Source organism: Streptomyces sp. TRM68367 (assembly GCF_014495685.1).
Classification (GTDB): domain Bacteria; phylum Actinomycetota; class Actinomycetes; order Streptomycetales; family Streptomycetaceae; genus Streptomyces.
The window spans coordinates 1-55,375 of sequence record NZ_JACTVI010000013.1; the positions used below are offsets into that span (position 1 = coordinate 1).

At 71.2% G+C, this 55,375-nt stretch carries 57 protein-coding genes and 7 tRNA genes (1 of these 64 cut by a window edge); 39 read left to right on the forward strand and 25 right to left on the reverse strand.

Features of this window, described 5'->3' with window-relative positions; translation table 11 throughout:
* Nucleotides 1-363 precede the first annotated feature (363 nt).
* The 3 genes from H8R17_RS46610 to H8R17_RS11735 all read right to left on the reverse strand — a co-directional run bounded on the left by H8R17_RS46610 (nt 364) and on the right by H8R17_RS11735 (nt 1,286).
* Nucleotides 364-546, reverse strand: a complete 183-nt coding sequence (locus H8R17_RS46610; RefSeq protein WP_262505198.1) for a hypothetical protein — start codon at nt 544-546, stop codon at nt 364-366.
* A gap of 123 nt (nt 547-669) precedes the next feature.
* Nucleotides 670-933, reverse strand: coding sequence for a hypothetical protein (locus H8R17_RS46615; RefSeq protein WP_262505199.1), 264 nt, complete (start codon nt 931-933; stop codon nt 670-672).
* Nucleotides 933-1,286, reverse strand: coding sequence for a hypothetical protein (locus tag H8R17_RS11735; protein ID WP_262505200.1), 354 nt, complete (start codon nt 1,284-1,286; stop codon nt 933-935). The genes H8R17_RS46615 and H8R17_RS11735 overlap by 1 nt, the downstream gene beginning before the upstream one ends.
* A gap of 147 nt (nt 1,287-1,433) precedes the next feature.
* On the opposite strand from H8R17_RS11735, the gene argC reads away from it, so the two are divergent.
* The 5 genes from argC to H8R17_RS11760 all read left to right on the forward strand — a co-directional run bounded on the left by argC (nt 1,434) and on the right by H8R17_RS11760 (nt 6,356).
* A complete protein-coding gene (gene argC / locus H8R17_RS11740; RefSeq protein ID WP_187823100.1) occupies nt 1,434-2,462 on the forward strand; it encodes an N-acetyl-gamma-glutamyl-phosphate reductase in 1,029 nt (342 codons plus the stop codon).
* A gap of 88 nt (nt 2,463-2,550) precedes the next feature.
* A complete protein-coding gene (gene argJ, locus H8R17_RS11745) occupies nt 2,551-3,702 on the forward strand; it encodes a bifunctional glutamate N-acetyltransferase/amino-acid acetyltransferase ArgJ (RefSeq protein ID WP_187823101.1) in 1,152 nt (383 codons plus the stop codon).
* Nucleotides 3,699-4,598, forward strand: coding sequence for an acetylglutamate kinase (gene argB, locus H8R17_RS11750; protein ID WP_187823102.1), 900 nt, complete (start codon nt 3,699-3,701; stop codon nt 4,596-4,598). The genes argJ and argB overlap by 4 nt, the downstream gene beginning before the upstream one ends.
* Nucleotides 4,598-5,803 carry an acetylornithine transaminase gene (locus H8R17_RS11755; RefSeq protein ID WP_187823103.1) on the forward strand — a complete coding sequence of 402 codons (1,206 nt, stop codon included), beginning with the start codon at nt 4,598-4,600 and terminating at the stop codon, nt 5,801-5,803. The genes argB and H8R17_RS11755 overlap by 1 nt, the downstream gene beginning before the upstream one ends.
* 7 nt (nt 5,804-5,810) lie before the next feature.
* The gene (locus tag H8R17_RS11760) at nt 5,811-6,356 is read left to right on the forward strand and encodes an arginine repressor (protein WP_187823104.1); all 546 of its coding nucleotides are present in this window, start codon (nt 5,811-5,813) and stop codon (nt 6,354-6,356) included.
* A gap of 82 nt (nt 6,357-6,438) precedes the next feature.
* Here the strand turns inward: H8R17_RS11760 and H8R17_RS11765 are convergent, their stop codons facing one another.
* From H8R17_RS11765 to H8R17_RS11785, 5 genes are all read right to left on the reverse strand, one after another.
* A complete protein-coding gene (locus H8R17_RS11765) occupies nt 6,439-7,239 on the reverse strand; it encodes an FAD:protein FMN transferase (protein WP_316959377.1) in 801 nt (266 codons plus the stop codon).
* Entirely contained in the window at nt 7,232-7,993 is a 762-nt protein-coding gene (locus tag H8R17_RS11770) for an FMN-binding protein (RefSeq protein ID WP_187823105.1), read from the reverse strand. The genes H8R17_RS11765 and H8R17_RS11770 overlap by 8 nt, the downstream gene beginning before the upstream one ends.
* Nucleotides 7,994-8,024: 31 nt before the next feature.
* Nucleotides 8,025-9,407 carry a ferric reductase-like transmembrane domain-containing protein gene (locus H8R17_RS11775; protein WP_187823106.1) on the reverse strand — a complete coding sequence of 461 codons (1,383 nt, stop codon included), beginning with the start codon at nt 9,405-9,407 and terminating at the stop codon, nt 8,025-8,027.
* 211 nt (nt 9,408-9,618) lie between these two features.
* Nucleotides 9,619-10,209, reverse strand: a complete 591-nt coding sequence (locus H8R17_RS11780) for a pyridoxamine 5'-phosphate oxidase family protein (RefSeq protein ID WP_187823107.1) — start codon at nt 10,207-10,209, stop codon at nt 9,619-9,621.
* Between the two features lie 148 nt (nt 10,210-10,357).
* Entirely contained in the window at nt 10,358-11,293 is a 936-nt protein-coding gene (locus tag H8R17_RS11785) for a hypothetical protein (protein ID WP_187823108.1), read from the reverse strand.
* Nucleotides 11,294-11,508: 215 nt separating this feature from the next.
* On the opposite strand from H8R17_RS11785, the gene H8R17_RS11790 reads away from it, so the two are divergent.
* From H8R17_RS11790 to H8R17_RS11805, 4 genes are all read left to right on the forward strand, one after another.
* Entirely contained in the window at nt 11,509-12,705 is a 1,197-nt protein-coding gene (locus H8R17_RS11790; protein ID WP_187823109.1) for an argininosuccinate synthase, read from the forward strand.
* Between the two features lie 132 nt (nt 12,706-12,837).
* Entirely contained in the window at nt 12,838-14,268 is a 1,431-nt protein-coding gene (argH, locus tag H8R17_RS11795; protein WP_187823110.1) for an argininosuccinate lyase, read from the forward strand.
* A gap of 221 nt (nt 14,269-14,489) precedes the next feature.
* Nucleotides 14,490-15,461: an aldo/keto reductase gene (locus H8R17_RS11800; protein WP_187823111.1), complete on the forward strand. Its 972-nt coding sequence runs from the start codon at nt 14,490-14,492 to the stop codon at nt 15,459-15,461.
* Between the two features lie 188 nt (nt 15,462-15,649).
* Nucleotides 15,650-15,988 (forward strand): sensor histidine kinase, encoded by a 339-nt coding sequence (locus tag H8R17_RS11805; RefSeq protein ID WP_262505201.1) that lies wholly within the window; start codon nt 15,650-15,652, stop codon nt 15,986-15,988.
* On the opposite strand, the gene H8R17_RS11810 is transcribed toward H8R17_RS11805, so the two are convergent.
* Entirely contained in the window at nt 15,924-16,598 is a 675-nt protein-coding gene (locus H8R17_RS11810; RefSeq protein WP_187823112.1) for a 1-acyl-sn-glycerol-3-phosphate acyltransferase, read from the reverse strand. The two genes, H8R17_RS11805 and H8R17_RS11810, sit on opposite strands and share 65 nt — an antisense overlap.
* A gap of 357 nt (nt 16,599-16,955) precedes the next feature.
* On the opposite strand from H8R17_RS11810, the gene H8R17_RS11815 reads away from it, so the two are divergent.
* The 3 genes from H8R17_RS11815 (at nt 16,956) to H8R17_RS11825 (ending at nt 19,313) form a co-directional block, all read left to right on the forward strand.
* Nucleotides 16,956-18,125: a glycerophosphodiester phosphodiesterase gene (locus tag H8R17_RS11815; RefSeq protein WP_187823113.1), complete on the forward strand. Its 1,170-nt coding sequence runs from the start codon at nt 16,956-16,958 to the stop codon at nt 18,123-18,125.
* A gap of 138 nt (nt 18,126-18,263) precedes the next feature.
* A complete protein-coding gene (locus H8R17_RS11820; protein ID WP_187823114.1) occupies nt 18,264-18,758 on the forward strand; it encodes an RNA polymerase sigma factor in 495 nt (164 codons plus the stop codon).
* A gap of 57 nt (nt 18,759-18,815) precedes the next feature.
* A complete protein-coding gene (locus tag H8R17_RS11825; RefSeq protein ID WP_187823208.1) occupies nt 18,816-19,313 on the forward strand; it encodes a GNAT family N-acetyltransferase in 498 nt (165 codons plus the stop codon).
* A gap of 93 nt (nt 19,314-19,406) precedes the next feature.
* Here H8R17_RS11825 and H8R17_RS11830 read toward each other — a convergent pair whose 3' ends face one another.
* Nucleotides 19,407-19,841, reverse strand: a complete 435-nt coding sequence (locus H8R17_RS11830) for a hypothetical protein (RefSeq protein ID WP_187823115.1) — start codon at nt 19,839-19,841, stop codon at nt 19,407-19,409.
* Nucleotides 19,822-20,181 (reverse strand): hypothetical protein, encoded by a 360-nt coding sequence (locus H8R17_RS11835; protein ID WP_187823116.1) that lies wholly within the window; start codon nt 20,179-20,181, stop codon nt 19,822-19,824. The genes H8R17_RS11830 and H8R17_RS11835 overlap by 20 nt, the downstream gene beginning before the upstream one ends.
* Nucleotides 20,182-20,251: 70 nt before the next feature.
* Here H8R17_RS11835 and H8R17_RS11840 point away from each other — a divergent pair, with 70 nt between their 5' ends.
* Nucleotides 20,252-20,902, forward strand: a complete 651-nt coding sequence (locus tag H8R17_RS11840) for an HAD-IA family hydrolase (RefSeq protein ID WP_187823117.1) — start codon at nt 20,252-20,254, stop codon at nt 20,900-20,902.
* A 337-nt stretch (nt 20,903-21,239) separates the two neighbouring features.
* Nucleotides 21,240-22,286: an ATP-binding cassette domain-containing protein gene (locus H8R17_RS11845; RefSeq protein ID WP_187823118.1), complete on the forward strand. Its 1,047-nt coding sequence runs from the start codon at nt 21,240-21,242 to the stop codon at nt 22,284-22,286.
* Here the strand turns inward: H8R17_RS11845 and H8R17_RS46620 are convergent.
* A complete protein-coding gene (locus tag H8R17_RS46620; RefSeq protein ID WP_262505202.1) occupies nt 22,279-22,404 on the reverse strand; it encodes a hypothetical protein in 126 nt (41 codons plus the stop codon). The genes H8R17_RS11845 and H8R17_RS46620 overlap by 8 nt on opposite strands.
* 171 nt (nt 22,405-22,575) lie before the next feature.
* On the opposite strand from H8R17_RS46620, the gene H8R17_RS11850 reads away from it, so the two are divergent.
* Nucleotides 22,576-23,211 carry a GNAT family N-acetyltransferase gene (locus tag H8R17_RS11850; RefSeq protein WP_187823119.1) on the forward strand — a complete coding sequence of 212 codons (636 nt, stop codon included), beginning with the start codon at nt 22,576-22,578 and terminating at the stop codon, nt 23,209-23,211.
* Nucleotides 23,212-23,326: 115 nt separating this feature from the next.
* A complete protein-coding gene (cbiE, locus tag H8R17_RS11855) occupies nt 23,327-24,538 on the forward strand; it encodes a precorrin-6y C5,15-methyltransferase (decarboxylating) subunit CbiE (RefSeq protein WP_187823120.1) in 1,212 nt (403 codons plus the stop codon).
* A gap of 344 nt (nt 24,539-24,882) precedes the next feature.
* Here the strand turns inward: cbiE and H8R17_RS11860 are convergent, their stop codons facing one another.
* Together H8R17_RS11860 and H8R17_RS49185 are read right to left on the reverse strand one after the other, a co-directional pair.
* Nucleotides 24,883-26,289, reverse strand: coding sequence for a hypothetical protein (locus H8R17_RS11860; RefSeq protein WP_187823121.1), 1,407 nt, complete (start codon nt 26,287-26,289; stop codon nt 24,883-24,885).
* Between the two features lie 117 nt (nt 26,290-26,406).
* A complete protein-coding gene (locus tag H8R17_RS49185; protein WP_187823122.1) occupies nt 26,407-27,318 on the reverse strand; it encodes a hypothetical protein in 912 nt (303 codons plus the stop codon).
* A gap of 219 nt (nt 27,319-27,537) precedes the next feature.
* Between H8R17_RS49185 and cobT the strand changes: the two genes are divergently transcribed.
* From cobT to H8R17_RS11885, 4 genes are all read left to right on the forward strand, one after another.
* A complete protein-coding gene (gene cobT / locus H8R17_RS11870; RefSeq protein ID WP_399476602.1) occupies nt 27,538-30,216 on the forward strand; it encodes a nicotinate-nucleotide--dimethylbenzimidazole phosphoribosyltransferase in 2,679 nt (892 codons plus the stop codon).
* Nucleotides 30,217-30,463: 247 nt separating this feature from the next.
* Entirely contained in the window at nt 30,464-31,696 is a 1,233-nt protein-coding gene (cobA, locus tag H8R17_RS11875) for a uroporphyrinogen-III C-methyltransferase (RefSeq protein ID WP_187823123.1), read from the forward strand.
* A gap of 74 nt (nt 31,697-31,770) precedes the next feature.
* Nucleotides 31,771-32,589, forward strand: a complete 819-nt coding sequence (locus tag H8R17_RS11880; RefSeq protein WP_187823124.1) for an RNA methyltransferase — start codon at nt 31,771-31,773, stop codon at nt 32,587-32,589.
* 9 nt (nt 32,590-32,598) lie between these two features.
* On the forward strand, nt 32,599-32,991 hold the full coding sequence (locus H8R17_RS11885; RefSeq protein WP_187823125.1) for an NUDIX domain-containing protein: 393 nt from the start codon (nt 32,599-32,601) through the stop codon (nt 32,989-32,991).
* A 34-nt stretch (nt 32,992-33,025) separates the two neighbouring features.
* On the opposite strand, the gene H8R17_RS11890 is transcribed toward H8R17_RS11885, so the two are convergent.
* Together H8R17_RS11890 and H8R17_RS11895 are read right to left on the reverse strand one after the other, a co-directional pair.
* Nucleotides 33,026-33,190: a hypothetical protein gene (locus H8R17_RS11890; RefSeq protein WP_187823126.1), complete on the reverse strand. Its 165-nt coding sequence runs from the start codon at nt 33,188-33,190 to the stop codon at nt 33,026-33,028.
* Between the two features lie 154 nt (nt 33,191-33,344).
* Nucleotides 33,345-34,823, reverse strand: a complete 1,479-nt coding sequence (locus H8R17_RS11895; RefSeq protein ID WP_187823209.1) for a serine/threonine-protein kinase — start codon at nt 34,821-34,823, stop codon at nt 33,345-33,347.
* Between the two features lie 682 nt (nt 34,824-35,505).
* Here H8R17_RS11895 and H8R17_RS11900 point away from each other — a divergent pair.
* The 3 genes from H8R17_RS11900 to H8R17_RS11910 all read left to right on the forward strand — a co-directional run bounded on the left by H8R17_RS11900 (nt 35,506) and on the right by H8R17_RS11910 (nt 37,465).
* Nucleotides 35,506-35,703, forward strand: a complete 198-nt coding sequence (locus H8R17_RS11900; RefSeq protein WP_187823127.1) for a hypothetical protein — start codon at nt 35,506-35,508, stop codon at nt 35,701-35,703.
* Nucleotides 35,704-36,114: 411 nt separating this feature from the next.
* The gene (locus tag H8R17_RS11905) at nt 36,115-37,086 is read left to right on the forward strand and encodes a phosphotransferase (protein WP_187823128.1); all 972 of its coding nucleotides are present in this window, start codon (nt 36,115-36,117) and stop codon (nt 37,084-37,086) included.
* Between the two features lie 79 nt (nt 37,087-37,165).
* Nucleotides 37,166-37,465: a zf-TFIIB domain-containing protein gene (locus tag H8R17_RS11910; protein WP_187823129.1), complete on the forward strand. Its 300-nt coding sequence runs from the start codon at nt 37,166-37,168 to the stop codon at nt 37,463-37,465.
* Between the two features lie 60 nt (nt 37,466-37,525).
* On the opposite strand, the gene H8R17_RS11915 is transcribed toward H8R17_RS11910, so the two are convergent.
* From H8R17_RS11915 to H8R17_RS11935, 5 genes are all read right to left on the reverse strand, one after another.
* Nucleotides 37,526-37,597 (reverse strand) — tRNA-Val (locus H8R17_RS11915).
* 44 nt (nt 37,598-37,641) lie between these two features.
* Nucleotides 37,642-37,713 (reverse strand) — tRNA-Val (locus H8R17_RS11920).
* 18 nt (nt 37,714-37,731) lie between these two features.
* A tRNA-Val gene (locus tag H8R17_RS11925) sits at nt 37,732-37,803 on the reverse strand.
* Between the two features lies 1 nt (nt 37,804).
* A tRNA-Cys gene (locus H8R17_RS11930) sits at nt 37,805-37,878 on the reverse strand.
* 39 nt (nt 37,879-37,917) lie between these two features.
* Nucleotides 37,918-37,990: transfer RNA gene (locus H8R17_RS11935), tRNA-Gly, on the reverse strand.
* A 187-nt stretch (nt 37,991-38,177) separates the two neighbouring features.
* Here H8R17_RS11935 and H8R17_RS11940 point away from each other — a divergent pair.
* The 3 genes from H8R17_RS11940 (at nt 38,178) to H8R17_RS11950 (ending at nt 41,044) form a co-directional block, all read left to right on the forward strand.
* The gene (locus H8R17_RS11940) at nt 38,178-39,326 is read left to right on the forward strand and encodes a chorismate-binding protein (RefSeq protein WP_223124935.1); all 1,149 of its coding nucleotides are present in this window, start codon (nt 38,178-38,180) and stop codon (nt 39,324-39,326) included.
* Nucleotides 39,323-40,144: an aminotransferase class IV gene (locus tag H8R17_RS11945; RefSeq protein ID WP_187823131.1), complete on the forward strand. Its 822-nt coding sequence runs from the start codon at nt 39,323-39,325 to the stop codon at nt 40,142-40,144. Before H8R17_RS11940 ends, H8R17_RS11945 begins: the two co-directional genes overlap by 4 nt.
* Before the next feature lie 75 nt (nt 40,145-40,219).
* Entirely contained in the window at nt 40,220-41,044 is an 825-nt protein-coding gene (locus tag H8R17_RS11950; protein ID WP_187823132.1) for a GNAT family N-acetyltransferase, read from the forward strand.
* A gap of 71 nt (nt 41,045-41,115) precedes the next feature.
* Here the strand turns inward: H8R17_RS11950 and H8R17_RS11955 are convergent, their stop codons facing one another.
* Entirely contained in the window at nt 41,116-41,655 is a 540-nt protein-coding gene (locus H8R17_RS11955; protein WP_187823133.1) for a DsbA family protein, read from the reverse strand.
* A 264-nt stretch (nt 41,656-41,919) separates the two neighbouring features.
* On the opposite strand from H8R17_RS11955, the gene H8R17_RS11960 reads away from it, so the two are divergent.
* Nucleotides 41,920-42,369 carry a hypothetical protein gene (locus tag H8R17_RS11960; protein ID WP_187823210.1) on the forward strand — a complete coding sequence of 150 codons (450 nt, stop codon included), beginning with the start codon at nt 41,920-41,922 and terminating at the stop codon, nt 42,367-42,369.
* A 149-nt stretch (nt 42,370-42,518) separates the two neighbouring features.
* Complete coding sequence (locus tag H8R17_RS11965; RefSeq protein ID WP_187823134.1) at nt 42,519-42,671, forward strand: hypothetical protein; 153 nt, start codon at nt 42,519-42,521, stop codon at nt 42,669-42,671.
* Between the two features lie 69 nt (nt 42,672-42,740).
* On the opposite strand, the gene H8R17_RS11970 is transcribed toward H8R17_RS11965, so the two are convergent.
* Entirely contained in the window at nt 42,741-43,319 is a 579-nt protein-coding gene (locus H8R17_RS11970) for a CGNR zinc finger domain-containing protein (RefSeq protein ID WP_187823135.1), read from the reverse strand.
* Between the two features lie 517 nt (nt 43,320-43,836).
* Entirely contained in the window at nt 43,837-44,250 is a 414-nt protein-coding gene (locus H8R17_RS11975) for an SsgA family sporulation/cell division regulator (protein WP_004002642.1), read from the reverse strand.
* Between the two features lie 191 nt (nt 44,251-44,441).
* On the opposite strand from H8R17_RS11975, the gene H8R17_RS11980 reads away from it, so the two are divergent.
* The 9 genes from H8R17_RS11980 to H8R17_RS12020 all read left to right on the forward strand — a co-directional run bounded on the left by H8R17_RS11980 (nt 44,442) and on the right by H8R17_RS12020 (nt 52,732).
* Complete coding sequence (locus H8R17_RS11980; protein ID WP_187823136.1) at nt 44,442-44,894, forward strand: TIGR02611 family protein; 453 nt, start codon at nt 44,442-44,444, stop codon at nt 44,892-44,894.
* A gap of 79 nt (nt 44,895-44,973) precedes the next feature.
* Nucleotides 44,974-45,048: transfer RNA gene (locus tag H8R17_RS11985), tRNA-Val, on the forward strand.
* A gap of 472 nt (nt 45,049-45,520) precedes the next feature.
* Nucleotides 45,521-46,810 carry an extracellular solute-binding protein gene (locus tag H8R17_RS11990; protein ID WP_316959378.1) on the forward strand — a complete coding sequence of 430 codons (1,290 nt, stop codon included), beginning with the start codon at nt 45,521-45,523 and terminating at the stop codon, nt 46,808-46,810.
* Nucleotides 46,810-47,811 (forward strand): carbohydrate ABC transporter permease, encoded by a 1,002-nt coding sequence (locus H8R17_RS11995; protein ID WP_187823138.1) that lies wholly within the window; start codon nt 46,810-46,812, stop codon nt 47,809-47,811. The genes H8R17_RS11990 and H8R17_RS11995 overlap by 1 nt, the downstream gene beginning before the upstream one ends.
* Nucleotides 47,808-48,701, forward strand: a complete 894-nt coding sequence (locus H8R17_RS12000; RefSeq protein WP_187823139.1) for a carbohydrate ABC transporter permease — start codon at nt 47,808-47,810, stop codon at nt 48,699-48,701. Before H8R17_RS11995 ends, H8R17_RS12000 begins: the two co-directional genes overlap by 4 nt.
* A gap of 10 nt (nt 48,702-48,711) precedes the next feature.
* A complete protein-coding gene (locus tag H8R17_RS12005) occupies nt 48,712-49,302 on the forward strand; it encodes a hypothetical protein (protein ID WP_187823140.1) in 591 nt (196 codons plus the stop codon).
* 88 nt (nt 49,303-49,390) lie between these two features.
* The gene (locus H8R17_RS12010; RefSeq protein WP_187823141.1) at nt 49,391-52,135 is read left to right on the forward strand and encodes a Tat pathway signal sequence domain protein; all 2,745 of its coding nucleotides are present in this window, start codon (nt 49,391-49,393) and stop codon (nt 52,133-52,135) included.
* A gap of 39 nt (nt 52,136-52,174) precedes the next feature.
* The gene (locus H8R17_RS12015; protein WP_187823142.1) at nt 52,175-52,621 is read left to right on the forward strand and encodes an SRPBCC family protein; all 447 of its coding nucleotides are present in this window, start codon (nt 52,175-52,177) and stop codon (nt 52,619-52,621) included.
* Nucleotides 52,622-52,660: 39 nt separating this feature from the next.
* Nucleotides 52,661-52,732, forward strand: a tRNA-Val gene (locus H8R17_RS12020).
* Between the two features lie 55 nt (nt 52,733-52,787).
* On the opposite strand, the gene H8R17_RS12025 is transcribed toward H8R17_RS12020, so the two are convergent.
* Nucleotides 52,788-53,516 carry a 3'-5' exonuclease gene (locus H8R17_RS12025; RefSeq protein ID WP_187823143.1) on the reverse strand — a complete coding sequence of 243 codons (729 nt, stop codon included), beginning with the start codon at nt 53,514-53,516 and terminating at the stop codon, nt 52,788-52,790.
* A gap of 169 nt (nt 53,517-53,685) precedes the next feature.
* On the opposite strand from H8R17_RS12025, the gene H8R17_RS12030 reads away from it, so the two are divergent.
* Nucleotides 53,686-54,249 (forward strand): DUF4365 domain-containing protein, encoded by a 564-nt coding sequence (locus H8R17_RS12030; RefSeq protein WP_187823144.1) that lies wholly within the window; start codon nt 53,686-53,688, stop codon nt 54,247-54,249.
* On the forward strand, nt 54,246-55,375 hold the 5' portion of the coding sequence (locus tag H8R17_RS12035) for a hypothetical protein (protein WP_187823145.1). It continues 133 nt past the right edge of the window; the window shows 1,130 of its 1,263 coding nt (coding positions 1-1,130); the start codon lies at nt 54,246-54,248; its stop codon lies off the right edge, out of view. The genes H8R17_RS12030 and H8R17_RS12035 overlap by 4 nt, the downstream gene beginning before the upstream one ends.

The following is a 55,375-nucleotide window of genomic DNA, read 5'->3' on the forward strand; positions in this document are numbered from 1 at the left end:
AGCTGAATCATCGCAGGTCGGAAGCACCCTTCCTCCATGAAGTGACTGGCTGTCACTGAAGCTCCTGGTGCCGTGAATTCGTGAGGCTAGTGCCGTCTCCCGCCAGGCAGGAGGGCCCTGGCCGTCTGTCCCGTGAGCCGGGCGAATGTTTCGGTCTGAGGCTTGGGAAGGTCCAGCAGCAGAAGCAGATAGCTGACCAGGGATTCTCCGGACAGGGGTTCGAGACTCCGGGGCAGTGGATGCATGATGGCTCATCCGTCAGGCGCCTGCGCGGGCAGCCGGACCAGCGTCATCGAAGACGGTGTTCCGGGGGGCGTTTCGCCGGCGTGGTCTTCTTGTCGGCGGTCGGCTGGTCGGCCGGGATCACAGGCTCGTCCGGTGCCTGTTCGGCCGGAGCACGATCTCGTCCAGCAGGCTCTCGTCGATCAGTTCCTTCCCGGACTCCATGGCCTCTTGAGCGCCGTCTTCGAGTAGGCGTCCCAGCAGGCCGATGACACCGCCGGTGCGACGAATCAGGTACTCCGGCATGGTGCCGCCGGTGAGCATGCCCGCCTTCGCGTTGAGAAGTCGCAGGTGCTGCTCGACTCCTTCCAGGTGATCGACGAAGGCCTGGATCTGCTTCGGGGTGATGTAGCGGAAACGGTCGATCTCGATGAGCTCGAAGCGGTGCTAGGTCTGGGTGATCTCCAAGCCGTGGATGCGGGTCGACTCCAGCGGAGGCATCTCCCCCTGCCGGGTCTTCTTGTTCCACGTGGCCTCGCGAAGCGGCCCGGTTCCGGAGATGTTGACGCCGGTCAGGATCAGGGTGACGTCCAGGCTCATGAAGGCCCGCATCAGGTCGAGGACGTCCTGGTCGTCGGCCCGGTGCATCCGCAGTCGGCTGATGTCGTCCAGGATTAGCGCTTCGACGCCGTGGTCGTGGAGGGCCGCCATCACGCCGTCCAGATCAGCGAGCTGTCGCGCAAGGGACTGCCCAGGTCAACGCCGAGCTCGTGTTGCCAGAGCAGCCGGACGATGTTCGCCTGGCCAGCAGAAGGCACGCTGGTCGCATCGGCCGGCTCGGAGAACGTCATCACCCGCCCCTGCTGCCCGCCGATAGTGGTGAGCAGCTGGTCGCGCATGCCGAGCAGGTCCCTCGCCGGCCGCCGGCGCGAGGACAGGTGATCAAGGACGCTCCAGACATGTGGGCGCCAGCCTGCGACCACTGAGTACCGCCAGCCGCAGGCGGCCGCCACTTCCCTGGCCGCCGCGAACTTCAGCGCGTCCTCTTCCTTGATCAGCTTCATCGGGCGGACGTCGAGCGGCCACATCCCGCCGCCGAAGTGCCAGGCCTGCCCACCCGCATGCTCGAAGTCCAGCCGGAACGGCTGCGACAGCAGGATTGCATAAACGTGCAGCGATGCGTATAGTCATGCCATCGAGGAGGAGGGTTCATGGCTGTACGTGCGGCAGTGGCCGGAGCGAGCGGATACGCGGGCGGAGAGCTGCTGCGTCTGCTCCTGGCGCACCCCGGGATCGAGATCGGCACCCTGACCGGCAACTCCAACGCGGGACAGCGGCTCGGCGCGCTCCAGCCGCATCTGCTGCCGCTGGCCGACCGGGTGCTCGACCAGACCACCCCCGACGTCCTCGCCGGGCACGACGTCGTCTTCCTCGCCCTGCCGCACGGGCAGTCCGCCGCCGTCGCCGAGCAGCTCGGGCCGGACGTCCTGGTCGTCGACATGGGCGCCGACTTCCGGCTCAAGGACGCCGCCGACTGGGAGAAGTTCTACGGCTCCCCGCACGCCGGCACCTGGCCGTACGGCCTCCCCGAACTGCCGGGCGCCCGCGCTGCGCTGGAGGGGTCCAAGCGCATCGCGGTGCCCGGTTGCTACCCCACCGCCGTCTCGCTCGCCCTCTTCCCGGCCTACGCCGCCGGTCTCGCCGAGCCCGAGGCGGTGATCGTCGCCGCGTCCGGCACGTCCGGCGCGGGCAAGGCGCCCAAGCCGAACCTGCTGGGCAGCGAGGTCATGGGCTCGATGTCGCCGTACGGCGTCGGCGGCGGCCACCGGCACACGCCCGAGATGATCCAGAACCTCGGCGCGGTCGCGGGGGAGCCCGTGCGCGTCTCCTTCACGCCGACCCTCGCGCCGATGCCCCGCGGCATCCTCGCCACGTGCAGCGCCGCCGCGCAGGAGGGCGTCACCGCCGAGTCCGTCCGCGCCGCCTACGACAAGGCCTTCAGCGACGAACCGTTTGTGCACCTGCTCCCCGAGGGGCAGTGGCCGGCCACGGCGTCCGTCTACGGTTCCAACGCCGTTCAGGTGCAGGTCGCGTACGACGAGTCGGCGGGCCGCATCATCGCGATCAGCGCCATCGACAACCTGACCAAGGGCACCGCGGGCGGTGCCGTCCAGTCCATGAACATCGCCCTGGGATTCGACGAGTCCACCGGGCTTTCCACGATCGGTATCGCACCGTGAGCGACGCACGTGCAGCCGCCGGGCTGCAGACGACGACGAAAGCCGCACCTCTGCGCTGCACGGGCGGAGAAGCGAACAAGGAGATGCAGTGAGTGTCACGGCAGCCAAAGGGTTCACGGCGGCGGGCATCGCCGCCGGGATCAAGGAGAACGGCAACCCGGACCTGGCCCTCGTGGTCAACAACGGGCCCCGCCGCGCCGCCGCGGGCGTCTTCACCGCCAACCGCGTCAAGGCCGCGCCGGTCCTGTGGTCCGAGCAGGTGCTGAAGAGCGGTCAGGTCTCCGCCGTCGTCCTCAACTCCGGCGGCGCCAACGCCTGTACGGGTCCGAAGGGCTTCCAGGACACCCACGCCACCGCCGAGAAGACCGCCGAGATGCTCGGACGTGGCGCCATCGAGGTCGCCGTCTGCTCCACCGGCCTCATCGGTGTGCTGCTGCCCATGGACAAGCTGCTCCCCGGTGTCGAGACCGCCGCCGCCCAGCTCTCCGAGCACGGCGGCGAGAAGGCGGCCATCGCCATCAAGACCACCGACACCGTCCACAAGACGTCCGTCGTGACCAAGGGCGGCTGGACCGTCGGCGGCATGGCCAAGGGCGCGGGCATGCTCGCCCCCGGACTCGCCACCATGCTCGTCGTCCTCACCACCGACGCCGACCTCGACGACGAGACCCTCGACCGGGCGCTGCGCGCGGCCACCCGGGTCACCTTCGACCGGGTCGACTCCGACGGCTGCATGTCCACCAACGACACCGTGCTGCTGCTCGCCTCCGGAGCCTGCGAAGTCACCCCGGAGTACGCGGAGTTCGCCGAGGCCGTACGGACCGTCTGCGACGACCTCGGCCAGCAGCTGATCCGCGACGCCGAGGGCGCCGGCAAGGACATCAAGGTCGAGGTGATCAACGCCGCGACCGAGGACGACGCCGTCGAGGTGGGCCGCTCCATCGCCCGCAACAACCTCCTCAAGTGCGCGGTCCACGGCGAGGACCCCAACTGGGGCCGTGTTCTGTCCGCCATCGGCACCACGCAGGCCGCCTTCGAGCCCGACCGGCTGAACGTCGCCATCAACGGCGTCTGGGTCTGCAAGAACGGCGGAGTGGGTGAGGACCGCGAGAAGGTCGATATGCGCTACCGCGAGGTCCACATCGTCGCCGACCTCGCCGCGGGCGACGAGACCGCGACGATCTGGACCAACGACCTGACCGCCGACTACGTCCACGAGAACAGCGCCTATTCCTCATGAGCACTACGCGTAAGCACACCGCGCTCCCCAAGGCGCAGATCCTCATCGAGGCGCTGCCCTGGCTGGTCCGGCACAACGGCAAGACCGTCGTCATCAAGTTCGGCGGCAACGCCATGGTCGACGAGGACCTGAAGCGCGCGTTCGCCCAGGACGTGGTGTTCCTGCACCACGCCGGCCTCAAGCCGGTCGTCGTGCACGGCGGCGGCCCGCAGATCAGCCGGGCGCTCGACAAACACGGCATCGTCAGCGAGTTCAAGGCCGGCCTGCGCGTCACCACCGAGGACGCCATGGACGTCGTACGCATGGTGCTCGCCGGACAGGTGCAGCGCGAGCTGGTCGGGCTGCTCAACCAGCACGGGCCGCTCGCCGTGGGCCTCACCGGCGAGGACGCGCACACCATCACCGCCACCAAGCACCAGCCGCAGATCGACGGAGAACTGGTCGACATCGGGCGGGTGGGCGAGATCACCGACATCGACACGGGCGCGATCGAGGCGCTGCTGGCCGACGGACGGATCCCGGTCGTCTCGTCGATCGCCCGTTCCGAGGACGATCATCATGTCTACAACGTCAATGCTGATACGGCGGCTGCGGCACTCGCTGCTGCGCTGGGCGCCGAAACCCTCATGGTCCTCACGGATGTCGAGGGCCTCTACGAGGACTGGCCGAACAGCGACGAGGTGATCAGCCGCCTCACCGCTTCCCAACTGGAGGAGCTGCTGCCGGACCTGGCATCCGGCATGGTGCCGAAGATGGAGGGCTGCCTGCACGCCGTACGGGGCGGCGTCACCACCGCCCGCGTCATCGACGGCCGGGTCCAGCACTCGATCCTGCTGGAGATCTTCACCGACGAGGGCATCGGCACGATGGTCGTGCCGGACGAACAGGGGGAGTAGTGAGCAACGAGGAACTGACCGCGCGGTGGCAGGGCGCGCTCATGAACAACTACGGCACCCCGCGGCTGCCCCTCGTGCGCGGCGAGGGCGCCAAGCTGTGGGATGCCGACGGCAAGGAGTACCTCGACTTCGTGGGCGGCATCGCGGTCAACGCCCTCGGCCACGCCCACCCGGCGGTCGTGGAGGCGGTCAGCGGGCAGATCGCCTCGCTGGGGCACGTCTCCAACCTGTTCATCGCCGAGCCGCCCGTCGCGCTCGCCGAACGGCTCCTCGAGCGCTTCGGGCGCGACGGCAAGGTGTACTTCTGCAACTCCGGCGCCGAGGCCAACGAGGGCGCCTTCAAGATCGGCCGGCTGACCGGGCGCACCCACATGGTCGCCACCGACGGCGGCTTCCACGGCCGTACGATGGGCGCCCTCGCGCTCACCGGGCAGCCCGGCAAGCAGGAGCCGTTCCGGCCGCTGCCCGGCGACGTCACGCATGTGCCGTACGGCGACGCGCAGGCGCTGGCCGCCGCGGTCACCGAGGAGACGGCGCTGGTGATCATCGAGCCGATCCAGGGCGAGAACGGCGTCGTGGTGCCCCCGGCCGGCTATCTGAAGGCCGCCCGCGCCATCACGGCCAACGCGGGTGCGCTGCTGGTCCTGGACGAGGTGCAGACCGGCGTCGGGCGCACCGGGCACTGGTTCGAGTACCAGGCGCACGAGGGTGTCCTGCCGGATGTCGTCACGCTCGCCAAGGGGCTCGGTGGCGGGCTGCCGCTGGGCGCGACGGTGGCGTTCGGGCGGGCGGCCGAGCTGCTCCAGCCCGGACACCACGGCACGACCTTCGGCGGCAACCCCGTCGCCTGCGCCGCCGGCCTCGCCGTGCTCGACACGATCGCGAACGAGGGGCTGCTGGAGAACGTCAAGCGGCAGGGCGAGAAGCTGCGCGGCGGAATCGAGGCGCTCGACCACCGGCTGATCGGTTCTGTCCGGGGCACGGGGCTCCTGCTGGGTATCGTGCTGACCGAGCCGCTGGCGCCCAAGGTGCAGCAGGCGGCTCAGGACGCCGGATTCCTGGTGAACGTGCCCGCCCCCGATGTCGTACGGCTCATGCCACCGCTGAATCTCGGCGACGGCGCGGTGGACGCGTTCGTCGGCGCGCTGCCCGGCATCCTTGACCAGGCCGCCGAGGCCGACGGGGACGGACGAGCCGGAGAATGAGACGACGATGAGCCAGCCGCAGGATCACGGGCACAACGGGGTCGGCGGGCCTGCCGTGCCGCAGACCCGCACCGCGCGCCACCGCCGGATCGTGGACATCCTCAACCGAGAACCTGTGCGGTCGCAGAGCCAGTTGGCGAAGCTGCTCGCGGATGACGGGCTGAGTGTCACGCAGGCCACGCTTTCCCGGGACCTGGACGAGCTGAACGCGGTGAAGATCCGCAACGCCGACGGTGATTTGATCTACGCGGTGCCGAGTGAGGGTGGGTTCCGTACGCCTCGCGCTCCTCTGGGTGGGTCCGCGAAGGAGGAGCGGATGCGGCGGCTGTCTCAGGAGTTGCTGATCTCTGCGGAGGCTTCGGCGAATCTGGTGGTGTTGCGGACGCCGCCGGGTGCTGCGCAGTTCTTGGCCTCGGCGATTGATCAGGCCGAGCTGCACGACATTCTGGGGACGATCGCCGGTGACGACACGTTGCTGTTGATCAGTCGGCAGCCGGATGGGGGACAGGCGCTGGCCGAGCATTTGCTGCGGTTGGCTCAGAACGGCCACTGAGTGGGGCGATGAGTGTGGTGTGCCGGGTGCGGGTTGTGTGGGGTTGATCGCGCAGTTCCCCGCGCCCCTTAGGTCGGACCAGTCACCCGAGTCGAGAAGCCAGGTCTCCCGTGCATCTCACCTCGTCGCCTGCTGTGATGAGCAGGGCTTCTACGTCCGGCAGGGACTCCAGCCATGCCAGGCCCTCTCGGGCGCCCATGGCGAAGGCTGCCGTGGCCCAGCAGTCGGCCCAGGTGAGGCGGGGGGCCACTACCGTTACGGCGACCAGGTCGGTGACCGCCGAGCGGCCGGTGCGGGGGTCGACTATGTGCGCGCCCCGTTCAGCCGTGCCGGACGTGGCCACGGCCAGTTCGTCGGTGCCGGCCGCCGAGACCACCGCGGCGAGGCCGCCTGGGCGCAGCGGGTCGCAGACGCCCACGCGCCAGGGGCGCCCGGGGCCGGGGGTGCCCAGGAGCTGGACGTCGCCGCCGCCGTTGACGCTCACGCCGGTCGCGCCGGACGCCGCGAGGAGGCGGGCCGCGCGTTCCACGGCCCAGCCCTTGACGATGCCGGTCGGGTCGAGGCGGCCCTCGTACGTCGTGCTGAACCAGCCGTCGCTCACCCGCTCCGCTTCGGCTGCCAGCTCCAGTACCTCCGCGACCTCGGCGTCGCACTCCTCGACGGTCAGCTCACCGCGCGCCAGCCGGGAGATCTGGCTGTCGTCGCGGTAGGTGCTGAACACCTCGTCGACCCGGTGCAGCCCGGCGATCGCCTGGTCGAGCGCCGCCCGGACGGCACCGGGTTCCCCGCCGCGGACGTCGACGGAGAAGACGGTCCCCATCGCCTCCTCCGCATGACGTACCGCGGCGGGAGCCTGTGCGGAGTCGGCCACCGTGTCAGCCACCGGCCTGGTCCAGGGCCGACTGCAGGGACTCCTTGTACCCGTTGCTCGTGTACGTCGCCCCGGACACCGCGTCGATGTCCGCGCTGCCGGTCGCCACCGCCGCCTGGTTGAGGCGGGGGACGGCCAGTTCGGTCTTCTGGGTGCTGGTGCCGCCCTGGGGGGCCCGCACCGTCTCCGCCTTGGTGACCTTGCCGCCGCTGACGGTGATGCGGACCTGGACGGGGCCGTACTGGGTCTGCGCGACGCTGCCGGTGACGGTGCGCGCCTGGGCACTGCCGCCGCCCGCGCCCTGTCCGGAGCCGCCCGCGGCCTTCATCTTGTCCAGGGCCGACTGCATGGACTGCTTGTAGCCGCTGCTGGTGTAGGTGGCCCCGGACACCGCGTCGATGTCGGCGCTGCCGGTGGCCATGGCGGCCTGGTTGAGGCGGGGGATGGCGAGCTCGGTCTTCTGGGTGCTGGTGCCGCCCTGGGGGGCCTGCACCGCCTCCGCCTTGGTGATCTTGCCGCCGTTCATGGTCAGGCGGACCTGGACCGGACCGTACTGGGTCTGGGCCGCGTCGCCGGTGACCGTGCCGCTGCCGGCGGCCTGGGCGCCGCCCTGCGGCTGCTCCGCCGCAACGGGCGGGGCGGCACCGCCTGCCGCCGAGGCGCCGCCCGGGTCGGAGGCGGGCTTCAGCGACAGCAGCAGCACGATCCCGGACACGGTGGCGGCGCTGGCGAGCACGACGCGCCGGACGGGGTGACTCTTCCTCATGACTTTCCTCAAGCTCCTGATGTCCCGTCGCTCACATCTCGAACGACTCGTGATGGATCCGGCGGGCGGGCACACCCGCCCCGCGCAGTGCCTCGTACACCGACTGCGCGAAGCCGGGCGGACCGCACATGAACACGTCGTGCCGATCGACATCCGGGATCTTCCGGCGCAGGCTCTCCGCCGAGATGTCGGGGCGTTCGCCCTCGGGGCTGTTCACCGCGTACATCAGCCGGGCGCCCCGCTCGTCGGCGATCTTGGCGAGTTCGTCCCACAGAGCCAGGTCCTGGGTGCTGTTGGCCCGGTAGAGCAGGGTGATGTCACCGGATGCGCCGGGCAGCGTCTCGAACAGGGCCCGCATCGGGGTGATCCCGACGCCGCCCGCGACCAGCAGCACCTTGCCGCGGCTGCGCCTGGACGCGGTCAGGGCACCGTACGGCCCCTCGGCCCACACGCGCGTGCCGGGCGTCAGCTCGCGCAGCCGGGAGCTGTGGTCGCCGATCGCCTTGACCGTGATCCGCAGCATGCCGGGGCGGGGCGCCGCCGACAGCGAGTACGGGTGGGAGCTGAACCGCATGCCCGGCGCCAGGAACCGCCACCGGAAGAACTGCCCGGCCTCGGCGCCCATGCGGTGCAGCTTGCGCCCGCCGATGAGCACCGACACGATCCCAGGCGTCTCCTCGATCACCGCCTCGACCCGCATGCGGTGCCGCAGGTTCAGCCGGATCGGGGTCAGGATCCGGTACCAGACCACCAGCGCGGTCACCGCTCCGTACAGCACGTACCAGAACGTCTTGGCGGTGGGCTGCACGGCGAACTCGTTGCCGGTGGTGATCTGGTGCCAGAACGTCAGGAACACCGACGCGTACGTGAGCAGGTGCACGTGGTACCAGGTGTCGTACCCGATGCGGCGGCGGACGCCGCCGATCGACATGAGCCCGATGAGGAACAGCAGGCCGGTGCCGATGGCGGCCTTGCCCATGTCCGGCAGCGTGTTGATGGACTCGATCGTCTGCTGGACGACGCCGCCGAGGGTCTTGCCGGCCTGCAGGGCGTAGCCCCACATGATGAGGAAGACGTGGGCGATGACCAGGCAGAGCGTGTACCGGCCGGACATGGCGTGCCAGCGGGCGACCCGGTCGGAGCCCACCCGGCGTTCCAGGGCGGGCACGCGGGCCATCTGCAGCACCACGAGCGCCATCAGATAGCCGGCGAGCAGCCCGGTGATCCGGCCCGCGGCCAGGATCCTGCTCGTGTTGTCCGCGAGGGACGGCGTGTTGTCCCACCACAACCACAGCACGCCCACCGCGCCCGCCCCGACGGCGAGCAGCAACGGAACAGCAGGGGAGCGGCGCGGACGTATCCGGCGCATCGTCTGACGACGGGCGGCACGGCCGCCCGCGAGCGTGGTCGTCACGGTTCCTCCGTGGGGACAGGACCCTTGGCCCGACGGGACCCTTGGGCCCTCAGATACGTGCGGAGACGTGAGAGTGTTCAGCGCCGGATGAGTCGACCCCCTCAGGGTCCCGGGGCCGTATCAATGTGCGGTTCCACCGCGTGGGCGCGACCAGCCACAGACGACAGTCAGCCGCGCACCAACCCACACCCCTACGGTGAACAGGCGGACGTCACCGACCCGGAGTTGGAGGCAACGGCAACGGCAACCCCGGCAGCCCGTCCAGGCTCGTGGCAACGTGATCCTTCTTCGCGAAGTACGCACTCAGCGACTCGTCGTCCTCGCGCGCGAACCGCTTCCCGTGCAGGTCGCGATCCTCCTCGTACGCCATGAACGGCACCCCGTACCCACAGGTGTCCCGAATGAGCTCGGCCGTCAAGACGATGATCGCCCGCAGCCCGTGCGGCGCCGGATCGATGCCCGGGAACCGGGACAGCAGCTCCCCGAACCGCGGATCGTCCCGGAACACCGGCTCCCCGCGCCCATGTACCCGCACGATGTTCGGCGGGCCCTGAAACGCACACCACATCAGCGTGATCCGCCCGTTCTCCCGCAGATGCGCGACCGTCTCGGCATTGGACCCGGCGAAGTCGAGATACGCCACCGTCAGTTCGTCGAGCACGGCGAAGGAACCCTTGAGTCCCTTGGGTGAGAGATTGACCGTGCCGTCCGCGGAGAGGGGAGCGGTGGCGGTGAAGAAGACCGGCTGGGACTCGATGAAGCCGCGGAGTCTGCCGTCGATGCGCTCGTAAGTCTTTCCCATGTCTAACGATTATGAGCGCAAGTCTTTCGGCTGTCTAAGGAATACTGCCCTCCGGTCGTGGACCCACACAGGTCCACGACCGAGGGGCGCCGGCTTCCGTGGCTACCCCGGCCGACGCTCTCACGGGGCGGCCACAGCGCCTGTCACGTCACTTGGTGAGCGTGCAGGCGGCCAGGGAGTCCAGGCCGGAGGGCCGCTCGGCGGTGCGGCCGATCGACGTGGCGATGCGGTTGAGGGCCGCGACGCGCTTGTCCTCCAGCGGGCCGAGGATGGCGTTCTGCACGAAGTTGGGCCCGCCCTGACCGACGGTGTCGACGAGGCGCTGGTTGGCCTCCTGGACCTGGGTGTCGAGCTGGGCGAGGTTGCGGTCGACCTCGGCCTGCGCGGACGCCGGCACCTCGGGCAGCTGGGAGGCGACGTCGGGGCAGCTGATCGTGCCGGCGCCACCGGCCTGGCCCGCGCCCTCCCCGGCGCCCTCCTCCGCTCCGGCCCCGGCGCCCGCACCGGCCTCACCGCCGCCCGCCTCGGCGCCGGCGTCACCACCGGCACCGGCCTCGCCGCCCGCACCTGCACCGGCCTCGCCGCCCGCACCGGCCTCACCGCCGGCCTCCTCGCCGGCGCCCCCGCCGTCGGCCTCGAGCGTGCACGGCGCGGCCGCTTCGAGCCCCTCCGGCTTCTCGGCGGCCCGCCCGATGGCCGTCTCGATGCGGTTGAGGGCGGCGACGCGCTTGTCCTCCAGCGGGCCGAGGATGGCGTTCTGGACGAAGTTGGGCCCGCCCTGGCCGACGGTGTCGACGAGGCGCTGGTTGGCCTCGTCGATCTGCGTCTGGAGCTGGGCGAGGTTGCGGTCGACCTCGGCCTGCGCGGACGCCGGGATCTCCGGCAGCTGGGCGGTGACGTCCGGGCACGAGATGGTGCCGGGGCCCGCCAGTGTCCGGGCGTTCGCGCCGCCGCTCTTCGAAGACTGGGCCGGCTCCCCGGCGAGGGCGAAGCCGGCGATCACCGTGCCGGACAGCGCCACCGCCGCAGCGCCGCCGATGAGCGTGACGCGGCGCTTGTGGTACTTCGGAAGAGCCCTGGACATGCGGATGCCTCACAAGGGGTCGGGGATGTCTTCGGTTGACAAACGCGGCGCCTGCGTTCGGCGAGAGGTACGAGAGAGCGATTTCTCGCGTTCAACCGATCATGAAATTGCCGTGGGCATGGCCGAAACCCCGTGCCTCACCCACCCCGATTGACGAATCATACGGACTACTGCATACTCATGCAGGTCAGTGAATGCAGTGTGAGGAGAAACCCGTGACCGAGCGCGTCGTACTCGCCTACTCGGGCGGTCTGGACACCTCCGTCGCCATCGGCTGGATCGCCGAGGAGACGGGCGCCGAGGTCATCGCCGTCGCGGTGGACGTCGGCCAGGGCGGCGAGGACCTGGACGTCATCCGCAAGCGCGCCCTCGCCTGCGGTGCCGTCGAGGCCGAGGTCGCGGACGCCAGGGACGAGTTCGCCGAGGAGTACTGCCTTCCGGCGATCAAGGCCAACGCCCTCTACATGGACCGATATCCGCTGGTCTCGGCGCTCTCCCGGCCCACGATCGTCAAGCACCTCGTCGCCGCAGCCGAGAAGCACGGCGCCACCACGGTCGCCCACGGCTGCACCGGCAAGGGCAACGACCAGGTCCGCTTCGAGGCCGGCATCGTCGCCCTCGCCCCCGGCCTGAAGTGCATCGCCCCGGTCCGCGACTACGCCATGACCCGCGACAAGGCCATCGCCTTCTGCGAGGACAAGGGCCTGCCGATCGCGACCACCAAGAAGTCCCCGTACTCCATCGACCAGAACGTCTTCGGCCGCGCCATCGAGACCGGCTTCCTCGAGGACATCTGGAACGCCCCGATCGAGGACATCTACGAGTACACCCAGAACCCGGCCGTCCAGCGTGACCCCGACGAGGTGATCATCACCTTCAAGGCGGGCGTCCCGGTCGCGATCGACGGCAGGCCCGTCACCGTCCTGCAGGCCATCCAGCAGCTCAACGAGCGCGCGGGCGCCCAGGGCGTCGGCCGGATCGACATGGTCGAGGACCGGCTCGTCGGCATCAAGTCCCGTGAGGTGTACGAGGCTCCGGGCGCCATCGCCCTGATCACCGCCCACCAGGAGCTGGAGAACGTCACCGTCGAGCGCGAACTCGCCCGCTACAAGCGTCAGGTCGAGCAGCGCTGGAGCGAACTCGTCTACGACGGCCTGTGGTTCTCCCCGCTCAAGCGCGCCCTGGACGGCTTCGTCGACGAGGCCGGCCAGCACGTCTCCGGCGACGTCCGGATGACCCTGCACGGCGGCCGCGCGGTCGTCACCGGCCGCCGGTCCGAGCAGTCGCTGTACGACTTCAACCTCGCGACCTACGACACGGGCGACACGTTCGACCAGTCCGCCGCCAGGGGCTTCATCGACATCTACAGCATGTCGTCGAAGATCGCCGCGCAGCGTCAGTCGCGGGCGTAGCCCGACGGGACCTCGCCCAACCGATAGCGTGAGCACCGCCTCCCCGTCCGTACGCGGTGGGGAGGCGGTGGCCGGGGGTCTGGGGGCATCCCCCAGATAACACAGTCAGACTCTCCCGAGGAGCACAGGCAAGTGAGCAGCAACAGCGGTGACGTACGGCTCTGGGGCGGCCGTTTCGCCGACGGTCCCGCCGAGGCCCTGGCCAAGCTGTCCGCGTCCGTCCACTTCGACTGGCGGCTCGCGCCGTACGACATCGCCGGTTCGCGTGCCCACGCGCGCGTGCTGCACAAGGCCGGACTGCTCACCGACGACGAGCTGACCCGGATGATCGCCGGGCTCGACCGGCTCGAAGCGGATGTCGCCGACGGCTCCTTCGTGGGCACCATCGCCGACGAGGACGTGCACACCGCCCTGGAGCGCGGCCTGCTGGAGCGGCTCGGCCCCGACCTCGGCGGCAAGCTGCGCGCGGGACGCTCGCGCAACGACCAGGTCGCGACCCTCTTCCGCATGTACCTGCGCGACCACGCCCGCACCATCGGCGGCCTGATCGCCGACCTCCAGGACGCGCTGATCGGCCTCGCCGAGGCCCACCCGGACGTGGCGATGCCCGGCCGCACACATCTCCAGCACGCCCAGCCGGTGCTCTTCGCCCACCACGTGCTCGCCCACGTCCAGGCCCTGTCCCGGGACGCGGAGCGGCTGCGCCAGTGGGACGAGCGGACGGCCGTGTCGCCGTACGGCTCGGGCGCGCTGGCCGGTTCGTCGCTGGGTCTGGACCCCGAGGCGGTGGCCGGGGACCTGGGCTTCGAGCACGGCAGCTCGGGCAACTCCATCGACGGCACGGCCTCCCGCGACTTCGTCGCCGAGTTCGCCTTCGTCACCGCGATGATCGGCGTGAACGTCTCCCGGATCGCCGAGGAGATCATCATCTGGAACACGAAGGAGTTCTCCTTCGTGACCCTGCACGACGCGTTCTCGACGGGCTCGTCGATCATGCCGCAGAAGAAGAACCCGGACATCGCCGAGCTGGCGCGCGGCAAGTCGGGCCGGCTGATCGGCAACCTGACCGGCCTGATGGCGACGCTCAAGGCGCTGCCCCTCGCCTACAACCGTGACCTCCAGGAGGACAAGGAGCCGGTCTTTGACTCCATCGACCAGCTGGAGGTCCTGCTGCCGGCCTTCACCGGGATGATGGCCACGCTCAGCGTCCACCGCGAGCGCATGGCGGAGCTGGCCCCGGCCGGGTTCTCGCTCGCCACCGACATCGCCGAGTGGCTGGTCAAGCAGGGAGTGCCGTTCCGGGTCGCGCACGAGGTGGCCGGTGAGTGCGTGAAGGTCGCCGAGGCCAAGGGCAAGGAACTGGACGAGCTGACCGACGAGCAGTTCGCGAAGATCTCCGCGCACCTGACCCCCGAGGTGCGGACGGTCTTGAACGTGCCGGGCGCCCTCGCCTCCCGCAACGGCCGCGGCGGTACGGCGCCCAGCGCGGTCGCCGTACAGCTCGCGGAGGTCAAGGCGGACGTGGCGACCCAGCACGAGTGGGCTACTGCCAAGCAGCGGTAAGCGGCTTGAGAACGCCGGTTCAGTCTGTTTCAGCCCGTCCCGAGTTCGAGGACGAGGCCGTTCAGGCCGAAGGGGTCTGGGGGCGCAGCCCGGCGGGGGTCCGGGGCGGCGCCCCGGGATGGGACGGGTAAGGGCGGGGGCGAGGACCTGCGCGTGCGGCGGGCGTGTCACGGGTTACGTTGGTCGGGAGCCGTACCGGAGCCGACCGATCGGAGCCCGCGATGCCCTTCGCCCGTCTCGCCTCGGCGACGACGCCCACGTGCCACATCGGCCTGGGCCTCGCCGCCCTCGGACGCCCCGGCTACATCAACCTCGGACGGGACGAGGATCTCCCGGCCGACCGCAGCGTCGACGCCCTGCGCACCCGCACCCACGAAGTCCTCGACGCCGCCTACGCCCAGGGCGTCCGCTACTTCGACGCCGCCCGCTCCTACGGCCGCTCGGAGGAGTTCCTCGCCGACTGGCTGAAGCCCCGCCCCGAGATCGACGACATCGTCGTCGGCAGCAAATGGGGCTACACCTACACCGCCGACTGGTCCACCGACGCCGAACAGCACGAGGTAAAGGACCACAGCCTCGCCGCATACGAGCGGCAGCGCGCCGAGACCGACGCCCTGCTCGGCGACCGGCTCGATCTCTACCAGATCCACTCGGTGACCCCGGACAGCCCGGCCCTCACGGACAAGGACCTCCACGGCAGGCTGGCGGAAGCGGCCGCGGCGGGAGTGACCCTCGGCTTCTCCACCAGCGGCCCCGCCCAGGCCGACGCCATCCGGGCCGCGCTCGCCGTGACCGTCGACGGCGAGCCCCTCTTCCGTACCGTGCAGTCGACGTACAACGCGCTGGAGATCTCCGCCGGCCCCGCGCTCGCCGAGGCGCACGACGCCGGGCTCACGGTGATCGTCAAGGAGGGCATGGCCAACGGCCGGCTCGCGGAGCCGCACGCGCCGGACGCCCTCAAGGCCGTCGCCGAGGAGACCGGCCTCGGCTGCGACGCCGTCGCCCTCGCCCTGATCCTGCGGCAGCCCTGGGCCGGCGTCGTCCTCTCCGGCGCCGCGACCGTCACCCAGCTCGCCTCCAACCTCCACGCGGCGGTCGTCGACCTCTCCGACGACCACCTCGACCGGCTCGCCACGCTGACCGAGGAACCGCACGCGTACTGGGAGCGGCGCGGGCAGCTGCCCTGGCACTGAACACGCGGAACACCTACCGAGTGCCTCACCCTGCACCGCCGCCTCGTCACCGGCCTGACCGTCATCGGCGACCACGACGCCCTGCGCCGCGCCGTCGGCAATCTGCTCTCCAACGCCGTACGGCTCGCCCCGGTCGGCACCCGCATCACCGTCCGAACGGCAGGGACGGCTCCTGGCCGTGGACGGCCATGCGGGGCGAGGGACCCGGCATCCTGGACGACGACCAGGCCCGGGTCTTCGGCCGGTTCTGGCGGGCCAGGGCGCAGGGCGGCGGCCGCGACCGGCACGCCGGGCTCGGTCTCGCCATCGTCCGGCAGATCGTGGAGTCGCACGGCGGACAGGTCCGGCTGTTCTCCCGGGTGGGGGAGGGCTCGACGTTGGTTCCCTGCGCCCGGCGACGAACACACCAACGGCGGGCCGCCCGAAGAGCAACCCGCCGTATGAATGGCCGTTCGAGAGGGCCTACGCGGCCTTCTTCGCCTTCGTGGCGTACATGTCCACGTACTCCTGCCCGGACAGCCGCATGACCTCGGTCATCACCGAGTCCGTCACGGCCCGCAGCACATAGCGGTCGCGGTCCATGCCCTCGTACCGGGAGAACTCCATCGCCTCGCCGAAGCGGACCGTGACCCGCCCGGGCCGCGGGATGCCCCGGCCGCCCGGCTGGAGCTTGTCCGTGCCGATCATCGCGAACGGAACGACGGGCGCGCCGGTCATCAGGGTGAGCCGGGCGATGCCGGTGCGGCCGCGGTACAGGCGGCCGTCGGGGGAGCGGGTGCCCTCCGGGTAGATGCCGAACATCTTGCCCTCCTCCAGCACCCGGCGCCCGGTCATCAGCGCCGCCACCCCGCCGTTCGCGCCGTCCCGGTCCACCGGGATCATGCCGACGCCGGTGAAGAACCAGGCCATCAGCCGCCCCTTGAGGCCCTTGCCGGTGACGTACTCGTCCTTGCCGATGAAGAACACCTGCCGCCTGGTCACCAGCGGCAGCACGATGGAGTCGATGAAGGTCAGGTGGTTGCCGGCCAGGATCACCGGACCGTCGCCCGGGATGTGCTCCGCGCCCTCCACCTGAGGGCGGAACATCAGGCGCATGACCGGTCCGAGCACTGCCTTGATGAGCGCGAAGCGGGACAACGGGCCCTCCGGTGTCGACGGGTGCGGGTATAAGTCTGTGCAGGTGAGGACATTACTCGCGCCCTGGGGGGTCTCGCACATCGGGTCACCGAGGTCTTACGTACTGTTGACGCGGGTTTACCTGCGGTGGCGCCGTGCCAGCCGCGGTTAACGTGCCCGCCATGATGTGACGGACGTTGCGTCCGGGGCATGCCGGACGACTTCCCAGGAAACCCGCCCCGAATCCGACGGACCGTCACCTCACCGTCCCCGTACGACATCCGGCGTCACCCGGGTGTTCCGCGAGAGGTCTCCCGTCCGTCATGGACGCGCCCGTACGATCGGCGCGCACCAACGACGGAACGGCAGGAGGGGCTCATGGGCACGCAGGAGTCGAACGAGCAGGCGGGCGGCGGCACCGGACGGCGGGCACTGCTCGGCGCGGCCGTGCTCGGCGCGGGCGGAGCGGTGCTCGGGCTGAGCGGCACGGCGAGAGCCGCCGGTGCCCGGCACGGGGGCGGCGGGCTGAAGAGCCTGCCCGTGCCGACGGTCATCGGGCACCGCGGGGCCAGCGGCTACCGCCCGGAGCACACCTTCGGCTCGTACGAGCTGGCCCTGGACATGGGTGCCGACATCGTCGAGGCCGGGGACCTCGTGCCCACCAAGGACGGCCACCTCGTCTGCCGTCACGAGCCCGAGATCGGCCAGACGACCGATGTCGCCGACCACCCCGAGTTCGCCGACCGCAAGCGCACCAAAGTCCTCGACGGCGTGTCCACCACGGGCTGGTTCACCGAGGACTTCACGCTCGCCGAGCTGAAGACGCTGCGCGCGGTCGAGCGCATCCCGGCCAACCGGCCGCACAACACGCTCTACAACGGCCGCTGGGAGATCCCCGCCTTCGAAGAGGTCCTGAAGTGGCAGGACGAGCAGACCCGCAAGCGCGGCAGGCAGGTGTGGATCTACCCCGAGACCAAGCACCCCACCTACTTCCGCAAGCTGGGCCTCGGCCTGGAGGAGCGGGTCGCCAAGCTGCTGCGCAAGTACGGCAAGGACAAGCGGACCTCGCCGGTCATCCTGCAGTCCTTCGAGCCGACCAGCATCCAGCGCCTGAACACCCTCGTCGACAACCCCCTCGCGGTGCTGCTGTCCGCCGCGGGCGACCGCCCCTGGGACTTCGTCGAGTCGGGCGACCCGCGCACGGTCGCCGACCTGATCACACCCAGGGGCCTCAGGGAGATCGCCGGCTACGCGCAGGGCATCGGCCCGACCCTCGACCTGATCGTCCCGCGCGACTCGGGCGGCAGGCTCACCGAGCCGACCACGCTCGTCCGCGACGCGCACAAGGTGGGCCTGGTCCTGCACCCCTGGACCATGCGCAACGAGAACCCCTTCCTGCCCGCGGACTTCCGCAAGGGCACCGACGCGGACGCCTACGGCGACGTCTTCGGCGCCTTCAAGACGTACTTCGCCACCGGCATCGACGGCGTCTTCACCGACAACCCGGACACCGGCCTGCTGGCCCGAGAGGACTTCCTCAACAGCTGAGGTCAATGACCGAGGTCAATGACCGAGGTCAATGACTGACGTCAACCACTGACGTCAACCGCTGAGCCACCGGCCCCGGATGGGGTGACCTTCGGCCGCCCGGGCAACCACCGCCCGGGCGGCCGCGTCGTTGTGCATATGACGCACGACCTGGTCACTGCCTTGCGCCCGTTGCTCACCGCCGAGGCCTCGGCCGAGGCATATGCCGCCGGAACCGAGCCGGGCGACCTGGAACAGGCCGTCTGGCTCCGCCTCCTGGAACGCCTCGACGCCCAGGACCCGCCGCGCGACCCCGAGGGCTGGCTGCGCCGCGCCGTCCGCACCGAGGCCCGCCGCACCCGCCGTACCGCCCGTCTGGAAAGGCCGTACGACATCGAGCCCGCCGACGATGCCGACCGCGACCCGGAACACCTCGCCCTGGCCGCCGCCCGCCGCCGTGCCCTGCGCGCGGCAGTGCGCCGCCTCCCCGGCCGCTGCCCCCGGCTGATGGAGGCGCTGCTCTCCGAACAGGACCTGACATACAGGGAAATCGCAGGGGAGTTGGGTATGTCACAGGGCAGTCTCGGCCCGGAACGTTCCAGATGCCTGGGATGTCTGCGTCGATTGCTCACACTGGAGGTTGCGGGTCGCTGAGGACGGGGATAGGAGTGAGGGACGACAGGTGATCAGGTGAGCGGGAGGCGTGCGCACATGGGCATGAGCGTGACCATCTCTGCGGCGGCCGAGCAGGACGCGGAGCAGATCTTCAAGCTGCAGTACCTGTGCTTCCAGAGCGAGGCGGCACTGTACGGCAACTACCGCATAGACCCGCTGGTGCAGAGCCTGGACTCGGTCCGTGCGGAAGTGGTGAACGACTGTGTCTTCGTGGCCCGCCTCGGCGACGAGGTCGTCGGCTCCGTCCGCGGCCGGATCACGGACGACGGCGCCGCCTCCATCGGCAAGCTCTGCGTCCACCCCCGCCTCCAGGGCCACGGCATCGGCGCGAGGCTGCTCCGCGCGGCCGAGTCCGCCCTGGCCGAGGAACGCGGCGCCAAGAAGTTCCGCCTCCACACCGGCCACCGCAGCGAGGGCAGCCTGCGCCTGTACCGCAAGGTGGGCTACGAAACGGTAGGCACCGCAGAGGGCTCGGACGGTGTACCCATGATTGTCCTGGAAAAGCTCGCCGGGACATACGCAGCTACGGCGTGAGGGCCAACCTCAGGGGCGCGGGGCTGTATCGATATGCGGCTCCGCCGCGTGGGCGCGACAAGCCACAACGAATCCGCAGCCGCCTGACAAACCTCAGGCGGCATCCCCCTGCCGCGCCCGCGACTTGCGCAGCCAGTAAATCGCCGAAAGCGGCAACAACACGGGAATGAACAGGTACCCCATCCCGTAGTCCGACCACACAGTCGCATCAGGAAACGCAGACGGCTCGGCCAGCGTCCACGTACCGACCGTCAACACCCCCGCCAACTCGGCGACACAGCACACCAACGCCGCCTTCCGCGCCGTCTCCCCACCCCGCACCAGCGAGTACGTGATGAACCCGTACACCACCCCCGCAACCGCGGACAGCGAATAAGCCAGCGGCGCCTTGTCGAACTCGGTCGCGATCTGGAACACAGACCGCGACACGGCCCCGACGACCATCACGCCGTACAGCCACACCAGCAGCATCCCGGGCCCACTGATCAGCCGTGACCTGGCCGCCACCTCAGCCTCCCCAGATGTCATAGAGCCGCACCTCCAATACGGCCAGCACCACCCCGCCGGCGGCGACCGTCACCGACCCCCACCGCGTCCGCTCGGCCAGCGACATGAACCCGGCCGCCGGCACACACGCGAACGCGCCCAGCAGATACGCCACGAAGATCGTCGTCCCCTGCACCGGCTTCTCGCCCCGCGCCAACTGCACGATCCCGATCACCAACTGCACCAGCGCCAGTACCGACACCACGGCCATCCCGATGAAGTGCCAGTCCTTCGTCGGCTGATCACGGTACGCCGCCCAGCCGCACCAGGCGGCGAGCAGCAGCGCGGCGACGCCGGTCGCCAGCGTCAGGGCATCAACCATGGCAGTGACCTTATTACGGCCGAGATGGCCCGACGCGGCCGACCCCGCCGTGCCCCGTAGGGTCGAGGGCATGAAGATCCACGCGCAGGCCCTCCTGTTCGACAACGACGGCACCCTCGTCTCCTCCCTGGACTCCGTACACCGCTGCTGGACACGGTGGGCCGCGGAGCACGGCATTACCGCCGAGGAGTTCGCCCGCGTCGAACTGCACGGGCGGCCGGCCGCCGAGATAGCCGCCGACCTGCTGCCCGCCGACGTCGTACCGCGGGCCGTCGCGCGGATCGAGACGCTGGAGGTGGAGGACGTACCCAACGGGGGCGTGCACCTGCTGCCCGGCACGAAGGACTTGCTCGACGCGCTGCCCGCCGACCGCTGGGCCGTCGTCACCTCCGCCAGCCGGCGCCTGGCCGAGGCCCGCCTCGACGCCGTCGGCATCCTGCCCAAGACCCTCGTCGCCGCCGACGACGTCACGCGCGGCAAGCCCGACCCCGAGCCGTACCTGCTCGCCGCCCGCGCCCTGGGCGTCGACCCGGCCCACTGTGTCGTCTTCGAGGACGCCCCCGCGGGGCTCGCGGCCGGCCGCGCCGCCGGGATGACCACCGTGGCATTGACCACAACCCACCGGGCCGACGAGCTCGACGCCGATCTGGTCGTGGCCGACCTGTCGGCCCTGTCCGCACTGGTCACGGACGCGGGAGTGGAGATCTTCGTCCGCGGCTGACCCCGCCCGCACCGCTGTCCACGGCTGTCCAGCATGCGGACAGCGGCGCTTTGGCAGGACCGTACGCATGTTTTACTGATCGTATGACCACGACGAGCGACCGCATCCCTGCGACCGAGGCGACCATGGCGCCCGGTGCTCGTTGTCTGTGCCGAATGTGCGCCTTCTAGAGGCCCCCGCGCCACGCCTGAGCCTCGCGCCCCGAAGCGAGGCGCTGTGGCACGTCCGTACGCCGCGCGCCGTACCTGACGTCCGAAGCCACTGCCCGCACATGTTCTTCCCGCACCCGTGCCGGGGCACATCCACGCCCGCACCCTCGATCGTGACGGAAACCCACGTGATCACCACTTCGGGCCTGACGAAAATCTACCGGGCTCACCGCTCCCGCGGCCGCGAGGTCACCGCCCTCGACGGCGTCGACCTGCACGTCCGCGAAGGCGAGGTGTACGGCGTCACAGGCCAGTCCGGCGCCGGCAAGTCCTCGCTCATCCGCTGCATCAACCTCCTGGAACGCCCCACTTCCGGCACCGTGACCGTCGACGGACAGGACCTCACCGCCCTGGCCGGCCGCGGCCCGCGCGCCGGCCGGGAACTGCGCCGGGCGCGCGGCCGTATCGGCATGGTGTTCCAGCACTTCAACCTGCTGTCCTCGCGGACCGTGCAGGACAACGTCGAACTGCCGCTGGAGATCCTCGGGAAGTCCGGCAAGGAGCGCTCCCGCAAGGCGCTCGAACTGCTCGACCTGGTGGGGCTGGCGGACAAGGCCAAGGCCTGTCCCGCGCAGCTCTCCGGCGGCCAGAAGCAGCGCGTCGGCATCGCCCGCGCGCTGGCCGGCGACCCCAAGGTGCTGCTGTCCGACGAGGCCACCAGCGCCCTCGACCCGGAGACCACCCGCTCGATCCTCCAACTCCTGCGCGACCTCAACCGCCGGCTGGGACTCACGGTCCTGCTCATCACCCACGAGATGGACGTCGTGAAGTCGATCTGCGACTCGGCCGCCCTCATGGACGAGGGCCGCATCGTCGAGTCCGGCACGGTCAGCGAACTCCTCGCGACCCCGGGCTCCGAACTGGCCGCCGCGCTGCTCCCGGTCGGCGGCGAGGCCTCCGGCGACGACCGCACCGTCCTCGACGTCACCTTCCAGGGCGAGAGCGCGACCCAGCCGGTCATCTCCCAGCTGGCGCGCACCTACAACATCGACATATCGATCCTCGGCGCCGCCCTCGACACCGTCGGCGGCCTCCAGATCGGCCGCATGCGTCTCGAACTGCCCGGCCGCTACGAGGACAACGTCGTACCGGTCGGCTTCCTGCGCGAACAGGGGCTGCACATCGACGTCGTCGACGGGGAACGCCCCGCGCTGGTCAAGGAGGGCGTCAGGTGACCTGGACTGGTCCACCCTGATCGCCGTCCTCGCCGTCCTCGCCGTCCTCGCCGGTCTCCCGGTCGGCATCCTGCTCGTCCTCACCGACCAGGGCGGCCTGCCGCAGAACACCGTGCAAAGTACGCCGGATCCGTGATCGCCTCCTTCTGAGGCCGTGACGGCGTACGCCACGCACAGGGTCCGCTCCCTCACTTGGAGTGGACCCGGTTGTGCGGATCAGTGCTTTCATGCTGCATGCTGGGCAGTTCAGCAGGTCCCTGACGGTTTCCCGAAGGTTACGGAGTGGCGCATGACTAGCACCTTCCCCAACGTCTCCATCAGTACGGAGCGGTTGGTACTGCGCCCCTTCGAGGAGGCGGACACGGAGGCGCTCGCCGAGATGATGAACGACGAACTCGTCACCGCCTGGACCTCCGTGCCGCAGCCCTACACCGAGGACCACGCGCACGCGTGGATCACCGACCTCGCCCCGGCCGAACGCGCCGAGGGCCGCGGCATCGTCTTCGCCGTCGACGAGTTCCTCACCCAGCGCCTGGTCGGCATCGTGCACCTGAAGAACACCGACTGGCGCGCCCGCTCCAGCGAGATCGCCTACGTCATCGCCCCCTGGGCCCGCGGCGAGGGCTATGCCTCCGAGGCCGCCCTCGCCACCGCGCAGTGGCTCTTCCACGACCAGAAGTTCGAGCGCCTCGAACTGCGCACCGCTGCCGACAACACCGCCTCGCAGCAGGTGGCCCAGAAGATCGGCTGTATCAGCGAGGGCGTCCTGCGCGGCGCCTGGATAGCGCGCGCCCGGACCGAGACGGGCGCGTGGGCCGACGTACGCACCGACCTCATCGTCTGGAGCCTGCTCCCCGAGGATCTGGAGGGCGTCGGCGAGCAGCTGGCCGACACGGGTTTCACCTCGTTCTCCGACTGGAACTGACGCCACGGCGGAGGAACGCCGCCACCGCCGGACGCCTCCACCAGGTACCCTCACGGAGCCCGCCCCCTGGGCGGCCCTCACACGACCTGCGCAAACTCCCTGGAGACTGACGACGATGGCCGATCGGGTCACGGTGATCGGCTGGGACGGTTCGCCGCTGACCGCCGCGGCACGTGCCGCCCTGGGCGCCGCCACGCTGGTGGCCGGTGCCGCCCACCACCTCGCGCTCCCCGAGGTGCCCCACACCGCCGAGCGCATCCGGCTCGGCAGCGTCGCCCTCGCCGCCCGCCGCATCGCCGCCCACCGCGGCACCGCGGTCGTGCTCGCCGACGGCGACCCCGGCTTCTTCGGCGTCGTACGGACCCTGCGCGCGCCCGAGTTCGGCCTGGAGGTCGAGGTCGTCCCCGCCGTCTCCTCCGTCGCCGCCGCCTTCGCCCGCGCCGGCATGCCCTGGGACGACGCCCACGTGGTCGTTGCCCACCGCCGCACCCTGCGCCGCGCCGTGAACGTGTGCCGCGCCCACACCAAGGTCGCCGTCCTCACCTCGCCGGGCGCCGGTCCCGCCGAACTCGGCCTGCTCCTCGACGGCGTCCACCGCACCTTCGTCATCTGCGAGGAACTCGGCACCGCGCGCGAACAGGTCAGCGTCGTCACCTCCGACAAGGCGGCCGACCACACCTGGCGCGACCCGAACGTCGTCATCGTCATCGGCGGCCCCGTCGGCGCGGGGGAGTCGGGCGGCTGGATCGCCGGCCGCGACCCGTCCGCCGGCCCGCGCGGCTGGTCGCTGCCCGCCGCGGCGTACGGCGGCGGCCTCGGCGAGGGCGAGGCGGACCTGCTGCGCGCCGCGCAACTCGCCCGCCTGGGACCGCGGCTCGGGGACCTGGTGTGGGACATCGGCTGCGGCAGCGGCGCCTTCGCCACCGAGGCCGCGCGCGCGGGCGCCGCCGTCATCGCCGTCGACCGCGACCCTGCCGCCTGTGCCCGCACCGAGTCCACCGCGCGCCGCTTCGGACTCCAGCTCCAGGTCGTGGCCGGCACCGCGCCGCACGTCCTGGAGAACCTCCCCGAACCGGACGTCGTCCGTGTCGGCGGCGGCGGGCCGGGCGTCGTCTCCGCGGTCGCCGACCGCCGCCCGCAGCGCATCGTCACGCACGCCGCCACCCGTGACGCCGCCGAACTCATCGGCCGGAATCTGACGGAGCACGGCTACGACGTCGAGTGCGCCCTCCTGCAGTCCGTCGGACTCGACACCCGGGCCTGGACGGAGACGGCGCGCAGCGTGGCGTTCCTGCTCAGCGGCGTACTGCCGGAGCGCGGCGCCTGATTCCGGGGCCGTCCCCTGTGATCCGGTTGTCGTACCGCGCGCGGTAGGCTGGCCGATCGCTGCACCGCACGCGGACGCCCGACGGTTCGTCGGTCAATGTCCGGAAAACGCACCCGTTTTGGGGTGGGTGTGGTACGGCAGAACCGGAGGACGCGCAACGTGGCGCAGTCCACAGCGGGCCGTCGCGGATCGACCTGTCGCGGCGGACGAACGGCCGCAACAATGCCAGTGAATGGCTTTGTCGCCTTTTCCGGGCGGGCTGTTCGTGCCGCTGAGGACGCACGCTCGTTCTTCACTGTGGGGCGGTCGGTGCGCCGTTCCGGGTGAGCTGGTCGTAAGAAGCACTAACCGATGGGCGAGGGGTACGCATGACCGACACCGGCCAGGTCCCGGGCGAGGGGCTGCCGGAGAACGCAGGCATGGTGGAGCAGCCGGGCGCCCCCGCGCACGGCGCGTACACCTACCTCTCCGAGACCACCGCCGAGGACGAAGACCTGTTGCTGCTGCCCGGCGCGCAGAGCCCGTGGGGCAACGAGGTCGCGCCGCCCGCGCCGGAACCGGTCGTCGAGACCGTGCACGAGCCGGGCCCGCACGAGATGTCCGGCCGCGACAGCGGCTCCGTCGACCTCGGCGCGGTCCGCCATCCGGGCCCCAGCCAGGCGCCGATCCAGACGCCGGCCCAGGTACCCGCCCAGGCTATGGCGCCGTCGTCGCCGCGCCGCCCGCTGCACCTCGGCCCGCCCGTCCCGAACGTCTCCGCCAGCCCGGTCCGCTCCCTCGCCGACCGCGGCCCGGCCCACGCGCCGGTACGGCAGTCCGGACCGCCGACGACCGGCCCCGAGTACCTCGACGTACCGCCGGCGCACGAGACGCCCCAGCAGGGCGCGGCGCCCTGGGGCGCACAGAGCACGGCACAGCCACCGGTGCACGCCGGGGCGCCCCCCGCGGAAACGGTTGTCCCGGCGCACGCCCCCACACCCGAGCCGGTGGGCGCGGCCCAGGCGGTCGTCGCCAGGGTGGCGACGGAGACGGCCGGGGCCGGGGCGCAGGGCGCGGAGACGGGTTCGGGCATGGCTGCCGACGGTGCGGATGCCGGGGCCGGGTTGGCTGCGCAGCCTGCTCGGGCCGACGCCGCGATGACCGCGCAGGACGGTGGGTCCGACGCGCAGGTCCCGCAGGGTAGGGAGGACGCGGTCGCCGGTGACGCCGCGCAGGGTGGTGCGGTGGCCCAGGGGCAGGAGCCCGGGCAGGCCGCCGGCGCCGAGGCTGCTGCGCAGGCAAACGCCGTCCAGGGCGGGCAGGTTCCGGTGAGCGGCGGTGCCGCGGACGGCGGGCAGGGGGCTGTCGCCGGGACCGCGGTGGCGGCTGCTGTCGCCGAGGCCGGTGCCGGGGGCGCGCAGGCACCTGAGGCGGGTGGCGCGGGCGCGCCGTCTGCTGCGGGGGCTGCCGGGCCGGGGAACGCTCAGGCTGCTCAGGCGGATGGTGCTGGTACGTCGTCGGCCGTGGGGGCCGGCGGACCGGGAAACGCGCAGGCCGCTGAGGCGGTTGGTGCAGAGGCGCTCCCGGCTGAGGACCCTGCTGGGCCCGATAGCGCTCAGGCGGGTGTCGCTGGTGCGTCCTCGGTTGCGGAGCCTGCCGCGCCCGGTGCCGCGGCTGCTGCGGAGGCCGGGTCGGCTGTGGCGTCCGGCGCTTCCGAGAGCGCTCAGGCGGCTGGGGCGGGTGTCGCCGGTGTGTCTTCGGTTGCGCAGCACGCCGTGTCGGAGGATGTACAAACTGGTGAGGCCGTTGCGGTGTCCGCCGGGCCTGGGAGTGGTCAGGCAGCCGGGGCTGGTGTTACGGGTGTGTCTTTGGTTGGGCAGCACGCCGTGTCAGGGGACGTACAGACTGATGAGGCGCCTGAGGCCGCCGTCGCGGGAGCGCAGTCGGCTGAGAATGTCCCGGCTCCGGAGGATGCTGTGCCGGAGGACGTCCGAGTCCCCGAGGCAACGGTGTCCGAGGGCGTCCAGACTGCCGACGGAGCCGCATCCCACTCCGTCCAGGCTTCCGAGGCCGGCACGCCCGAGCATGCGTCGGCTGCTCAGGGCACCGCGCCCCAGCCTGCCCAGGACGGCTCCGAGTCGACCGGAACGTCCCCGGCGCCGGAGGCCACGGATACCGCGTCCTTCCCTGAGGCTCCGGCTGCTGTAGAGGCTCCGCACTCCACGGACGGTTCCCGGGCACGGGCGGGGGAGGCCGTCGCCACTGCCGACCCGTCGGCCCAGCAGCCGGCTCAGGGGGACGCCGACCATGCCGCGCAGGGACAGCCCCAGCAGCCCGCCGCGGGGGCCCAGCCCGTGCCGGGGGAGCAGGCAGTGCCGGAGGCCCTGGCTACTGCCGGCGCTCAGCCGCCGGGGGATGTCCAGCCCGGGCCGGAGGCCCGGGCCGCCGTGGGTGCCGAGCCGAATGCGGGTGTTCAGGCGCCGGGGGATGCCCAGTTCGCGCCGGAGGTCCAGGCCGCGGTGGGTGCCCAGCCCAATGCGGGTGCTGAGCCGAATGTGGGTGTTCGGGCGCCGGGGGATGCTCCGCTTGCGCCGGAGGTCCAGGCCGCTGCGGGTGCACAACCATTTACGGATGCTCAGGCGGTCGGGGATGCCCAGTCCGCGCCGGAGGTCCAGGCCGCGGTGGGTGCCCAGCCCAATGCGGGTGCTGAGCCGAATGTGGGTGTTCGGGCGCCGGGGGATGCTCCGCTTGCGCCGGAGGTCCAGGCCGCCGCGGGTGCCCAGCCAACCGTGGATGCCCACTCCCCGCCGGATGCCCAGACCCCCGCGAACGCTCAACCAGCCGCGAGCACTCAGGCGACCGGGGATGCCCAACCCGTTCCGGGCGCTCAGTCCGAGCCGGAAGTCCAGACCACCGCGAGTCCTCAAGCCACCGCGGATGCCCCAGCGACCGGCGAGCCCCAGCCCACGCCGGACACCCAGTCCGTGCTGGGGGACCAGCCAACGGAGGAGCCCCAGCCCATGCCGGACGCTCAAGCCACCGGGCAGCGCCAGCCCGCGCCGGAGCCCCAGACCAGTGGGGAAACCCACCCCACATCTGACGCTCAGCCCGCACCGGGACTCCAGCCCGCACCGGGAGCCCAGCCAGTGCCGGAAGCCGAGTCGTCCACGCCAGGCACCCAGCCGGCCTCGGACGCACCCCCTGCTGCCCAGGCTCCGCACCAACCGCCCCCCGCCCAGTCCCGTCCGGCTGCCTCCGCGCAGCCGGCGCAGGGCCCGCAGACCTCCCCCGCCGCCCAGCAGGCGCACGTCGCCGGTGACGTACAACAAGGCGCGACCACCCCCACCGCGGCTGCCACCGCCGAAACCGCCACCGAAACCGCCCCGGAGGGCACCGCACCCCCGGCAGACCCGCACTCCGGACACTCCGCGGACCCCGCACACGCCGCGCCCACCCCGGACACCCCCACACCTCAGCCCCTCACCGCCGAAGCCACCGAGACATCCGAGGCCCCCCAGACAGCCGGAGCCACCGATACGGCCGGAGCCACCGATACGGCCGAAGCGGTCCACGCAGCCGAAGCGGCCCAGGCCGCCGACGCTCAACCCCAGCCCCCTACGGACCCCGGCAACCCCGCTCCCGGCGATGCGCCCGCCCCCTTCCCGGGCGCCGTCCCGCTGGAGCCGCGTCCGGACCAGCCGATGGGCGAGTTCGTCCCGGTCGAGGGCACGGTGCCGACCACTCCGCACCTCGCCCCGACCCCGCCGCAGCCCATCACGCTCCCCCCGGAGGAGCCGGGCCAGGCAGCAAACACGGTCCCCGGGCCCCGCGCCGCCGACGCCGGCCCCGACCCCGAACTCGTACAGAACGCCGACGACCTGGACACCCGGGCCGCCGACCAGGAAGACCAGAAGGACCGCGAGGAATTGAGCACGGCCGCAGTGGCAGACGTACGACAGCCCACCGGCCCCGCCGCACCCGCCTACGACGAGGCCGAGCGCGAGGCCGTCCTGAAGGTCATGCGCGAACGCCGCGACATCCGCAACGGCTTCCGCAGCGACCCCATCCCGCACGAGGTCCTGCTCCGCGTCCTGGAAGCCGCCCACACGGCACCTTCCGTCGGCCACTCCCAGCCCTGGGACTTCGTCGTCATCCGGTCCGCCGACACCCGCCGCACCATGCACGAACTGGCGATGCGCCAGCGCGAGGCGTACGCGAAGTCCCTCCCCAAGGGCCGGGCGAAGCAGTTCAAGGAACTGAAGATCGAGGCCATCCTCGACACCCCGGTGAACATCGTCGTCACCGCCGACCCGACCCGCGGCGGCCGTCACACCCTCGGCCGCCACACGCAGCCGCAGATGGCCCCGTACTCCTCCGCGCTCGCCGTCGAGAACCTCTGGCTCGCCGCCCGCGCCGAAGGCCTCGGCGTCGGCTGGGTCAGCTTCTTCGACGAGCGCGAGATGGTCCGCGCCCTCGGCCTGCCCGAGCACCTGGATGTCGTCGCCTACCTGTGCGTCGGGTACGTCGACGAGTTCCCGGACGAGCCCGAACTGCTCCAGGCCGGCTGGTCCAAGCGCCGCCCGCTGTCCTGGGTCGTGCACGAGGAGACGTACGGCCGCCGCGCCCTGCCCGGCGAGGAGCCGCACGACCTGCTCGCCGAGACCGTCGCGCAGATCCGCCCGCTGGACGCCAAGGCGCTCGGCGAGGCCTGGGAGCGGCAGAAGCGCATGACGAAGCCGGCCGGCGCGCTCGGCATGCTGGAGATCATCTCCGCGCAGTTGTCCGGCCTGTCCCGGCAGTGCCCGCCGCCCGTCCCGGAGCCCGCCGCCGTCGCGATCTTCGCCGGCGACCACGGCGTGCACGCCCAGGGCGTTACCCCCTGGCCGCAGGAGGTCACCGCCCAGATGGTGGCCAACTTCCTCGGCGGCGGCGCGGTCTGCAACGCCTTCGCCGGCCAGGTCGGCGCCGAGGTCTGCGTCATCGACGTGGGCGTCGCCGCCGAACTCCCGGCCACCCCGGGCCTGCTGCCGCGCAAGATCCGCTCCGGTACGTCCGACATGACCACCGGCCCCGCGATGACCCGCGAGGAGGCCAAGCAGGCCATCGAGGTGGGCATCGAGACCGCCCGCGACCTGGTGGCCGCCGGCAACAAGGCCCTGCTCACCGGCGAGATGGGCATCGCGAACACCACCGCGTCCGCCGCCCTGATCTCCGTCTTCACGGGCGCGGACCCGGGTGAGGTCACCGGCCGGGGCACCGGCATCAACGACGAGACCCTCGCCCGCAAGACCGAGGTCGTGCGCCGCGCACTCGAAACCCACCAGCCGGACCCGGCCGACCCGATCGGCGTCCTGGCCGCGATCGGCGGCTTCGAGCACGCGGCGCTCGTCGGCCTCCTGCTGGGCGGCGCCTCCCTGCGTACGCCGGTCATCCTGGACGGCGTCAGCGCCGGCGCCGCCGCCCTGGTCGCCCGCGCGATCGCCCCCGAGGTGCTGGCCGCCTGCATCGCCGGCCACCGCAGCGCCGAGCCCGGCCACGTGGCCGCCCTCAACAAGCTGGGCCTGCGCCCCCTGGTCGACCTCGACCTCCGCCTCGGCGAGGGCACGGGCGCCCTGCTGGCCCTCCCGCTGGTCCAGAGCACGGCCAGGGCCATGCACGAGGTGGCGACGTTCGACTCGGCGGGGGTAACGGAGAAGTAGCTGCTGCAACGCAGGGTCCCCTTCCAACAGCCCGGTGGTCGGGGGCCGTACGCGGGTCCGTGGGCAGTCGTTCCGCAGGGCGGAACGGGTGGACACGGACCCACGCACCCGCACCCGGCAACGACGCCCCGCCCCCGAACACCTGAGCCGCCCACCCCGCCAGCCCCCTAAAATCCGCATGTCAGGCACCCTGCAAAGCCGCAGAGGCATCGCCACCGCACCGCCGTAGTACAGGAGCCGCACCCTCATGGCCGAACACCCCGCCTACCCCGTAGGCCTCCGCCTCTCCGGCCGCCGCGTGGTCGTCCTCGGCGGCGGCCAGGTGGCCCAGCGCCGCCTCCCGGCCCTCATCGCGGCGGGCGCGGACATCCACCTCGTCTCCCCCGAGGCGACCCCGTCGGTCGAGGCCATGGCGGACGCGGGCGAGATCACATGGGAGAAGCGCCGCTACGAAGAAGGCGACCTCGCCGACGCCTGGTACGCCCTGATCGCCACCAGCGACCGAGAGGCGAATACCCAGTCCTCGGCCGAAGCGGAGCGCCACCGCGTCTGGTGCGTCCGCTCCGACGACGCCGACCAGGCCACCGCCTGGACCCCGGCCACCGGCCACAGCGAGGGCGTCACGATCGCCGTACTGACCACGGACGCGCGCGGTCGCGACCCCCGCCACACCGCCGCCATCCGCGACGCGGTCGTCGAGGGCCTGCGCGACGGCACGCTCGTCGCCCCGCACCACCGCACCCGCACCCCCGGCGTCGCCCTGGTCGGCGGCGGCCCCGGCGACCCGGACCTGATCACGGTCCGCGGGCGCCGCCTGCTCGCCGAGGCCGACGTCGTCATCGCCGACCGCCTCGGCCCGCGCGACCTGCTCGCCGAACTCCCGCCGCACGTCGAGGTGATCGACGCGGCGAAGATCCCCTACGGCCGGTTCATGGCCCAGGAGGCCATCAACAACGCCCTGATCGAGCACGCCAAGCAGGGCAAGTCGGTCGTACGGCTCAAGGGCGGCGACCCGTACGTCTTCGGCCGCGGCATGGAGGAACTCCAGGCCCTCGCCGAGGCCGGCATCCCGTGCACCGTCGTCCCGGGCATCTCCAGCTCGATCTCGGTGCCGGGCGCGGCCGGCATCCCGGTCACCCACCGCGGCGTCGCCCACGAGTTCACCGTGGTCAGCGGACACGTCGCCCCCGACGACGAGCGCTCGCTCGTCGACTGGCCGTCGCTGGCGAAGCTGACCGGCACGCTCGTGATCCTCATGGGCGTCGACAAGATCGGCAAGATCGCCGAGACCCTGGTCGCCCACGGCAAGTCGCCGGACACCCCGGTCGCCCTGGTCCAGGAAGGTACGACGGCCGCGCAGCGCCGCGTTGACGCGACCCTCGCGACGGTCGCGGAGGCCGTACGGGCACAGGACGTGAAGCCCCCGGCGGTCATCGTCGTCGGCGAGGTCGTGCGGGTCGGTCCCACGGCTTCCGCGTGAGTCCGCATAACCGCGGGTAACAGAACCTGTTCCGAGCCGTTGGCACCGCACTCAGGACAAGGCAGTATCACCCTGTGGCCGATCTCATCACCGTCGAGGACCCCGACGACCCGCGCCTGCACGACTACACGGGCCTGACCGACGTCGACCTGCGCCGCAAGCGCGAGCCTGCCGAGGGCCTGTTCATCGCCGAGGGCGAGAAGGTCATCAGACGTGCCAAGGAAGCCGGGTACGAGATGCGCTCGATGCTGCTCTCGGCCAAGTGGGTCGATGTCATGCGCGACGTCATCGACGAACTCCCGGCCCCGGTGTACGCGGTCGGCCCGGAACTCGCCGAGCAGGTCACCGGCTACCACGTGCACCGCGGCGCGCTCGCCTCCATGCAGCGCAAGCCGCTGCCCACGGCGGAGGAACTGTTGCAGACAACCCGCCGGGTCGTGGTGATGGAGTCGGTCAACGACCACACCAACATCGGCGCGATCTTCCGCTCCGCCGCCGCCCTCGGCATGGACGCGGTCCTGCTCTCCCCGGACTGCGCCGACCCGCTCTACCGGCGCAGCGTGAAGGTGTCGATGGGCGCGGTCTTCTCCGTGCCGTACGCCCGTCTGGACACCTGGCCCAAGAGCCTGGAGTCGGTCCGCGACGCGGGCTTCACGCTCCTCGCCCTCACCCCCGACGAGAAGGCCAGGACCCTCGACGAGGCCGCCCCGCACAGGATGGACCGCGTGGCCCTGATGCTCGGCGCGGAGGGCGACGGCCTGTCCACGCAGGCCCTGGTCGCCGCCGACGAGTGGGTCCGCATCCCCATGTCCCACAGCGTCGACTCCCTCAACGTGGGCGCGGCGGCCGCGGTCGCCTTCTACGCGGTGGCCACGGGCCGCCCCCAGGCGTAGGGGGCGTACGTGGCACAGCGCGAGGCGATCGTCGCCGTACTGCTGCGCGGTGACCGGGTGCTCGTCATCCGCCGCGGCCCCGCAGCGCAGCGCTCCGGCTACTGGGCACCGCTCAGCGGCAAGATCGAGCCGGGGGAGACGCAGCGGGCGGCGGTGGCCCGCGAGGTCCGTGAGGAGGTCGGCCTCACCGTCACCCCGCTGGCGAAGGTCTGGGAGTCCGAGACCGACGACGGCCGCTTCCGCCTCCACTGGTGGACCGCCCGCGCGGACACGGGCGAGGTCGTCCCCGACCCCGGCGAGGTCGGAGAGGCCCGCTGGGTCACGCCGGAGGAGTTCCTGGCCCTGGACCCGGTCTTCGACGGAGACCGCGAGTTCTTCGAACGGATCCTGCCGCGACTGTGACACGACACGGTGCCCAGGCGTCAGGCCTGGACGGTCAGGTCCGGGTGCCACGATCTGGTCCGCGACGGACCTCGTCCTCCTCGGCGAACAGCTTCAGCCACGTCCAGGGCACGCTCCTGCTGTCGGCGACCTTGCGGACCGCGACCTCGGCCGGGCTCGGGCAGCACATGACGCCGGACGTGCCGGGGCTGCCCGACATCGATCGTCCAGCCCCATGGCTCGTCGACCGGATCCGCGGCACCGTGCGAGACGATCCATCCGTCGATCCACGCCCGCACCAACACATCAGATCACCTTGGGTGCCTTACGTCTCGGGTCGCGCGACGAGGAGGCCTCGCCTTCCCGGATGGTTCTCAGGCGGCCGGGCTCCGGTGAGACAGATCGAGCGTCGACCCGTACCGCTCGGACATCAACTCCCCGCCCGGCGGCGCCTGCCCGGGCCGCACCTGCTCCTGCCGCTGCTGCCGTACGACGTCACGGTCGCCGCCGAGGCCCTGCGACGGTCCCTGGCAGCCCTGGGCGGCGGCGATGCCGAGCGCCACCAGCAGCGTCACCACGACGAACACGATCAGCCGCTGCCGCAGCAGCCGGGGATTGGCCGGCCGCCGTCCGGCCCCCGTCGTCCTGGACGCCGGACGACCGGAACCGCCGCGCGAGGCGGGACGGCTCCCGCCGCGTGTCGTGTTCCGTGCGGCGGGGGTGGACCGCGACCCGGACCGGGACGCCGCGCTCGTGCCCCGCGACGGCGTACTGCCGTTGCGCGAGGCGCTGCCGCCCCGGGACTGGGTCCCGCCGCGCGGTGCGGCCGGACCGCGCGAGGAGCCGGTGCCGCGAGGGGTGGGAGTTCCCGGCGCGCCTTGCCGCGGGCGCCGCTGTACGCGTTCCGGATGGGCGCGCTCGGCGCGCTCGGAGTGGGTGCGGTCCGGGTAACTGTCCGGGAGCCGGCTGGTGGGCCGGTCCGCGTCGCCCGCGCGCGGCGCCGGAGGACGCACATCGGCGAGCCCCTGCGCCTCGCGGGCCGCGATCTCCTTGAGACGCAGCGACAGTTGGAGCGTGCTGGGCCGCTCCTCGGGGTCCTTCGCCAGGCACGCCCGTACGAGCGGCGCCAGCGCGTCCGGGACGCCGTGCAGCTGTGCCTCCTCGTGCACCACGCGGTACAGCATCACCTCGGAACTGCCGTGTCCGAAGGGCGAGTCGCCCATGGAGGCGTAGGCGAGCGTGGCGCCGAGTGAGAACACGTCCGTGGCCGGCGTGACGGCCGCGCCGCGCACCTGCTCCGGGGCGAGGAAGCCGGGGGAGCCGACCGCCGTGCCGACGTGGGTGAGCGTCGAGGCGCCCGTGGCCCAGGCGATGCCGAAGTCGATGATCCGTGGCCCCTTCGGGGACAGCAGGATGTTGGACGGCTTCAGGTCCCGGTGCACCACACCGGCCTCGTGTACGGCGACCAGGCCCTCCGACAGCGCGGCCCCGACCGCGGCGACGTCGGCCGCGCCGAGCGGGCCCTCTTCGGCGACCTTGTCGTGCAGGGAGGGGCCGGGCACGTACTGCGTGGCGAACCAGGGCCGGTCGGCCTCCAGGTCCGCCGCCACCAGTCGCGCGGTGCACCCGCCCCTGATCCGCCGTGCCGCCGAGACCTCACGCGCGAAGCGGGAGCGGAACTCCTGGTCCTCTGCCAGGTCAGGCCGGATGACCTTCAGCGCGACCCGCTGCCCCTTCTTGTCGGAGCCCAGGTAGACCACGCCCATTCCGCCCGCGCCGAGCCGCCTGTGAAGCCTGAACGAGCCGACGACGCGCGGGTCCTCGCGCCTCAGGCGCATCATCGCCATGTTCATCCCCGCTGCCCGGTCCCTGTGACGTGCCACAGCTTACGTTTCCACGACCGTCTGCGCGCAGAGGCCGCGCCCTCTCGTCCCGACGGATTGCCAGTGCTGGGTGGGAGACTTGAAGGGTTGTCAAGGAGGAGGTGAGCAGGCCGGCTTCGCGCCGCGAGTGATCCCAACCACCCGTCACAGAGGGGGGATTGAACCCGTGAATGGTGATCGTGTGGAGATAGTCGTGGATGCCGTGGACACGACGCGCACGTACGAGGCGGTGGCGAGCAGGGCGGGCCGCCGGGTGGAGACGGCGATACGGCGGGGCGCGGTCGAAGTGAGCGAAGTCACCCGGTGGGGGTCCCCCCACGCTGAGGGCCCGCTGCGGCAGCACGGACGCCGAGATCGAGTAGGAGGGGACGACGGCGCGGAGAAGGACGGATAGCCGAACGCGTCCAACCGGACGGGCCGGGGCGTCCCCTCGGGGAAGACCCTCAGACCTAGGACCTCGTCTCCACCCAGGGGAGTACTCCCCAGGTCATGGCTCATCCTCCGGGAGGCCCGGCAATCGGTACGAGGGCATGACGCCGGGCGCGTGCCGGGCGCCTAGATTTGAGGTCAAGCGGCGGGTGGCAGCACTCGTCCCCCGAGGTCAGACACCCGCCGCTGCCAACGACAACTGAGCACGGTCAGGAGAGGGACCATGGCCTACACGGCACCGCGGACACTGATCCGCGAGCAGGGACGCACGGCGCTGCGGCCCCGCCGGCGGGGCCGCCGCCACCCTCTGGTGGCGACGCTGATGGCCCTTCCTCTGGCGGTCCTGCTCCTCGTCGTCTTCGACGGCTGGGAGACAGTGGCCACACAGGCGTCGTCCGTGGGTGTGATGCTGGGGCGCTGAGCGGCGACCCCAGGCCCGGAAGAGCGGTCCGGGCGGGGACATCCACCCATGAAACCCCGTGGGGACGGGGGTGCGGCGGACGGCACAAATGCCGGCGCAGCTGGGGAGCTGCGCCGGCATTGCTTTTTTGCCCGGAGTACGGCCGGTGGTCGGGTGCGGGTTGTACGCCTGCGGCGGCCCGCGCGGCTCCGGTGGGGGTGCGCGTAGCGCCCATGCGTTCCTCCCCCGGTGCCTTAAGGGCCTGGGAGGTAGTGAGTCTCGCTCCCGGTGAGTGCCGGTGCCGGGCTCCAGCACCGACCGACAGTCACTGAGCAACGCCGGACCACGTACCCGGCACCCGGCCCGCACCAGCGCCCGGCACCCACCCCCCACGTACCCTCACCACCAAACGGCACCCGACCAAGGAGCCCTGTGGCATCGAACCCGCTGCTCGGTGCGCTGACCACAAAGGTCAGAGCCGCGGCGCACGCCAGGACGCCGGCCTGCCCCTGCGGTGCCACCAGCGCGCTCGCGGACCGCCCCGACGGCACGGTCGTACGACACGCGGACACCGTCGCGAAGGCCCATGCCCCGGACACCGACCCCGCCGAGCTCGCTCATCGTCTCACCGCCGCCGCCCGCCTCCCCGACGTACTCCTGCCCCCGCTCACCCCGACACCCTCCGCCCTGGACGGCCGCCTCGTCACCTTCTGGCCGTACGGCACCCCGGTCGACCCGGACGACCCTGACGCCGCGCCCTGGGAGGCCGCCGGCAGACTCCTCGCCCTCCTCCACCGGACCCCGGCAGACACCCTCCCGCCGGGCTTCCCCACGATGCGCGGCCCCGCCAAGGCGGCCCGCGCCGTCGTCCGCCTCCGCGCCCACACCGGCACCGCCGCCGGACGCGGACCGCACCCCGCGACCGCCACCGTCCTGCGCGCCTGGGCCACCCTCCCGCCCTGGGCCCACTCCGAGGCGCCCATGCCAACGCCGGCCACCACCCTGTGCCACGGCGACCTCCACCTCGGCCAGCTCGTACGCCACCCGGCACCCGATGGACCCTGGCTGCTCATCGACGTCGACGACCTCGGCACCGGCGTAGCGGCCTGGGACCTCGCCCGCCCCGCCGCCTGGTATGCCTGCGGCCTGCTCCCGCCCGACGAGTGGACCCGCTTCCTCACCGCCTACCGAACCGCCGACGGCCCCGCCGTCCCCCGCGACGGCGACCCCTGGCCCGTACTGGACGTCCCGGCCCGCGCCCTCACCGTGCAGACCGCCGCCCGGGCGATCACCAAGGCCCTGGCGGAGGGCCGTCACCTGGACGAGGTCGAGCAGTCCCTCGTGGACGCCTGCTCCCGAATGGCGTCCACCCCGCCCGAGTTGGCACACGAATACGCAAAGTAGGGTGCAACCGACCGCAGCCGGACGGAGTCTGTCCTGGCGATGCGCGAAGCAGGACCGACCGGCGAGGAGTTGAACCGACATGCAGTGTCCGAAGTGCCGTGCGCCGATGCACACCTACAACCGCAACGGCGTCCAGATTGAACAGTGCAGCGGCTGCCGCGGGATCTTTCTCGACTACGGCGAGCTGGAGTCGCTGACCCGCCTGGAGGCCCAGTGGTCCCAGCCGGCCCCACCGCCTCCGCCCGCCCCGCAGGCGTACCCGGCCCCGCCGGCCCCGGCCTGGGGTGCCCCGCACGGCGGCCACCACGGCGGCCACCACGGTCATCACGGAGGCCACCGCCGGCACAAGAGCTTCGGGCACATGCTGTTCTCGTCCTGACGCGAGACCTGGCACGACGAAGCCCCCGGCCACGCGAGACGGCCGGGGGCTTCGAGTGTGTGGACGATACTGGGATTGAACCAGTGACCTCTTCCGTGTCAGGGAAGCGCTCTCCCGCTGAGCTAATCGTCCTCGGGGACCACGACCACTCGGAGGAGTGGATCATGGGCACTACGTGCGCGATACTGGGATTGAACCAGTGACCTCTTCCGTGTCAGGGAAGCGCTCTCCCGCTGAGCTAATCGCGCGGGGATCCGAAGATCCGGTGGACGATACTGGGATTGAACCAGTGACCTCTTCCGTGTCAGGGAAGCGCTCTCCCGCTGAGCTAATCGTCCTTGGAGGTGGAGACGGGATTTGAACCCGTGTAGACGGCTTTGCAGGCCGTTGCCTCGCCTCTCGGCCACTCCACCAGGAGTGCAGGGAACCAGCAAGATCCCCTTCTTCCTTCGAGCGGACGACGAGGCTCGAACTCGCGACCTCAACCTTGGCAAGGTTGCGCTCTACCAACTGAGCTACGTCCGCTTGTCGTTTCGGTCCGCTCCCGCGTCCCGGCGACGGATTGAACTCTAGCGGATTCCGGGGCCAGTACAAAAACGCGTTTGTGCAGCGTGCTGCGCTACGCCTGGTCACGGGGCAGGTCGGGGTGTTGGAAACGCCACGATCCGGTCACCCGTGGCACGCCCGCTCTAGACTCGATCACGTGCTCGACATGCCAGCCCTCGCCCGCTTCGGCGGTCGCGTCGCCACGGGGCTCCTCGACGTCACGGGCGACCCCGCCGCCCTGGACTCCAGCGGCTTCTGGGCCGTCTGCGCCGACTACGAGGGCCGCCTGACCTGCGCCCGCTTCCGTGACGTACGCCACGAACCCGTGCCGACTCCGGTGCCGGGCGCCTGGCGCGGACCGGCGCCCGACGCCTGGACGTCCTCCCTCGACCGCGCCGCGTACACGGCGGGCGTGCGGCGCATCCGCGAGCACATCAGGGCCGGCGACGTCTACCAGGCGAACCTGTGCCGGGTGCTGTCGGCGCCCGTCGCACCGGACGCCGACGTGGACGCCCTCACCGCGCTGCTCGCGCGCGGCAACCCGGCGCCGTACGCGGGGACGATACGGCTGCCCCGGCACGGCGTGGAGATAGCCACCGCGTCTCCCGAGCTGTTCCTGCGGCGCGCCGGGCGGATCGTCGAGTCCGGGCCGATCAAGGGCACCGGGCGCACCGAGACGGACCTCCTGGAGAAGGACTACGCCGAGAACGTGATGATCGTGGACCTGGTCCGCAACGACATCGGCCGGGTCTGCGCCACCGGCAGCGTCACCGTCCCCGACCTGTGCGCCGTGGAGAAGCATCCCGGCCTGGTCCACCTCGTCTCCACCGTGCGCGGCGAGCTGCGCGCGGACGTCGGCTGGCCGGAGCTGCTGGCGGCGGCATTCCCGCCCGGCTCGGTCACCGGCGCGCCCAAGTCGAGCGCCCTGCGCATCCTGGCCGCCCTGGAGCCCGCGCCCCGCGGCCCGTACTGCGGCGGCATCGGCTGGGTCGACGCCGACCGGGGCACCGGCGAGCTGGCCGTCGGCATCCGCACCTTCTGGATCGACCGGACCGGTTCGGACACGGCCATGGTGCGCTTCGGCACCGGCGCGGGCATCACCTGGGGGTCCGACCCCGAGGGGGAGTGGCGCGAGACCGAGCTGAAGGCCTCCCGGCTGCTCGCGGTAGCGTCGGGAGCGTACGAGGTGAGTGAAGGGACCTTTACGTGCTGTGCTGTCCCGGGGGACGCTGCAGCCGACAGCGGCTCCGCCGCGGGCCGGACCCCCGGCCGGTCCCATACGCCCGGCACTGAGTTGCGAGGTAGAGACCAGTGAAGCTATGGCTCGACGGCGGGCTTCAGGACATCGAGTCCGCCCGTGTCTCCGTCTTCGACCACGGACTGACCGTGGGCGACGGCATCTTCGAAACGGTGAAGGCGGTCGAGGGGAAGCCGTTCGCGCTCACCCGGCATCTCGACCGGCTGACCCGCTCCGCGCGCGGCCTCGGCCTGCCCGACCCGGACCTCGACGAGGTACGCCGTGCCTGCGCCGCCGTCCTCGACGCCAACCCGATGCCCCTCGGACGCCTGCGCATCACCTACACCGGTGGCCACGGCCCACTCGGTTCCGACCGCGGCGAGCAGGGCCCGACCCTTGTGGTCGCCCTCGGCGCGACCACCCGCCGCCCCGACTCCACCGCCGTCGTCACGGTCCCCTGGACCCGCAACGAGCGCGGCGCGCTGACGGGTCTGAAGACGACCTCGTACGCCGAGAACGTCGTCGCGCTCGCCCGCGCCCGCCAGCACAGCGCCTCCGAGGCCCTGTTCGGCAACACCGTCGGGCAGCTGTGCGAGGGCACCGGGTCGAACGTCTTCGTCGTCCTCGACGGCGAGATCCACACCCCGCCGCTCGCCTCCGGCTGCCTCGCCGGCATCACCCGCGCCCTGACCGTCGAGTGGACCGGCGCCAAGGAGACGGACCTGCCGCTGGATGTGCTGGAGCGGGCCGAGGAGGTCTTCCTCACGTCCACGCTGCGGGACGTGCAGGCCGTGCACCGGGTCGACGACCGCGAGCTGCCCGGTGCCCCGGGGCCGGTGACCGCCAAGGCCATGCGGGTCTTCGATGAGCGTTCCGGGGACGACCTCGATCCCTGAAAGCGTGGCAAGATCCAGGAAAGCCCGCTGAAACCAGGCTGACGTCGGCCCCTGTCACCGGGTAGAACACCCGTGATGACCACCACCCTGCGGCCGACCGAGCCGCTTCAGCACAACGCCGACGGAACGCGGTCACGCCGCTACGAGGTGTGCGTCAACAGCCGTCCCGTGGGCACCATACGCATCGGCACACATCCGGTCTTCGGTGACGCGGTGGCCCGCATCCAGAAGCTGCGGATCGAGGAAGCGGACCGGCGGCGCGGCCGGGGCACGGTGGCCGTGCTCGCTGCCGAGGAGATCGCGCGCGGCTGGGGCTGCCAGCGCATCGAGGCGATGGTCCCCGCCGAGCCGGAGGCGGCCTTTCGCCTCGCCACGGCGCTGGGGTACGTGGTGCGCAACCGCAACTTGGAGAAGCCGCTCGGCGACGTCCCGCCCGGCCTGCCCGAGGGCAGCCACGCGCGGCCCATGACCAGGGCCGAGTTCGGGCCCTGGCTGGACAAGGGGCGGGAGGACTACGCCCGGAGCTGGACCGAGCGCGGCGTCCCGGAGACCGAGGCCCGGGCCAAGTCCGAGCGGGACCACGCCACCCTCCTGCCGGACGGCCACGCCACGCCGGGCATGCTCGTGAGCGTCCTCGAACACGAGGGGACCCCGGTAGGCACGCTGTGGCTGGCGCTGCGCGACGAGAAGGCCTTCGTCTACGACGTCGAGACCGACGCCGCTCACCGCGGCAAGGGCCACGGGCGCACGCTCATGCTGCTGGCCGAGGCCCAGACGATCGCCGCGAACAAGCGGACCCTCGGCCTCAACGTCTTCGCCGGCAACACCCCGGCCGAACGGCTCTATGAGTCACTCGGTTATGAGACGAAGCAGTACGCGCTGTACAAGCCCCTGCTGTAGCAGCGACCGGGGACGGTTTGTACGCGGCGCCAGGATGGCGGGGAGGCGCGTCAGCCCTCCTGCCCCTGGCCTTACCCCTGCTCCTGCCCGTGCTCCTGCTCGGCGAGCAGCCGGTCCGCGATCTCCTCGACGCGCTCGCGCAGCCCCTCCTGGCTCCTGCCGCCGACGAGGCGCTCGCCACCGATGACGTACGTCGGTGTGCCGGTCACGCCGATCGCCTTGCCCTCGGCCTGGTCCGCGTCGACGATCAGGATGTGCCGGCCGTCGATCAGCGCGGTGTCGAACTCCTCAGCGTCCAGGCCGAGTTCGCGGGCCACCTCGACCAGGAAGGGTTCGCCCTTACGGGCCAGCTCCTCGACCCGGCCCAGCACGGCCTCGACGTACAGCCATCCCCGCCCCTGCTCCAGGGCCTCCTCGGCGGCCTGCGCGGCGGCGAAGGCGTGCTTGTGCTTTTCCAGCGGGAAGTGCCGCAGCCGCAGGTGCAGACGGTCGCCGTAGCGGTCCCGCAGGGCGCGCAGGTCGTCCAGGGCGGTGTGGCAGTCCGGGCACTGCAGCTCGCACCAGACGTCGAGGACCGGGGCGGTGGGACGGGCGGGGGAGGAGTCGCTCATGCCGGCCAGTCTTCCAGCCCCGGCTCCCCGGGCCCAAACGGACCGTGCAGGTCAGGGGGTACGGCGGGACGGCCGCTGCCCGTGGCCCGGAGAGCCGTCGGCCGCGCCGGGCACGCGTGGTCGTACGCCGACACCGGCACTTTCGTAGGAGTCGACCCGGAGATGTCCCTGATGTCGGGCTGGGGCATGGCCGGGCGGGCCTGGGCGGTGCAGGATGGAAGGGACGAACGAGCCCTGCCCGACCGAGCCTGCCTGGAGGACCGGATGATTGCCGAGACCGTGTGTTCCGCCGTGGCCGCGGCCGGCCTGGGCATCGCGGCGATCACGGCGTACCGCAAGCGTTTTCTCGCGGCCACCCGCATCGCCGCCTACTCGCTCGTGCCCCTCGGCCTGGTGATGACCGGTGTCGTGGACTGGCTGGCCGACACCGCGTTCAGCCCGATGGCCTGGGCCGGATTCGGGGTGCTCGGCGCCTCGTGGGTGCTGTTCGCGAGCACGCGCGCGGTGGAGCGCCGCCGGGGCGGTACCCGCAAGGAGCGCAAGGCGGCCCGGTCGGCGGCCGAGCGCGAGGCGGTCGCCCCCGAAGCATCGGCTGCCACCCTGGGCCCGGCCAACCGCCCGGCCGCCCGCCCGGCGGCGAAGCCCGCGGCCGAGTCCCGCGGTGACGACGACTTCAGCGACATCGAGGCCATCCTGAAGAAGCACGGCATTTGACGGCCGCATGGCGGACTGAAACGACTGGGTCCACCGGCGTCCGGAAGCGATCACAACCTGAACCGGACATCACGGAAAACAGCGAACTCCCGTTCTTTCCGTGCAGGTGATCGCGCGGGGGGCGGTGACTGCGTCATCATCGCCGCGAGATGCTGGACACGTCACAGAGGGAGGCCGCGCCGCCGCAGGACGAGCCGCGCGGCTGTCTTTTCGCCCTTTCCCAGCCACCGCTGATGATCTTCCTTGCGGTGATCGGGTGTCTGCTGCTCATGGCCTCGTTGCACGATCTGCTGTTGCTGTGAGCCGTACCCGCGGTCCCCGGCGCCACCCGCCGGGGCCGCGTTGCCGGCCCGTGTCTCGCACCGGGCTTTTCAGCCCGCCGCTTCCTTGCGCCGCGCCCGGTACGCGGCGACGTGCAGGCGGTTGCCGCAGGTGCGGCTGTCGCAGTAGCGCCGCGAGCGGTTGCGGGAGAGGTCGACGAAGGCGTGCCGGCAGTCGGGTGCCTCGCAGCGCCGCAGCCGTTCCTGCTCGCCGGCGACCACGAAGAACGCCAGCGCCATGCCGCAGTCGGCGGCCAGGTGGTCGGCGACGGAGGCGCCGGGCGCGAAGTAGTGCACGTGCCAGTCGTAGCCGTCGTGGTCCGTGAGCCGGGGAGTGGTGCCCGCCGCCGCGACCAGGTCGTTGATCAGCCCCGCGGCGCTTCGGGGATCGGGGGCCGCGAAGACCGCGGCGAACCGCCCGCGGATCTTGCGTACCGCGGACAGATCGAACTCCGAGAGCGTTCCGACATCGCTGATTTCGTGCTTTCGTACGAAATCTGCGAGGGCGGCGACATCCGGCAGCCCGTCCGGCGCCGTGTCGTCCTCCGGCGCCGTGTCGTCCTCCGGCGCCGTGTTCACCAGATCGACCACGGTGTCGAGGGCGCACCGGGCGTCGTGGGTGATCAGCACATTTCGCTCCCTGGCCTGAGGTCGGGCGGGCGCCCGCCGATGCTGGCCGATCGTAGCGGCTCCTGCGCCCGCCGCACCGTCCTCGTCCCGCACATGACTTCGAATACAACGCCACGACCCCCGGCAGGGTTCCCACCGAGACGGCCAGCCCTCTGCTGACGACCGCAGCGGAGGTACCCCCAGGGCGGTACGGGTGGGCGGGCCCCTAGCGCCGGGCTGCGCACCCGACCCCGGCCAGCCGCGGCACTGAGCGCCCTGAGGGCAAGGTTCAGCCGACGCAGTCACCCCGCGCCGGGCTGCGCACCCGACCCCCGGGCGGCCGCAGCACCGGGCGCCTGGCCGGCGCAGTCCAGCCGGCGCGGACCCCGCACGTGTCGCAATGACCCCAGCACGGCACGTACACACACCGGCGCCGACACCCCAAAGGTGCCGGCGCCGGTGTCTCCCGTATGCGGTTGTCCTGGCCCGAGCCGTCACCCCGAGTCGACGGCGCCGGGCGGCTTCGTGTGGCCTCGACCTAGCTTTCCGCCAGGATGTGCGAGAGCTCCTGATCGAGATCGAAATGCCGGTGCTCCGTGCCCGGCGGCACGGCGGCGTCTGTCCGCTTCAGGAAGGACTCCAGGGCCCGCGCCGGGGCCTCAAGCAGGGCCTCGCCCTCCGGGGAGCTGAGGGCGATGCACACGACGCCCTGACCGTGACTGCGCGACGGCCAGACGCGTACGTCGCCGGTGCCGGTGGGGCGGTGCAGTCCCTCGGCGAGGAGGTCGCGGGCGAATACCCACTCGACGGTTTCCTCGGCTCCGGTGTGGAAGGTGGCGTGCACGGCGTAGGGGTCGGCCGTGTCGTACCGCAGGCCTGCGGGGACAGGCAGGGAGGACTCGCTCGACACAACGAGGCGCAGGTGCAGCTCGCAGCTGACCGTGGTGTTCATAAGCGCCAGGGCCTTTCGCTCAGTGTGCGCTCGGGGATTCGCACGTCGGCGAAATCGACATGCCACCTACGGTGCCGTTGTAAACCCCTCTGAGGGTTTTGCGTGTCTTTACGTAACTCTTCCGGCCCAGAGATCGTTCGCGCCGTGCCGCCATTCCGGTGACAGGTTTCCCTCCGGTAGTGTTCGGCCGTATGAATACGGGGAGTGACAAGCCGGGCGAGGTAGCCGTGGCAACGGACGAGACCAGGTTGGACGGGGTGCAGGAAGAGCGGGGACTCGGATCGCGGGCGCCGGAATTCATCAAGGCGCGGCGCGTGCTGCACCTGAGCTGGCAGGTCTGCGTCTTCGTCATCGGACTCGCGGTCGTGATCGCCGGCATCATCATGCTGCCGCTGCCGGGACCCGGGTGGGTCGTGATCTTCGGCGGCATGGCGATCTGGGCGACCGAGTTCGTCTGGGCCCAGCTGGTGCTCCGCTGGACCAAGCGCAAGGTCACCGAGGCGGCACACCGCGCCCTCGACCCCAAGGTGCGCCGCCGCAACATCATCCTGACGACGCTCGGCCTGGTGATCGTGGGTGTGATCGTCGGGATCTACCTGTGGAAGTTCGGCCTCGTGATGCCCTGGAAGATCAAGGATCAGTGATCTCCGCCGGGGGCGCGGGTGTCCGGCCCGCGGTGGTCACGGGCACCCCCTGACATGCGGTAATCTTCTTCCTGCGCCCGGGCGATTAGCTCAGTGGGAGAGCGCTTCGTTCACACCGAAGAGGTCACTGGTTCGAACCCAGTATCGCCCACCATCCGTAGACGCCGGCCCACCTGCGACAGTGCAGATGGGCCGCTGTCGTATCCACCGGCAAGCGGCAACCGGTGCCGCTCGCCGTTCCGCAGCCGCAACCGCCGTGCAGGACGCGACCCGCGCCGCGCCCCAACTCCCCACCACCGGGCGCCCCATGAAATCGGATTCTGTCGTTCCGGCCAGGCCGTAACCAGTCCGTGACAGGCCACCCTCCCCGTCCTCTTTCGGTTCGGCCGGACCTCGCGACGGAGCGCCGGTTCCCGTCCCGATCGTCGACCGCATAGGCCCTCACCTGCAACTTCGCCCCGCCCGGTTCGCCGTGGCACCGCCGTATCCCGCCACCCCGCCGAGCCGTTCGGTAAGAATTTCTTGTCCGAATCATTGACGCACCCTCAGGCGCTCCGTAATTTGTGCCAGCAAGCGCTTACTTGAAACGATTCATGAAGAGGCAACGCTGCGGGGAGGGCCTGACTGTGGGAACCAGCAGGAATGTTGAGAGGCGTACGATCCTGAAGGCAGCCGGTGCGACGGCGGCCACACTCGGGCTGGCCACGACGACGGGCTGCGGCGGCGACGGAGGCGCGTCCGCCGACGGGACGGTGACGATCCGTTACGCATGGTGGGGTGCCGAGGACCGCGCCCAGCGCATCAACAAGACCATCGCGCTCTTCGAGAAGAAGTACCCGAAGATCAAGGTGAAAACGGATTTCCAGCCGTACACCGACTTCTGGAAGAAGTTCAACACCCAGGCCTCCGGCGGTAATCCGCCGGACGTCTTCCAGAATGCCATCGGATTCCTGCGCAAATACGACGCGAAGAATGTGCTGCTCGATCTGAGCGAGCAGGTCGAGGCGGGCAATCTGTCGATGGACGGATTCCGCGCCGGCCTGGAGAAGTTCGGCGAGCTCGACGGCAAGCTCCTCGGTGTCCCGGTCGGTTCCAACTCGATGGCCCTGGTCATCGACAAGGGCGTCTACACCAGGGCGGGCGTGACGCCGGAGCAGGGCTGGACCTGGGACGACTACCACGCCGCGCTGGAGAAGATCCGCGACAAGACCGGGCGCGCCGGTGACACCGGCCCGTACAACGTCATGTACCTCTACGACCTCGTCCTGCGCCAGAACGGCAAGGCGTTCTTCACCGAGGACGCACTCGGCTTCACCGAGGCGGACCTGACGGACTGGTGGACCAAGGCCGAGCAGCGCGTCAAGGAAGGCCTCTACGCCGACCAGAAGAAGGTCATCCAGATCAAGCCCAAGTCGGCGGTCTCCGGGGAAATCGCCGGCGGCGAGTTCACCTGGGACAACTTCACCGTCCGCTACACCGCCGAGGGCAAGAGCGAGTACGGCCTGGCGCCCATCCCCACCACGGACGGCAAGAAGACCGGTCAGTACCTCGGCTCCCTGATGCTCAGCGCCTCCAAGCGCACCGAGCACCCCAAGGAGGTCGCCCAGTTCATCAACTTCATGGTGCACGACCCCGAGGTCGCCAAGATCATGGGCTATGACCGCGGTGTGCCCGCGACGCAGGCCCAGTACGACGCGTTCAAGCCGACCGACCCGGTCAACAAGGCGATAGCCGCCTACGAGGAGTCCCTCGTCGAGGCCGGTGTCCTTGAGCCCATCACCCCGCACCCGAACGGCGCGGACATCTGCGAGTCCGCGTTCCTGCGCATCGGTGAGGAACTTGGCCTGGGCAAGCGGTCGGTGGACGACGCCGTCAAGCAGTTCTTCACCGAGTCGAAGACGGCTCTGACCGGCTGATGGGAACCACCGTGACACACGCCCCTGCGATGGAGGACCTGAGTAAGGACTCCGAGCCGCGGCACGGTCCGGTGAAGCCCGAACGGCCCGCCGCCCTCAAGCGGCGGGCCCGCCGGGAGAACCTGGCCGGCTATCTCTTCATGTCCCCCTGGATCGCCGGGTTCCTGCTGCTGACCGCGGGCCCGATGATCGCCTCGCTCTACTTCGCCTTCACCGACTACAACCTGTTCGATGCGCCCCGGTGGATCGGCCTCGACAACTTCTCGGAGATGTTCGGCGATCCGCGCTGGCGGCATTCGGTGCGGGTCACCCTGTGGTACGTGGTGGTCGGAACGCCGCTCAAGCTGCTCCTGGCCCTCGGCGTGGCGCTGCTCCTGGCCCAGCAGCGGCGCGGCCAGGCCTTCTACCGGGCCGCCTTCTACGCGCCGTCGCTGATCGGGGCGAGCGTCTCCGTCGCGATCGTCTGGAAGGCGATCTTCTCGGACGACGCGGTCGTCGACCGTACACAGAAGATCTTCGGCATCGACGTCGGCGGCTGGACCGGCAACCCGGACCTGATCATCTACAGCCTGGTGGCGCTCACCGTCTGGCAGTTCGGCGCCCCGATGGTCATCTTCCTCGCCGGTCTCAAGCAGGTCCCGCGCGAGCTGTACGAGGCGGCGGAGGTCGACGGGGCGGGCAAACTCCGCCGGTTCTGGAACATCACCCTGCCGATGATCTCCCCCGTGCTCTTCTTCAACGTCCTGCTGGAGACGATCCACTCCTTCCAGATCTTCAGTTCGGCGTACATCGTCGGCGGCGGCGCCGGCGGCAATGCCTGTGGTCCTGCGGACGGCTCGATGGTCTACACCTGTTACCTCTACGTTCAGGGCTTCGAGAACAGCCGGATGGGGCTGGCCTCCGCCATGGCCTGGATGCTGCTCGTCGCGGTCGCCCTGGTGACGGCGGTGCTGTTCTGGTCCCAGAAGCGCTGGGTGCACTACGAGGAGGGCGCCCGATGAGCGCACCGGCCACCGACATCACTCCGGCCCGCTCCACGGAGGCGGGCAACTTCCGCCGCAGGCTGCCCGGTTCGCTTGCCTGGCACATCGGGTCCCTGGTGATCCTCGCCGTCATCCTCTATCCGGTGGTCTGGGTCATCGGCGGCTCCTTCAAGCGGAGCGAGAACATCGTCGGCAGCCTGGACCTCTTCCCGGCCGACCCGATCATCGACAACTACACCAGCCTCGCCGACGGCATCGCGGACATCTCGATCTCCACGTTCTTCGTCAACTCGCTCCTCCTCGCGGTCGGTTCGGTGATCGGGATCGTGGCGTCCTGCTCGCTGACGGCGTACGCCTTCGCGAGGATCAGGTTCGCGGGCCGCAATCTGCTGTTCACGCTGATGATCGGCACCCTCCTGTTGCCGTACCACGTGCTGCTGATCCCGCAGTACGTGCTGTTCCGCAACATGGAGATGATCAACACATACACCCCGCTGCTGCTCGGGAAGTACCTGGCCACGGAGGCGTTCTTCGTCTTCCTGATGGTGCAGTTCATGCGCAACCTGCCCAAGGAACTCGACGAGGCGGCCCGTCTCGACGGCTGCGGGCACCTGCGCATCTACTGGTCGATCGTGCTGCCGCTGTGCCGGCCGGCCCTGATAACCAGCGCGATCTTCACCTTCATCAACTCCTGGAACGACTTCATGGGACCGCTGATCTACCTCAACGAGCCCAGCAAGTACACGGTCTCCCTGGGACTGAAGATGTTCGTGGACCAGGAGGGCGTGGCCAACTACGGCGGCATGATCGCCATGTCGCTGGTCGCCCTGCTGCCGGTCCTCGCCTTCTTCCTCGCCTTCCAGCGCTATCTGATCGACGGCATGGCGACGTCCGGTCTGAAGGGCTGAGGCGGTCACCATGGCTCAGGCACGGGTGAAGGCGCGCAGGGAGTCGGTGTTCGCCGAACGGTTCGCCGTGTTCGCCGAGACCCTGCTCACCGGCGTGTGGATCGCGGTGGCCTCGCTGGGCGTGGTGACCTATCCGGCGGCGTTCGCGGCCGGCGCCCGGCATCTGCGCCGCCGAACGACCCACGAGGGCGGCGGCTGGCGGGAGTTCGTCGCCGACTTCCGTACGGCGGTGCGCGGTGGATGGCTCGCCGGACTCGCCGGGTGGGCCGCGGCGGGCGCGGTGTGGGTGGACGTCCAGGCCGTGCGCGCCGGGCTGCCCGGCGGGCCGCTGGTCGGGGCCGTCGGCGTTCTCGCACTGATCGGGCTCGCCGTCGCCGGGCTGCGCGCGGCGGCGGTCTGGACGCCGGGCGACCGCTGGCGGTCGCTGCTCGCCGGGGCGGGCCGGCGGACCGTGCTGGATCCGGCCGGATCCTTCCTGCTGGTCGGCGGCCTGGCCGTGGTCGCCGTGTCCGCCTGGTTCAGTGCCCCGCTGGCGCTCCCCGTCCTGGGGGCCGTCGCGGCGGCGGCCGTCGCCGTGGAGGAGCGGTACCGGCACCGCTGAACGGCGGTGCCCGCACAAGGGCGGCGCCCCGGGCGCCGTCTCTCTGTCATGCCCCTGACCAACTGCATTCGCGTGGAAAGGAAAGGTCATGTCCCTCATCCCCCGCAGGTCCGTCCTCAAGGCAGCCGCCGTCACCGGAGCCGCCGCCCAGTTCAGCTGGCCCCTAGGGGCGCAGGGCGCGGCGGCCGCGCCCAGAGCCGAGGCCGCCGACGCGGACCCGGTGACCCTGGACTGGCTGGAGGACGGCGGCCTCGGCGCCGCCCCCGGTTCCACCGTCGGCGTGCCCTGGCCGAAGGGCGCGTACCAGAAGGACCAGAGCTTCGCCCTGACGGACGCGGACGGCAAGGCCGTACCCGTGCAGTCCTGGCCCATCGCCTACTGGCCGGACGGCTCCCTCAAGTGGACCGCGCACGCGGTCGGTTCGGCCGGCTCCGGCAAGCTCACCCTCGACGCCGGGACGCCCGCCGCGCCCGGCAAGAAGGTCACCGTGAACAAGAGCGGCGGCACCATCGACGTCTCGACCGGCGTCATCACCGCGAAGATCGGCAAGTCCGGCGCCACGCTCATCAGGTCCGTGACCCGCGGCTCGACCGAGATCGCCAGGAACGGCCGCCTCGTACTGATCCGCCAGTCCGAGGTCGAGGACGAGGACCAGGGCACCGTCAAGACCGAGCGCTTCGAGGGCGCCATCTCGAAGGTCGAGGTCGAACAGGAGGGCCCGGTCCGCGCGGTCGTCCGCATCGACGGCAAGCACCGCAAGGGCAGCCGGAGCTGGCTGCCGTTCTCCATCCGTCTCTACTTCTACGCCGGCGCGGACTCCTTCCGCATGGTGCACACCATCACCTACGACGGAAAGCAGGAGCCCGGCAAGGCGAGCGGCGACTTCGTCCGCGGCCTCGGCGTCCGCTTCACCGTACCGATGCGCGACGAGTCCTACGACCGCCACATCCGTATCGGCGGCGAGGGCACCGGCCTGCTCCGCGAAGCCGTCAAGGGCGTCACCGGACTGCGCCGCGACCCCGGGATCGAGGTGCAGCGGGCCCAGTTCGAGGGCAAGAAGCTACCCGACCCGTCCACCTGGGACCAGCGGGTCACCACCCGCCTCCAGTACATCCCCGAATGGGGCGACTACACCCTCTCCCAGCTCTCCGCCGACGGCTTCACCCTGCGCAAGCGCACCAAGAAGGGCTACGGCTGGGTTGCCGCCGGCGGCGGCCGGCGCGCCTCCGGCTTCGGCTACGTCGGCGGGGCGAGCGGCGGGTTCTCCTTCGGCCTGCGCGACTTCTGGGAGAAGTTCCCCGCCCAGCTCGACATCCGCGACGCCCACACCGACGAGGCCGAGGTCACCCTCTGGCTCTGGTCGCCCGAGGCCCAGCCCATGGACCTGCGCTTCTACCACGACGGCATGGGCCAGGACACCTACCCCGAACAGCTCGAAGGCCTCAACATCACCTACGAGGACTACGAGCCCGAGTTCGGCACCCCGTACGGCATCGCCCGCACCTCGGAGCTGATGTTCTGGGCCAACGACTCGACCCCCGTCCCGGACAAGCTCGCCGAGCAGGTCGAGGCCGTCCGTGTCCTGCCCCAGCTCGCCGCCCCGCCCAAGCAGCTCATCAAGGCGGGCGTCTTCGGCTCCGGCCTGTATGCCGAGCCCGACCGCTCCACGGCCGCCAAGGCGAAGATCGAGGACCACCTCGACTTCCTCTTCACCTATTACAAGGACCAGGTGGAGATGCGCCGTTGGTACGGCTTCTGGGACTACGGCGACATCATGCACTCCTACGACGCGGTGCGCCGCCAGTGGCGCTACGACGTCGGCGGCTACGCCTGGGACAACTCCGAGCTCTCGCCCGACCTGTGGCTGTGGTTCGCCTACCTCAGAAGCGGCCGCGCCGACCTCTTCCGCTTCGCCGAGGCGATGACCCGGCACACCGGCGAGGTCGACGTCTACCACCTCGGCAAGTGGGCCGGCCTCGGCACCCGGCACGGCGTCCAGCACTGGGCCGACAGCGCCAAGCAGCAGCGCATCGCCAACACCACCTACCGCCGCTACTACTACTTCCTCACCGCCGACGAACGCGTCGGCGACCTCATGCACGCCAACGTCGACTCCGACGAGACCTTCCTCGTCCTCGACCCCATCCGCAAGATCCGCACCGAACCGTACGAGCCCGACCGCAACGCCCTCTCCATCGGCTTCGGCACCGACTGGAGCGGCCTGGTCTCCGCCTGGCTCACCGAGTGGGAGCGGCGCGGCCCCAAGTGGGAGAAGGCCAAGGCCAGGGTCCTGTCCACCATGGAGACCATCGCCGCCCAGCCCAACGGCTTCGTGCAGGGCAACGCCCTGTACGACCTGGACACCGGCAAGTTCGCGATCGAGGCACCCAAGGTCAGCGTCTCGCACCTGTCGACGATGTTCGGCCTGGTCGAGCTGTGCGCGGAACTGATCGACCAGATCGACATGCCGAAGTTCAAGGAGGTCTGGCTGGACTACTGCCGCTACTTCAACGCCACCAAGGCCGAGCAGAAGGCCCGCTACGGCACCGACTTCGGCAGCCTGCTGCTCTTCCAGGGCCACTCGCGCCAGGACGCCTACGCCGCCGTACAGACCGGCGACGACGCGCTGGCCGCCCGCGCCTGGCAGCAGTTCTACAACAGCCGCGACACCTGGGACTACAAGGAATCCACCGACTGGTCCACGAAGAAGATCGAGGGCCCGACCGCCCTGGTCCCCGGCAGCGACGCGGCCTGGGTGTCCACCAACGCCACCGCGCTTTATGGCTTGGCGGCCATCCAGAACCTGGCTCTCGTCGGCGACAAGATGCCGTGATCGCCTGGTGAGCGTGGCGTGCGCGGGCACACTGCGTCCATGGACTGGAACCATCACCGCTTCCGCAGTCTGTGGGCCCTGCCCGCGCCGCCCGCCACCGTGTACGGCGTGCTGGAACGCCCCGAGGACTACCCCCGGTGGTGGCGCCAGGTCCGGGAGGTCACCCGGCTCGACGACACCACCGGGATCGTCCGAATCCGCTCCCTCCTGCCGTACGACATGACGTTCACCGCGCGCGAGGTCCGGCACGATCCGGGAGCCGGCGTGCTGGAGACCGCGATGACCGGCGACATCGACGGCTGGGCACGCTGGACGGTCACGCCGCGCGGCACCGGCTGCCTGGTCCGCTACGACCAGGTGGTCGACGTCCGCAAGCCGCTTCTGCGGCGGCTCGCGGTACCGGGCAGATCCTTCTTCCGCGCGAACCACGCGCTGATGATGCGGGCCGGACGGCGGGAGCTCGTGGCGTACCTCGAAGCGGTTTGAAGGAAACGTGCCGGGACCTGTATTGTTCAGTGCGTTCCCGGGCGATTAGCTCAGTGGGAGAGCGCTTCGTTCACACCGAAGAGGTCACTGGTTCGAACCCAGTATCGCCCACCGGGTCAGGCCGGTCCGTCTCAGACGGACCGGTTTTTGCATGCTCAGTGCATGCTCAGGCGGCCTCCGCCGGCAGATCCGGACGCAGGGGCCACGCCGGGTCCACCGCCTCCTCCGTGCCACTGCGGGCGAACCACGCCTGGAGGCCGCGCGCCTGTGCCGCGTGCCACACCGCCTGGAGCGTGTGCAGCTCGCCGGGGGGCAGCCGTTCCAGCCGGGCCGCATAACGGCGCCCCACCGCCCGTACGACGTCCAGTGCGGCCAGCGCGTCGGCCGCCGCGTCGTGCGCGCCGTCCAGCGTGACGCCGTAGTGTGCGCACAGGTCGGTCAGAGTGCGGCGGCCCTTGCGGTAGCGGTCCAGGTGCTTGTCGAGGACCCGCGGGTCCAGCACGCACAGCGGCGCCGCCTCGAACCAGCCGGCCAGCGACGAGGCCCGATGACGGCGCAACTCCCGGTCCAGCAGCGTCAGATCGAACGGCGCGTTCATCACCACCAGCGGACGGTGGCGAGCGGCCTGCTCGGCCAGCGCCTGAGCTATCTCGTACATCACCGGCGCCGGCCAGCGGCCGTTGCGCACCAGGTGCTCCTCCGCCAGCCCGTGCACCGCCGTCGCCGCCTCGGGCACCGGCACGCCCGGGTTCACCAGCCAGCGGCTGATCCGCGGCCGGGTGCCCGGCGCGTCCTGGACGACGACGGCAGCCGACACGATCCGGTCGGCCTCGACGTCCACGCCCGTGGTCTCCGTGTCGAACGCGGCCAGAGGCCCCTCGTACCAGCACGTCATACCACCACAACCCCTCGTTCACCGTCGGCAGTTGACGCCCCGTCCACTGCCCGTTTCGGTGATACCCGGGCTGTTTGCGCCGTACGCCGGAAGGAGACAACAGGAGTAGGGGTCTTAGCAGTTCAGCGACCCGCAGCGGGGATTCACCAGTTCTGGAAGGCTGTTGGCCATGGCCATAGCGCAGCCCGAACGGGGCGGGCTGCTGCCCGAGCGGACGGCACCCACTCGCGGCTCTCTCGCCACCACCGCCTGCATGGAGACCTTGCAGGTCGGCTATCTGCACGCCGTGGCGGCGGCCGCGGGCTGTTCGCTGTCCCAGCCGTTCCCGGACAACGGCATCGACTGGCACGTCAGCCACAGCGCGCCCGGGCACACCGTCGACGACGAGGTCACCATCAAGGTGCAGCTCAAGGCGACGTACCAGGTCGCGCCGAACCCACCGGGCCGCTTCTCCTTCACGCTCGACAACGACCACCTGGCGAAACTCGCCCGCACCCCGGTCTCCGTGCACAAGATCCTGGTCGTGATGATCGTGCCGCGCTCGCGCGAGCAGTGGCTGCGCGCCGGCCACGACGGGCTCGACCTCAGGCACTGCTGCTACTGGATCAACCTCGCCGGGCACCCGATCACGGGCCGGCGCCGCACCACCGTGCGGATACCGACCTCACGCATCTTCGACGACCGGGCGCTGTGCGAGATCATGACGCGGGTCGGGACGGGAGGGAAACCGTGACGCACCGCTCGACCGACGAACCCGTACGACCAGCCAGGCCCCACCCCGTAGACGCCGCGTGGCATGGCCGGCCGCCCGGGCCCGGCCAGGTCGACCCGGCCGTGCTCAGCGCCCTGCTGCACCGCCACGGCTGGCAGCGCCGCGGCGGCGCCGCCGGACGGTACGGCCGCTGGACTCCGCCCGGCCCCGGCGGCAGCGGCACCAGCCTGCTCGTGCCCGAGAGCCGCGCCTTCCCCGACAGCGACGACCTGCTCGCCGAGGCCCTGCTCGCGTTGTCCCGCAGCGGCACCCCCTCCGCGCGCGAGGTCCTGGTCTCCCTCGCCGTGCCCAGCGACGAGATCCGCTGGTCGCGCGACGTACCGGCCGGACCCGGCGGCGCCGCGCCCTGGACCGTCGAGGAACAACTGCGCAAGGGCGCCCGCCGCATGCTGCTCGCGGGCGCCCTCGCCACGCGCGCGCGTAGCGGCTACCACGGCGCCCGGCACCGGCGGGCCGCGGCCGCCGCCCTGGAGAACGTCCTGGTGGGCTCGGCCGCCGACGGCCGCCTCACCGCCCTCGTGCCCGTCGCCGACGGCCGCCCCCTCGCCGTATGCCTCCACCAGGCCCTGCACGCCGCCCGCGAGGCCATCGACTACCGGCGGGCCACCGGCGGCATGGACGCCTTCGACGGGGCCGTCGAGGCGGGCGTCAGCCACGAGCTCACCGAGGCCCTCGCCGCCCTCGTCCGGGGCACCGAGGGCGCCCGCATCGCCGTCGCGTGGGCCCCGGCCGTCGGGGTGCCCGAGGGCTGCGCGGCCTCCGCCGAACCCGTCGAGTTCTCGCCCGGCGACCTGCCGGCACTGCGCGAGGCCGGCGCCCGCTACCAGCGCGCGGAGCCCTCCGTGCCCGTGCGGATCACCGGCACGGTGGTACGGATGCGCAGGTCGGGGCCGCGCGGCGCGGGCACCGTACGGCTGCGCGTGCTGACCGGCGCCGAGGTCCCGCACGTGCGGATCACCCTCGACGAGGAGGCCTACCGCATCGCAGGGCACGCCCACCTCGTCGGGCTGCCGATGCGGGTGCACGGGCGGCTGGAGAGCCGGGGCGGCTTCCGGCGGCTGACCGGGGCCTCAGGCGTCGTACCCGT

Coding starts and splice junctions, on each gene's coding strand:
- H8R17_RS46610 (WP_262505198.1), bottom strand. CDS start 546: ATGCTCACCGGCGGCACCATGCCGGAGTACCTGATTCGTCGCACCGGC.
- H8R17_RS46615 (WP_262505199.1), bottom strand. CDS start 933: ATGGCGGCCCTCCACGACCACGGCGTCGAAGCGCTAATCCTGGACGAC.
- H8R17_RS11735 (WP_262505200.1), bottom strand. CDS start 1,286: ATGAAGCTGATCAAGGAAGAGGACGCGCTGAAGTTCGCGGCGGCCAGG.
- argC (WP_187823100.1), top strand. CDS start 1,434: ATGGCTGTACGTGCGGCAGTGGCCGGAGCGAGCGGATACGCGGGCGGA.
- argB (WP_187823102.1), top strand. CDS start 3,699: ATGAGCACTACGCGTAAGCACACCGCGCTCCCCAAGGCGCAGATCCTC.
- H8R17_RS11760 (WP_187823104.1), top strand. CDS start 5,811: ATGAGCCAGCCGCAGGATCACGGGCACAACGGGGTCGGCGGGCCTGCC.
- H8R17_RS11770 (WP_187823105.1), bottom strand. CDS start 7,993: ATGAGGAAGAGTCACCCCGTCCGGCGCGTCGTGCTCGCCAGCGCCGCC.
- H8R17_RS11780 (WP_187823107.1), bottom strand. CDS start 10,209: ATGGGAAAGACTTACGAGCGCATCGACGGCAGACTCCGCGGCTTCATC.
- H8R17_RS11785 (WP_187823108.1), bottom strand. CDS start 11,293: ATGTCCAGGGCTCTTCCGAAGTACCACAAGCGCCGCGTCACGCTCATC.
- H8R17_RS11800 (WP_187823111.1), top strand. CDS start 14,490: ATGCCCTTCGCCCGTCTCGCCTCGGCGACGACGCCCACGTGCCACATC.
- H8R17_RS11805 (WP_262505201.1), top strand. CDS start 15,650: ATGCGGGGCGAGGGACCCGGCATCCTGGACGACGACCAGGCCCGGGTC.
- H8R17_RS11815 (WP_187823113.1), top strand. CDS start 16,956: ATGGGCACGCAGGAGTCGAACGAGCAGGCGGGCGGCGGCACCGGACGG.
- H8R17_RS11820 (WP_187823114.1), top strand. CDS start 18,264: ATGACGCACGACCTGGTCACTGCCTTGCGCCCGTTGCTCACCGCCGAG.
- H8R17_RS11825 (WP_187823208.1), top strand. CDS start 18,816: ATGGGCATGAGCGTGACCATCTCTGCGGCGGCCGAGCAGGACGCGGAG.
- H8R17_RS11830 (WP_187823115.1), bottom strand. CDS start 19,841: ATGACATCTGGGGAGGCTGAGGTGGCGGCCAGGTCACGGCTGATCAGT.
- H8R17_RS11835 (WP_187823116.1), bottom strand. CDS start 20,181: ATGGTTGATGCCCTGACGCTGGCGACCGGCGTCGCCGCGCTGCTGCTC.
- H8R17_RS11840 (WP_187823117.1), top strand. CDS start 20,252: ATGAAGATCCACGCGCAGGCCCTCCTGTTCGACAACGACGGCACCCTC.
- H8R17_RS11850 (WP_187823119.1), top strand. CDS start 22,576: ATGACTAGCACCTTCCCCAACGTCTCCATCAGTACGGAGCGGTTGGTA.
- cbiE (WP_187823120.1), top strand. CDS start 23,327: ATGGCCGATCGGGTCACGGTGATCGGCTGGGACGGTTCGCCGCTGACC.
- cobT (WP_399476602.1), top strand. CDS start 27,538: ATGCCGGACGCTCAAGCCACCGGGCAGCGCCAGCCCGCGCCGGAGCCC.
- cobA (WP_187823123.1), top strand. CDS start 30,464: ATGGCCGAACACCCCGCCTACCCCGTAGGCCTCCGCCTCTCCGGCCGC.
- H8R17_RS11890 (WP_187823126.1), bottom strand. CDS start 33,190: ATGTCGGGCAGCCCCGGCACGTCCGGCGTCATGTGCTGCCCGAGCCCG.
- H8R17_RS11895 (WP_187823209.1), bottom strand. CDS start 34,823: ATGAACATGGCGATGATGCGCCTGAGGCGCGAGGACCCGCGCGTCGTC.
- H8R17_RS11900 (WP_187823127.1), top strand. CDS start 35,506: ATGGCCTACACGGCACCGCGGACACTGATCCGCGAGCAGGGACGCACG.
- H8R17_RS11910 (WP_187823129.1), top strand. CDS start 37,166: ATGCAGTGTCCGAAGTGCCGTGCGCCGATGCACACCTACAACCGCAAC.
- H8R17_RS11940 (WP_223124935.1), top strand. CDS start 38,178: ATGCCAGCCCTCGCCCGCTTCGGCGGTCGCGTCGCCACGGGGCTCCTC.
- H8R17_RS11950 (WP_187823132.1), top strand. CDS start 40,220: ATGACCACCACCCTGCGGCCGACCGAGCCGCTTCAGCACAACGCCGAC.
- H8R17_RS11955 (WP_187823133.1), bottom strand. CDS start 41,655: ATGAGCGACTCCTCCCCCGCCCGTCCCACCGCCCCGGTCCTCGACGTC.
- H8R17_RS11960 (WP_187823210.1), top strand. CDS start 41,920: ATGATTGCCGAGACCGTGTGTTCCGCCGTGGCCGCGGCCGGCCTGGGC.
- H8R17_RS11965 (WP_187823134.1), top strand. CDS start 42,519: ATGCTGGACACGTCACAGAGGGAGGCCGCGCCGCCGCAGGACGAGCCG.
- H8R17_RS11975 (WP_004002642.1), bottom strand. CDS start 44,250: ATGAACACCACGGTCAGCTGCGAGCTGCACCTGCGCCTCGTTGTGTCG.
- H8R17_RS11980 (WP_187823136.1), top strand. CDS start 44,442: ATGAATACGGGGAGTGACAAGCCGGGCGAGGTAGCCGTGGCAACGGAC.
- H8R17_RS11995 (WP_187823138.1), top strand. CDS start 46,810: ATGGGAACCACCGTGACACACGCCCCTGCGATGGAGGACCTGAGTAAG.
- H8R17_RS12000 (WP_187823139.1), top strand. CDS start 47,808: ATGAGCGCACCGGCCACCGACATCACTCCGGCCCGCTCCACGGAGGCG.
- H8R17_RS12005 (WP_187823140.1), top strand. CDS start 48,712: ATGGCTCAGGCACGGGTGAAGGCGCGCAGGGAGTCGGTGTTCGCCGAA.
- H8R17_RS12010 (WP_187823141.1), top strand. CDS start 49,391: ATGTCCCTCATCCCCCGCAGGTCCGTCCTCAAGGCAGCCGCCGTCACC.
- H8R17_RS12015 (WP_187823142.1), top strand. CDS start 52,175: ATGGACTGGAACCATCACCGCTTCCGCAGTCTGTGGGCCCTGCCCGCG.
- H8R17_RS12025 (WP_187823143.1), bottom strand. CDS start 53,516: ATGACGTGCTGGTACGAGGGGCCTCTGGCCGCGTTCGACACGGAGACC.
- H8R17_RS12030 (WP_187823144.1), top strand. CDS start 53,686: ATGGCCATAGCGCAGCCCGAACGGGGCGGGCTGCTGCCCGAGCGGACG.